Genomic DNA, 54,768 nt, shown 5'->3' on the forward strand with positions numbered 1-54,768 from the left:
GCGCTGCGCCGTGCGCTGAGCCGGCGCGCGCGGCCCGAGGGCGAGGAGCTCGCCACCGACGCGCTGCCGACCGCGCTCGCGCAGGCGCGGGCCGGGGTGCGCCGCCCGGACGCGTACCGTGCGCGCGTGTACACCCCCCGCCGCGCCAGCCGCGCTGGGAGCACCGACTACGTGTTCCTCGTCGACCGCTCGGCGTCCATGCAGGGCAGGATCGCTGCCGCGGCGTCCGACGCGATGATCGTGCTGCTCGAATCGCTCACCGCGGTGGAACGCGACATTGAGAGCGCCGAGCGCGCAGCCGGTGTCGCCCTCGACCTCGACGTGCGCACCGCGCTCATTGTGTTCGACGCCGAGGCCCACACCGTGAAGCCGCTCGCGCACGGCATGAGCGATGGCGTGCGGCGCGAGCTCGACGCGGCGATCCGGAGCCCGCAGGGCTCGACGAACGATGGTGCGGCGCTCGCTGCGGCCGCCGCGCTGCTCGGGGTCGGGGGCAACACCCCGCGCGACTCCGACGGGCTGGCGCGCACGCGGCTGGTGTTCCTCATCAGCGACGGCGGCTCGAACGACCCCATCGCCGCGGCCAGGGAGCTCCGCCGGCTGCAGCAGGCGGGGGTGCGGGTCGTCGGCTGCGGCATCGGCACGGACGATCTCCGCGGGCGCTTCGCGCCGGACGGACTGCGCGTCGATGATCCCGCGCAGCTTGCGGAGGCGCTGCACGGGATCATCGCGCAGGATCTCGCCCAGCACCGCGCACCCGCCGCGCGGTAGTAGCCTGGGGGCATGATGACGCAGCCGGGGCGTGACGAGCAGGTGCAGCTGGTGCGAGCCCTGTTCCCGCGGCTCGCCGCCGAGCTCGCCGGGGGCAACGATCCCACCGCGGAGTTCGACGCGTGGCTCGACCAGCAGGCGGGCACTGTGCTTGCGGGCGCCGCATTCGGCGCGGTCCGCAGCCCGGAGACCGCCGCGCGGTTCGATGACGCGTTCGTGCACGCCCGCGCCGCCGCGGCCCTCCTCGACGTTCCACTGCCAGAGCCCGAGGCGTTCGCTGCGGCAGGCTCGGATCTCGCGAGGTTCGGCGAGCTCCTGGAGGCCCGCGCCGAGCTCACGCCGGTGCCGGCCCCGTTCGGGCTCGGGATCGAGCGCTGGCGCGAGGCGTTCACGCGCGCGGGGCTCGCGCACCCCGAGGTGCTGAGCGGCGAGCACGGCGCGTCGCCGCTCGTGCTCGCGGCCGACGCCGAGCGCGGCTTCGCCGCCCTCGACCGGATCCCGGAGACGGCGGCGGCCCTGCCGGTGGTCGCGCAGCGCGGAAGCACGGTCGCGCAGCGCGGGAGCACCGTCGCGCAGCGTGGCAGCACCGCCGCCGCCCGGCCGGTCCGCTGGACCCTTCGCCTGGTGCCGAGCGACAGCGCCCCGAGCGTGCTCGGCCTGGGCTTCGCGCACGGGCCGCACGTCTCGCTGCCCGAGCTCCTGATGCTGCAGCTGATGCGCATTCTCGCGGGCGAGCCGCCGCTCGACACGGGGACGTTCACGTGGCTCGCCGGCCCCATCGCCGATGGTCGCCTTGCGGCGCGTCACGTGTACGACGCCGGCGAGCGCGTGATCCGGATCACCTGCAGGGAGACGGGCAACCAGGGGCCGCACCTCGGCTCGCGCACGCCGGTGATCTAGCCGCTCACTCCCAGACGCTCGTCGCGTCATCGCGGGTGGAGGGGAGCCGGGTCGCCTGCCCCCACTCGAGCACCTCGGCGGGAACGCGCAGCTCCTCGGGGTTCGCGCCACTCTTCTCGAGGATCTCCTGGATGGGCACGACGCCGCCTGCGCGGCGGAGGATGCGTGCGCGCACGTAGGCGCGGGCGTGCACGTCGGGCCGCCGCTCCGCGTCGGGGCGCACGAAGCGCTGCTCCATGTACACCGCCTGCTCGTCGAAGCCGAGGATCCGCGACTCGATCCAGAACCGCTGCCAGGGGTTCAGCGACTTCCGGTAGGAGATGGTCTGGCCGACCACGACGGGGTACCAGTCCTCGCGCTGGAAGAGCTCCCAGACGCCGTTGCGCTGCATCAGGTCGAAGCGCCCGACGTCCATGATGGAGAGGTACTTGCCGTTGTTCATGTGGCGCAGCAGGTCGAGGTCGGTCGGCCACACGCGGAAGCGGGAGCGGCTGACGTCGGTGAAGCCGAGCGCCGGGCCGCGCCGCCCGACGAACCACAGATGCCAGAGGGTGCGGAAGATCATGTGCATGGCGGCCAGCCTACGTCGCACGCGCCGCGCGGCGCAGAACTCTGACCGGAGGCGACAGCGAGAGCGGCCGGGCTGGCCGCGCCGGGCAACACCCTGCACGAAGCAGGGGAGTTGCGGGGTGTGCAGGTGTACACTGGTTCGGCGCAGTCGCGCGCCCGAACCTCACAGAACCCGGAGAACCTGCATGGCAACCTCGAACGACATCAAGAACGGCACCGTTATCAAGGAGAACGGTCAGCTCTGGAGCGTGGTCGAGTTCCAGCACGTCAAGCCGGGCAAGGGTGGCGCGTTCGTTCGCACGAAGCAGAAGAACGTCGTCTCGGGCAAGATCATCGACAAGACGTACAACGCCGGCGCGAAGATCGAGACCGCGAACGTGGACCGCCGCGACTTCCAGTACCTCTACCAGGATGGCGCTGACTTCGTGTTCATGGACCAGACCGACTACGACCAGCTGACCGTGTCGGCCGTGGTCGTCGGCGACGCGTCGAAGTACATGCTCGAGAGCCAGCAGGTGCAGATCGGCCTCCACGACGGCGAGCCGCTCTACCTCGAGATGCCCGCCTCCGTCGTGCTCGAGGTCACCTACACCGAGCCCGGCCTGCAGGGCGACCGCTCGACCGGTGGCACGAAGCCCGCGACCGTTGAGACCGGCGCCGAGATCCAGGTGCCCCTCTTCCTCGAGGCTGGCACCAAGATCAAGGTCGACACCCGCACGGGTGACTACCTCGGCCGCGTGAACGACTAACGTTGTCGGCACGGACGAAGGCGCGCAAGCGCGCGCTTGACATGCTGTACCAGGCCGATGTGCGCGGGGAGGAGATCCTCAGCATCGTGAACGCCGAGGCGAAGCGCGCGGCCGGGGAGCCCGACCGCGCGGCCTCGTGGCTGTACGCGCGCGAGATCGTCGACGGCGTGACGGATCACCGCGCGGAGATCGACGAGCTCATCATGAGCTACGCGCAGGGCTGGACCCTCGACCGGATGCCCAACGTCGACCGCGCGCTCCTGCGTCTCGCGGCGTGGGAGATCCTCTTCAACGACGAGGTGCCGACGCCCGTCGCGATCGACGAGGCGGTGGAGCTCGCGAAGGAGTACTCGACCGACGACTCCGGCCGCTTCGTGAACGGTGTGCTCGGGCGGATCGCCGACCACGCCCAGCAGTGACTCCGGTGCGGGTGCGCCTCAGCGCGCGCCCGCACCCCACCGCGGCTCGGATCCGCTATGATTGATCTCATCAGCTTTTCTTTAACTGCCGTCCTGTGAGGCGGAGAAGGGGGGCTCGACTATGGGTACGCGTGTTGTGCTGGAAAGCGCAGAAATCTCGCGGGCGCTGACTCGAATCTCGCACGAAATCATCGAGGCGAACAAGGGCGTTGCTGGCCTTGTTCTCGTGGGCATCCCCACGCGCGGCACCTTCCTCGCCGCGCGGATCGCCGACACGATCTCCCGGATCGAGGGTGAGCGCGTTCCCGTCGCCAGCCTCGACGTCACCATGTACCGTGACGATCTCGCGCAGAATCCGACGCGCACCCCGCACCCCACTGACATGCCGGTGACCGGCATCGACGGCTGCACGGTGGTGCTCGTCGACGACGTGCTCTACTCCGGCAGGACGGTGCGCGCGGCGCTCGACGCGCTGAACGACCACGGCCGCCCGAGGGCGGTGCGCCTCGCCGTGCTGATCGACCGCGGGCACCGCGAGCTGCCCATTCGCGCCGACTACATCGGGAAGAACCTCCCGAGCGCGAAGCACGAGCGCATCTCGGTCCGCCTCGCCGAGCACGATGGGGTCGACGAGGTCACGATCTCGTCCGACGATGCTGGCGCGGGCGACACGGTGACTGCCGAGGGCGCTCCTTCGGCTGGGGAGGCTCGCGCGTGAGGCACCTGCTCGACACGAAGACGCTCACCCGCGACGAGGCGATCCTGATCCTCGATACCGCGGAGGACATGGCCGCAACGCAGCAGCGCGAGGTGAAGAAGCTGCCGACGCTGCGCGGCAAGACCGTCGTCAACCTCTTCTTCGAGGACTCGACGCGCACGCGCATCTCCTTCGAGGCCGCCGCGAAGCGCCTCTCCGCCGACGTGATCAACTTCAGCGCGAAGGGCTCCTCGGTCTCGAAGGGCGAGTCGCTGAAGGACACCGCGCAGACGCTGCAGGCGATCGGCGCGGACGGCGTCGTGATCCGCCACCCTGCGTCCGGGGCGCCGTCGCGCCTCGCGTCGAGCGGCTGGATCGACGCCGGCGTGCTGAACGCCGGGGACGGCACGCACGAGCACCCAACGCAGGCGCTCCTCGACGCGTTCACGATGCGCCGCAGGCTGTTCGGCGACGCGAGCCGCGGCCGCGACCTCGACGGTGTCTCGGTCGTGATCGTCGGCGACATCGCGCACTCGCGCGTCGCCCGCTCGAACCTGTGGCTGCTGACCGTGCTCGGTGCGCGCGTCAGCTTCGTCGCTCCGGAGACGCTCCTGCCCTACGGCACGCGCAGCTGGCCGGTGACGGTGCACCACTCGCTCGACACCGCGCTGCGCGTGGAGCGGCCCGACGTCGTGATGCTGCTGCGCATCCAGATGGAGCGCATGCACGCGGCGTTCTTCCCGAACGAGCGCGAGTACGCGCGCTACTGGGGCCTCGACGACGCGCGGCTCGCCGCGCTCACCGAGCGCGCAATCGTGATGCACCCAGGGCCCATGAACCGCGGGCTTGAGATCTCGTCGCGCGCGGCCGACTCGCCCCGCTCCACCGTGCTCGAGCAGGTGGCCAACGGCGTCTCCGTGCGGATGGCCGCCCTGTATTTGTTGCTCTCCGGCGAGCGCGGCGCGCAGCACACCCCCGAACGCACCGAATCCCGTGGAGGAGAGACCGAATGACCACGAATCCCGGAATCCTGATCCGCGGCGCGCGCCTCGCGGCGAGCCTCTCCGAGCGCGGCGGCGCTGCGAGCACCGCTGAGCCGGTGGATCTGCGCATCGCCGACGGACGCATTGTCGAGCGCGGCGCGGATCTCGCACCGCGCGACGGCGAGCGCGTCATCGACGCGGCCGGCCTGATCGCGCTCACCGGCCTCGTTGACCTGCACACGCACCTGCGCGAGCCGGGCTTCGAGCAGTCCGAGACCGTGCTCACCGGCACGCGCGCGGCGGCCGCCGGCGGGTTCACGAGCGTCTTCGCGATGGCGAACACCATGCCCGTGCAGGACACCGCCGGCGTGGTCGAGCAGGTGCAGGCCCTCGGCGACGCCGCGGGCTACGCCACGGTGCGGCCCATCGGCGCGGTGACCGAGGATCTCGCCGGTGAGAAGCTCAGCGAGATCGGCGCGATGGCGCAGTCCCGCGCGCAGGTGCGCGTCTTCTCCGACGACGGCAAGTGCGTGCACGACCCGCTGCTCATGCGCCGCGCGCTCGAGTACGTGAAGACCTTCGGCGGTGTGATCGCGCAGCACGCGCAGGATCCGCGCCTCACCGAGGGCTCGCAGATGAACGAGGGCGCGCTCTCCAGCGAGCTGGGTCTGAAGGGCTGGCCCGCGGTCGCCGAGGAGTCGATCATCGCCCGCGACGTGCTGCTCGCCGAGCACACGGGTTCGCGCCTGCACATCTGCCACCTCTCAACGGCCGGCTCGGTCGAGGTGGTGCGCTGGGCGAAGGCGCGTGGCGTGCAGGTGACCGCGGAGGTCACGCCGCACCACCTGATCCTCACCGAGGAGCTGGTGCGCAGCTACGACGCGCGCTACAAGGTGAACCCGCCGCTCCGCCGTGCGGAGGACGTGCAGGCGCTGCGCCAGGCCGTCGCCGACGGCATTATCGACATCATCGCGACGGATCACGCCCCGCACCCCATCGAGGCGAAGGAGTGCGAGTGGGACGCCGCGGCGTTCGGGATGGTCGGCCTCGAGTCGGCGCTGCCGATCGCGCTCCTCACCCTGATCGGCGAGGGCCACATCAGCTGGGCGGAGCTCGAACAGCTGCTCTCGCAGCGCCCGGCGGCGATCGGCGGGCTGCTCGATCACCCGGCCACCCTCGACGCCGGCGAGGCCGCCGACCTCGTGCTCGTCGATCCGGCAGGCAGCAGCACGTTCGACATCGCGCGGCTGCAGGGCATGAGCGAGAACTCGCCCTACCTCGGGATGGAGCTCCCCGGCCGCATCGTGCACACGGTGCGCCGCGGCTACCTCACGGTTACGGACGGCGAGCTCGTCGATCCCGCGCGGGTGGCGAGCGCGGCGCAGGCCGCTGGCGCGGCTCAGGGCGGCAGCCTGGCCCAGAGTGGCAGCCTGGCCCAGGGCGGCGCGCGATGAGCCGCACCACCTTCATCATCCTGATGTCCTCGATCGCGGTGCTCGCGCTCGTCGGCATGTGGATCGCGTGGCGCGGCCGCGCGCGCCGTGACGCGGCGGCGACCGGCTCCGCGCAGGCGGCGCCGGCACTCACGGGGGAGCGGCTCGCCCACTTCCCGCGTGCGAGCTACGTCTCGACCACGCCGGCCGGCGCTCCGCTTGAGCGCGTCGCGATTCCCGGCCTCCGCTACAAGGGCTACGCCGACGTCTCGGTGCAGCGCGACGGCGTCACCATCGCGGTGACCGGCGAGGCCCCCGTCACCATCCCCGCCGCTCAGCTCATCGGCACGGCGGCGGCTGGCGGCCGCATCGGCAAGGCCGTCGAGCCGGGCGGACTCGCCCTGCTGCGGTGGGCGCTGCCCGCGCCAGGCGGGGAGGACCGCGAGCTCGAGTCGAGCTTCCGCCTCACCGACCCCGCCGAGCAGGCGCGCTTCGCCGAGGCCATCGCCGCCATCGCGGCGCACACACAGACCAACACCACTCACCCCACGATCCAGGAGGAAGCGTGACCACGAACACGACCGAAGTAACGGCGCCGCCGGCTGCCGTAGTGCCGAACGGCGCTGCGGTGCTCGTTCTCGAGGACGGCACCCGATACACCGGCCGCGCATACGGCGCAACGGGTCGCACCCTCGGCGAGGTCGTCTTCTCGACCGGCATGACGGGGTACCAGGAGACGCTGACCGATCCCTCGTACGCGGGGCAGATCGTGCTCATGACGGCGCCGCACATCGGCAACACCGGTGCGAACGACGACGACATGGAGTCGCGCAAGATCTGGGTCTCCGGCTTCGTGGTCCGCGATCCCGCACGCCGCGTGTCGAACTTCCGCGCGGAGCGCTCCCTCGATGAGGACCTCGCGAACGACGGCGTCGTTGGCATCTCGGGGATCGACACGCGCGCCGTGACGCGCCGCATCCGCTCGGTTGGCGCGATGCGCGCCGGCGTCTTCTCCGGCGCCGAGCTGGAGCTCTCCGACGATGCCCAGCTGGCGCTCGTGCGCGAGCAGGCGAGCATGGCCGGCAAGAACCTGTCGCAGGAGGTCACGACCCCCGAGCGCTACGACGTGCCTGCCGCCGACGGCGTGACGCGCGTCGGTTCGATCGCGGTGCTGGATCTCGGGATCAAGCGCGCCACCGTGCGCTACCTGTCCGAGCACGGCTTCGACGTGATCGTGCTGCCCGCCGGGACGAGCCTCGACGAGGTGCGCGCGCTCGCCCCCGACGCGCTCTTCTACTCGAACGGCCCGGGCGACCCGTCGGCGAGCACGGCGCAGGTTGAGCTCCTCCAGGCGCTCCTGCGCGACGGGATCCCGTACTTCGGCATCTGCTTCGGCAACCAGCTGCTCGGCCGCGCACTCGGCTTCGACACGTACAAGCTGCCGTTCGGGCACCGCGGCATCAACCAGCCCGTGCTCGACAAGCGCACCGGCCGCGTCGAGATCACCGCGCAAAACCACGGCTTCGCCGTCGACGCGCCGATCGAGGGCGAGATCGACTCGCCCGCCGGCTTCGGTCGCGTCCAGGTCAGCCACATCAGCCTGAACGACCAGGTCGTCGAGGGGCTCGAGTGCCTCGACATCCCCGCGTTCTCCGTGCAGTACCACCCTGAGGCGGCCGCTGGCCCGCACGACGCCTTCTACCTCTTCGACCGCTTCCGCGCTCTGGTCCAGGACCGCGCCGCAGCCGCCGACACGACCACCCAGGGAGCCTAACCGCCATGCCCAAGCGTTCAGACATCAACTCAGTTCTCGTCATCGGCTCCGGCCCGATCGTCATCGGTCAGGCCTGCGAGTTCGACTACTCGGGCACCCAGGCGTGCCGCGTGCTCCGCGAGGAGGGCGTGCGCGTCATCCTCGTGAACTCGAACCCCGCGACGATCATGACGGACCCCGACTTCGCCGACGCGACCTACGTCGAGCCGATCACCGCCGCGGTGATCGAGACGATCATCCAGAAGGAGAAGCCCGACGCGATCCTCCCAACGCTCGGCGGCCAGACCGCGCTCAACGCGGCCATGGAGCTGCACGAGCAGGGGATCCTCGAGAAGTACGGCGTCGAGCTGATCGGCGCGAAGGTCGAAGCGATCCAGAAGGGCGAGGATCGCCAGCTCTTCAAGGACATCGCGATCGCCGCGGGCGCCGGCGTCGCGAAGTCGTACGTCGCGCACACGCTCGATGAGGCGAAGGAGTACGCCAAGGATCTCGGCTACCCCCTCGTCGTCCGCCCCTCCTTCACCATGGGTGGCCTCGGCTCGGGCTTCGCGTACACCGAAGAGGAGCTCGTGCGCATCGTCACCGACGGCCTGCACTACAGCCCCACCACCGAGGTGCTCCTGGAGGAGTCGATCCTCGGCTGGAAGGAGTACGAGCTTGAGCTCATGCGCGACACCAAGGACAACGCGGTGGTCGTCTGCTCGATCGAGAACGTCGACGCGGTCGGCGTGCACACGGGCGATTCGATCACGGTCGCTCCCGCGCTGACCCTCACCGACCGCGAGTACCAGAACCTCCGCGACATCTCGATCGACATCATTCGCCGCGTCGGCGTCGATACGGGCGGCTGCAACATCCAGTTCGCGATCGACCCGACGGACGGCCGCGTCGTCGTCATCGAGATGAACCCGCGCGTCTCCCGCTCCTCCGCGCTCGCGTCGAAGGCCACCGGCTTCCCGATCGCGAAGATCGCCGCGAAGCTCGCGATCGGCTACACGCTCGACGAGATCCCGAACGACATCACGCAGAAGACCCCGGCCTCGTTCGAGCCGGCGATCGACTACATCGTCGTGAAGACCCCGCGCTTCGCGTTCGAGAAGTTCCCGGCAGCCGACGACACGCTCACCACCACCATGAAGTCGGTGGGCGAGGCGATGGCGATCGGCCGCAACTTCACGACCGCGCTGCAGAAGTCGCTGCGCTCGCTCGAGAAGCGCGGCACGTCGTTCCACTGGGGCGAGGAGACCCGCTCGGTCGCCGAGCTGCTCGAGACCATCGTGCGCCCCACCGATGGCCGCATCGTCGACGTGCAGCAGGCGCTCCGCCTCGGCGCGACGATCGAGCAGGTCTTCGCTGCAACAAAGATCGACCCGTGGTTCCTCGACCAGATCGTGCTCATCAACGAGGTCGCCGAGGGCGTCGCGCAGGCGCAGCAGCTCACGCTCGACGTGCTGCGCGAGGCGAAGGATCACGGCTTCTCGGACGCGCAGATCGCGGCGATCCGCGGGGTCTCCGAGTCGGAGATCCGCGGGCTGCGTCACGGGCTCGGCCTCCGCCCGGTGTTCAAGACCGTCGACACGTGCGCCGGCGAGTTCCCTGCGCTGACGCCGTACCACTACTCCTCGTACGACCTCGAGACCGAGGTCACCCCGTCGGATCGCAAGAAGGTCGTCATCCTCGGCTCGGGCCCGAACCGCATCGGCCAGGGCGTCGAGTTCGACTACTCGTGCGTGCACGCCTCCTTCGCGCTGTCGGAGGCCGGCTACGAGACGATCATGATCAACTGCAACCCGGAGACGGTGTCCACCGACTACGACACCTCGGATCGCCTCTACTTCGAGCCGCTCACGCTCGAGGACGTGCTCGAGGTCATCCATGCGGAGCAGGCGTCGGGCGAGCTGCTCGGCGTGGTCGTGCAGCTCGGCGGCCAGACCGCGCTCGGGCTCGCGCAGCCGCTGAAGGACGCCGGGATCCCGATCCTCGGCACCACCCCGGAGGCGATCGACCTCGCCGAGGAGCGCGGCGCGTTCGCCGGGATCCTGGAGCGCGCCGGCCTCGTCGCCCCGCGCAACGGCACCGCGATCGACGAGGAGGGCGCGATCCGGATCGCCGAGGAGATCGGCTACCCCGTGCTCGTTCGCCCCTCGTTCGTGCTCGGCGGCCGCGGCATGGAGATCGTGTACGACACCGAGGCGCTGCGCGGCTACTTCGGCCGCATCGAGGGCCACGCGCTCGTCGGCCCCGGCCACCCGCTGCTCGTCGACCGCTTCCTCGACGACGCGATCGAGATCGACGTCGACGCGCTCTACGACGGTGAGCAGCTCTACGTCGGCGGCGTGATGGAGCACATCGAGGAGGCCGGGGTGCACTCGGGCGACTCGAGCTGCACGCTGCCCCCCGTCACCCTCGGCCACGATCAGATCGCGCAGGTCCGCGAGGCGACGCTCGGGATCGCTGCCGGGCTCGGCGTGCGCGGCCTCCTGAACGTGCAGTTCGCGATCGGCCAGGGCGTGCTCTACGTCCTCGAGGCGAACCCGCGTGCGTCGCGCACCGTCCCGTTCGTGTCGAAGGCGCTCGGCATTCCGCTCGCGAAGGCGGCGTCCCGCGTCATGGCCGGCGAGTCGATCGCCGAGCTCATCGTCGCCGGCCTGCTGCCCGAGCGCGACGGCTCGCGCGCCCCCATCGACGCGCCGATCGCCGTCAAGGAGGCGGTGCTCCCGTTCAAGCGGTTCCGCACCCACGAGGGGCTCGTCGTCGACTCGCTGCTCGGACCCGAGATGCGCTCCACCGGTGAGGTCATGGGCATGGACCGCGACTTCCCGACCGCGTTCGCGAAGAGCCAGTCGGCCGCGGGCAGCGAGCTGCCCGTCGCAGGGACCGTGTTCCTCTCCGTCGCGGATCGCGACAAGCGCGCCGTCGTGCTGCCCGCGCTCCGCATGCAGGAGCTCGGCTACCGCATCCTCGCGACGCAGGGCACCAACGTGGTGCTCGCGCGCAACGGGATCACGTCCGAGGTGGTGCGCAAGCACTCGCTGCAGGCCGAAGGCGACACGATCGTTGACCTCATCAACCGCGGGGAGGTCGACATGATCGTCAACACCCCGTCCGGCAGCTCGGCGCGCGCCGACGGCTACGAGATCCGCGCGGCGGCCGTCGCGGCGGACAAGCCGATCTTCACCACGGTCTCCGAGCTCTCCGCTGCGGTCGGCGCGGTGTCGGCGCAGAAGCTCGGCTTTGACGTGAAGTCGCTGCAGGAGTACGAGGCTGATCGCGTGGCCGCACGCGCTGAGGAGGCAACCGCCCGATGAGCACCCAGACGTTCGGCACCCGGCTCGCGGGGGAGCTCGCCGCGAAGCGACACCTGTGCGTTGGTATCGATCCACACGCGCCGCTGCTCGCCGACTGGGGGCTCGCCGATGACGCGGCCGGGGCCGAACGGATGGGCCGCGAGGTGATCGCGGCTGCCGCCGGGGTCGCCGCGTGCGTGAAGCCGCAGATCGCGTTCTTCGAGCGCTTCGGCTCCGCTGGCTTCGTCGCGCTGGAGCGCGTGCTCGCCGATGCGCGCGCCGCCGGGGTGCTCGTGATCGCCGACGTGAAGCGCGGCGACATTGGCTCGAGCTTCGCCGCGTATGCGGACGCCTGGCTGCAGCCGGGCTCGCCGCTCGAGGCCGACGCGATGACCGTCGCCGCCTACCAGGGCTTCGGGAGCCTCGCTGGCGCGTTCCCGCACGTGCGCGAGCACGGCAAGGGGCTCTTCGTCCTCGCCGCCACCTCGAACCCGGAGGCGCGCGACGTGCAGCTCGCGCGCCGCGCCGACGGGCGCACGGTCGCCGCGGCGATGCTCGACGACGCGATCGCGATCGACGGCGTCGCCGACGATCACGTGAACTCGGTGGGCGTCGTGCTCGGCGCGACGCTCGACCTCGCCGAGTTCGGCATCGATGTGGCCGCGCCACCGGCGCGACCTGCACTTCCCGTCCTGGCGCCCGGCTTCGGGTTCCAAGGCGCCCGCGTCGAGGACGCGGGGAAGATCTTCGGCGGCCTGGGCTGGGCGCTGCTCGCGAGTGAGTCTCGCAGCGTGCTCGCCGGGGGCGCCGATGGGCTCGCGGCGCGCGTGCGCGCCCGGGCCGACGCCGTCGCGACCGCGCTGACGGTGTAACTGGCTGGGGGAACGAAGATGAGTGGAGAGAAGATGATCAACTCAACCGATCCCACCGCACGCTCCATGCCTGCGGTTGATCGCGTCGCAGCAAACCGGGCGGCGATCGCGGCGCGGCAGGCGCGCGCCGAGCTCAAGCGCCGCCTGCGGAGCGGGGAACTGTCCCCACTCCGCGTGCTCGAACAATCACGTGTTCCAGGGAGTCCAGCCGCGACGCTGCGCATCACGGACTTCCTGCTGTCGTTCCCCGCGATCGGCGTCGTGAAGGCGGAGCGCGTTCGGGAGCAGCTCGATATCTCCGAGCGGAAGCGCCTCGGCGGGCTCGGCGCGCTGCAGCGGGAGCGGCTCGAGCGCTTTGTCCGCGAGCGCACCGGTTCGGAAGCTTCCCCCGGGCGTCCGCCGCTCACCGTGCTCGCCGGGCCGACGGCGGTCGGCAAGGGCACCGTCGCCACGTACATTCGGGAGCACTTCCCTGAGGTGCGCCACTCGGTGTCCGCGACGACCCGCGCCCCGCGCCCCGGCGAGGTCGATGGCTCCCACTACATCTTCGTTGATGATGAGGGCTTCGACCGCATGCTGGCCGCGGATGAGCTGCTCGAGTGGGCGACGGTGCACAACACGCACCGCTACGGCACGCCGCGCGGCCCGGTGGACGAGGCGGCGGAACGCGGCGAGCTGATGCTGCTGGAGATCGATCTGCAGGGCGCGCGGCAGGTGCGCGCGAGCATGCCGGAGGCACGGCTCGTGTTCCTCGCCCCGCCCAGCTGGGATGAGCTCGTCCAGCGGCTCGTTGGACGCGGCACCGAGGACGAGGAGGAGCGCACGCGCCGACTCGAGACCGCGAAGACGGAGCTCGCCGCGGCCGACGAGTTCGACGAGATCATCGTGAACGATGAGGTGCCGCGTGCCGCCGCGCGACTCCTCGAGGTGATGCGCGGCGGCGAACGCGCGCACAATGTGACCGGCGCGTGATCATGCAGGTTGCGGATCTGAACCCAACGCAGTTTCTCGGGATCCCGCTCGCCCTGATCGGGGCGGCGTTCCTGGCGTTCGGCGCGCAGTACCAGTCGCGCGGCTTGAACAAGGTCGAGCACATCGTCGGGGAGAGCGCACGTGCTGGGCTCTCCTGGGGTCACATCCGCAACCTGCTCCGCCGGCCCTCCTGGGTGGTCGGCACGCTCCTCCTCGGCCTCGCCGTGGTGTTCCAGATCGGCTCGCTGTCGCTCTCGCCGCTCATCATCGTGCAGCCGATCGGCGTCGTCGGGCTCATCATCACCTCGATCCTGAACTCACGCGTCAGCGGCGTGCACCTCGGCAAGCGCGTCAGGGGATCACTGGCGCTCGCGGTGCTCGGGATCGTCGCGTTCGTTACGATCGCCGCGTTCACGGCGCGCGACCGCCCCGTCACCGACACCAAGCTGATTGTAATCCTCGTCACCTTCGCGGTGGTGCTCGTCATCTCGCTGCTGCTCTTCGCGGCGTTCCGCCACCAAGCGATCGCGCTGATCTACATCGTCGGCGCCGGGGTGCTCTACGGATTCGTCGCGACGTTCGCGAAGGCGGTCATCGGCCGCTTCCAGCAGGGCGAGTTCGAGTGGCTCACCTGGGCGTGCGTGGCCGCGCTCATCGTTGGCGCGCTGCTCGGTATGGTGTTCGTGCAGAACGCGTACTCCTCAGGCCCGCCAGACCTCGTGGTCGCCGGCCTCACCGTGATCGACCCGATCGTCGCGGTGCTGATCGGCATCGTCGTGCTGCAGGAGGCCGCTGGGGCGCCCGGCTGGGCGATCCTCGTCTACATCGCGTCCGGGATCGTCGCGGTCGCCGGGGTGCTCGGCCTCGCGCGCTTCCACCCGCAGGCGGGTGGCGATGGCCCGTCGAAGATGAGTGTGCCAGCGCCCCAGGCGTGAGATACTGGCCGCGGGGGCGGCAGGTCGCCGTGACCTCGGGAGGCCACGGAGGAGCACACATGAGCGAGCACCCGATCCGGATCGTGACCGGCGAACCACGTCGCGCCCCGTGGTGGACGCTCCTGCTCGTCGGACTGTTCGTCGTGCTCGCGGGCGTCGGTCTGCTCGTGTGGCCGTTCGTCGCGGCGAGCGGGATGCTCGCCGTCATCTTCGGGGTCGCGCTACTCGCGAACGGGCTCGCCATGCTGGTGCGCGCGGGGGCGAGCGCTGGCACCCGGGTGCTCGGCTCGGTGTTCGTGCTCGCCGGCATCCTCGCGATGGTGTTCTCAGCCGTCACCGGGAAGGCGCTCGTTGTCCTCGTCGGCTCCGCGCTCATCGTGGTCGGCGTCTCGTGGCTCATCCTCAGCCTGCGGGTCGCACGGGGCGGCTCCGGCTTCCTCCTGGTGCCCGGCATCCTCGCGATCCTCGGCGGCGTGTTCGCGCTGATCTGGCCGGCGACGGCGCTCAGCATCGTGGCGTTCCTCGCGGGCATCGCGATGGTGTTCTTCGGCCTCTCGCTCTGCTGGGGCGCGATGCGCCTGCGCGGCGCCCGGGTGGAGCAGACCACCATCATCGTGGAGTAGGGCGGACGGGGCTTGAACCCGTGACCGGCGGATTATGAGTCCGTCGTGGACGCCATACGCCCGCGTTGCAACCGCCGCGAGCCATTGCAGCGCTTGCCAATTGTGGCCATTCCCTGACTGGGGGTGAGCACCGATTCTCGCCAGGCACCGACCACCTGCCGACCGGCTCTCGGACAAGAAAAAGGGGCCGCCGCCCGACCAAGAACGGCGGCCCCTCTACCGGGAGAAATCATGGACAATCTCGACCCGGGCGTGGCCAGCGCTCTCAGTGTATATCTGAGGCCCGACAACGACCACGCCGGTTTTTCAGCAGCGAGCGGTGCAGGCGCCGCGCGGGCGAAGCAGGAGCGCGGCGGCTGTGCCGCCGCTGCCGCGAGCGTAGCGAGCGGGGACGCGTCAGCGGCTCTTGATAGTACTCTGAGTTACTGTTGGGGGCAGGCGCCGAAGGGTGAGAATGACGCTGATTCTCCTGACGGTGTTGGTGAGCGACGTGCGATTCGTTGGGGTGCGCGTGCCCTTCTTTGGCAGGCTTCGACCTTGCGCCCAGTTAGGCAGTGCGGTCGCGTTCTGAGGGATGATCCCGGCGCTCCGTCCACCGGGGCAGGGGTGAAGCGGCGCGACTTGGCGAAGGGCGCTGTAGCCGGCTACTCGGGTGTCACGCTCTGCGGCTCCGTATGGTCCTGCCCTCGATGCTCCGCGGTAATCGCCCAGCGCCGCGCGGAAGAGATCTCGCGCGCAGTAGCAACTTGTCATCGCCTCGGTGGCCGGGTTTACCTGATGACGACGACCGTTCGGCACACCCGGAAAGACTCGCTCAACGACCTCTTCAACGCGCTGCAGAAAGGCTGGCGCGCGGGGCTTGGCGGCGTCGCCTGGTCAGGCAGGAAGGAGCGGGTTCGTGCTCGGAAGGGTCGTGAGTGGGTGGAGCCTGCAATGCTCGGGGACGCTGAGCGATTCGGGGTCGCGGGACGAGTCAGAGCGACCGAGGCGACTGTCTCTCTCCCCGGCTCTGGAGGCCACGGCTGGCACGTTCATTTCCACGCGCTTCTCTTCGTCACAGGCAACCTCGGCAACGGCCTGCGTGAAGATCTCGACTCGTACCTGAACGGGCTCTTCCACACGAACTCAAACTGGGACCGCGGTGGCCTCGGGGAGCTTGCTTTCGGCGAGCAGGTCTTTGGGCGATATCGCAGGGCCGTCGAGAAGGCTGGATTCCGCGCCGATCCGGAGGGCTTCGACCTCCGGGAAGTGCATGACGGCGGGTCCGAGTTCGTTGGCTCTTACCTCTCGAAGGCGACTTACGATGTTGCCGCGAGGATCGGTTTCGAGGTCGCGAGCGGCGCGCACACGAAGGATGCTCGTACGGAGCGCAATGTCACTCCATTCGAGATCCTGGCTCGGTGCGCTGACGATCTGCAAGCACGGCGGTTCGGGATTCGCACACCTCGCCGTTGGGAAATCATCGACTTGGAAGACGGAACCCTGAGCCTCGTCGATCTCGATACCGGTTCGGTCGAGGCGATAACTTCGCCGGGCCTGTGGGCGCTCTGGCATGAATGGGAGCGCTCTTCGCGGGGGCGGCATCAGATCCACTGGTCACTGCGAGTAGTGGGCGACTCTGACCGTGCGGAGCTCTGGAACGCCGTGATCGCCGCACGTGGAGAGACCGAAGATGATGAAGCGGTGGCGCAGGTCGAGCTTCAAGGCGAACGGCTGGGCGAGATCCCGCGTGGTGCCTGGTACGGACGTCTCGTGTGGCGTCCGAGCTGGCTCGTGGGAGCGCTTGAAGCCGCCGAGAGCGGCGGCCAGGACACACTTCGGCGCTACCTCACTGAGCGGGGTGTTAGTTTCGAGCCGAGAGAAGGCGACACGTAGAACGCTGGTGACGCTTCGTCACTGAGGCCATCGTTGGAGTCCGGTTCCTCTGCCAAGTTCCAGCCATCGCCACAGGTACGCAGCTTCTTGCTCCTTGGTCGGTTCTTCGACATCGAAAATTGCTTTGCCCGATTCTGGATCGGTCCTTCCGCCCGTGATGTTCCACACGCGCACGATCACCGCGCCAACCAGCACGACGAGCGCTTTCCCTGTTTGTTCCTCAGGGTTGGCGATGCGCCACAAGCGTGTTGCTGCTTCGATGTGGGACTCGGGCTCATGCTCTCTCCACCCAATTCGACGCCCAGTGGGATCGCCCTTGGGGTCGTAGCCCGGATCCGAGAGGCGAACGATCCAAGCGTCCGGCACACCATCCTTAGCCAGGGGCCGTTGGCGTGCGCGCAAGAGCCTATCGACGTCCTCTTCTTTATAGATTTTCGCAGATCCGACAGTGGCCGCTACGCGGAGCACACCAGTTTTCCGCCAGCGGGTCACCATTTCGGGCGACACACCAAGCTCGGACATGACCTTCTCGCCCGTCCAGATCGTCATGAACCGACCATACCATCGGGTGCTTTTCCCGCATGGCAGTCGCGTGCGCCCCACTAGTCGCATCCACATAGCACCTGAGAGCCTTTGCCAGGCGTTCCCGTATGGCTTGACACGCTTGCTACAGGGCCGTAGTGTTGCCAGAAAGCCATTCGGGAATGCCCCCGAGTGGTTCACCTCGGGGTGACCCGCTTGTAAACAGATTCGACTCACGGAAGGTTGACGTAATGGAAATCAAAACGGTACGACACGGACGGAAGTTCATCGTTCAAGGCATGGATGCAACAGTCTCAAAGGCTATGTTCCGGCAGCTGCGGTACACCGCGATGGGTGCGCGTGATAATGCGACCGAAGGCGATGAGGACAACACTGAGCACACCGTGAAGACCCTCCGGGAAGGTCGGCTTCGTCTTCAGGTGAATGAAGGGGATGTGACGATCTCCCTCATTCCGAAGGGAAGCCGCACCCCGATCGCAGTTGAAACCATCGACTCCGCCGTTCTCATCGACTGGGCCGCATAGCTCTTCCGGTCATGGCGAAGACAAATCAGCAACGCCTGGCGCGCATGACCCAGAAGCGCGACGGCATCAAGTACACGGTTGCACTCGCGAAAGCTACTGAGGCTCTTGAACGAGCACGCGCCGAGGGGCTGAGGGGTTATGAGGTGGAAGTGCCCTCTGAACCCGAAGCTAACTAACTTCCGGGGGGGGGGGGGGGGGGGCCTGCTTGACCCAGGCCCACCCCCGGTCTTAAACCTTCCCCAAGAATCACCAACAGAAAGGCCAAGTCATGGCATCAAACAACTCGATTTCCCTTCGACCGGCCGCAGGCGGCATTGCGCTCGTCGGCGGAGGCAAACTGACCGAGGTCGCAGACTACAAGGACGGTCAGCGCGTCGGCGTGCAGACCCGAAACGGCGTTCCGCTTCGCCGCGCGGCAGGGGTAACCGCGCTCATGGACGGCGTGCCCCTCGATGGCTTTACCGTCACCACGACCGCTCAGCTCGATGAGATTCCCGACGGAAGTCTTCTCGCCGCATCCGGCGTGGTCGAGGTCAACATTCGCGGCGAAGCTAAGCCCGGATTCGGAGACGGCGGCCCACGTGCCTCACTCACCGGCTCCGTCTTCGTGGAGCAGATCGAAGCCGTCGGATCCATGGCCACACTGCTCGCGCAGGCCGCATCGCGCCGAGGCAAGAGCGACTGACAGAGACGAGAGAGGGCGGCTTGACCCCGCCCTCTCTCTACCCCTCCCCAAGAATCACCATAGAAAGGAGCAGTACCATCATGCTCGAACTTCTGCTCGCCGCGTACCTCGCGGGCCTGATCCCCGGCATCCCATCACCTATCGGCGTCGAACTGCCGTGGAGCCCCAACACCATCGCAGCTCAGGAGGAGGCCCAGCGGGAGGCTGACGTCAACGCCGATTACGTCCTGCAGCGGAACCTCTGTCGGTCCCGCGCGGAGGGACTCGCCATCGGCCTTTCCTCCGCTACTCACGGCGTCTTCAAACCGCTCCAGCAGGCAGGTATCTATGTCAACCCACCGAACCTCAACGGTGACGGTTGCCGGATCGCCTTGACGGATGAACCGCGCCTCTTCCCGGACGCTGACGGCGTCGAGAAGATCACTGGAGCTGGTCCGACCGCGTATTCGGTCGTCTGGGAGTACTGAAAATGAATCGTTCCTCAAAGGGTGCGGTCCCCGCAGTCCTCGGTCTCCTTCCCTGGATCCCTCTCTGCGGTCTGCTCCTCCTCGCGCCGATTCTGATGTTCTTCAACATCCCCGGATGGTCAGGCATCCTCACCTTCGTCAGTGTCTTCTGGCTCATCATCTGGGTCATTCGTTCCGCACCTCGCTGGGTGCGCATGATGAAGCTTGCCCTTGCTGGTACTCCCGCCGACATGCTGCCTGCCGCCGCGATCATGACCGAGGCATGGCCCGTACTTATCGACGTGTGCGGATGGGTCCCGAGGACAGCGCTCGGGCAGAAGCCACCCCTCGCTTTGAAGCTCTGGGGGCTCATCTCTGGCAACACTACCGACCTCGGACCGCGCATCTTGCGCATCGAGAATGCCCCGGCTGGGCCACTGGCGATTGTCGGACTTACTCCACGCATCACGGCAGAGCACATCGCCGCCCACTCTGAGCGGATCGCGGATATGTGGGGCGCTCAGTCCGTAGAGGTCACGCGAACCCGACCGAACGAGGTCTCGATTCTCGCTCGGATCCGCGACCCGCTGGAGGGGACGAACACAGGATTTATTGGTGCTCCTTCGGCTCCGCCTTCAGTAACGGCGGACGACTTCCTGCCGAGGAATGATGAAAACCAGGATCTCCGATGAAAGCCGGATTCGGGTACCTCGTGACTCAGATCAGTGCTCGGCGCGCGGAACAGATTTACGGGTGGATAGGAGAGGATGCGGCAGCCGCAAATCGTGAGTCTCACGCAACAGCGGAGGACGGCTCGGTCCACGTGCCGATTCGATTCGCGGGCGGAGACGCACGCATCTTCTTCGAAGACCGTCCCGCCGACAGTGGTTCCGTGATGGTGGAGCTTGACCTTCCTGGCCAGAAGCCGCTTCCGCTGTTTCCTTCTGAGGCCGCTGCGCTGGGTCAGGCACTGATCGACATAGCTGCGGATCTTGCCCAGCCGGGAGAAGGCGCAATCGAAATGGCGGACCTGCCTGAGGCGATCCGTGCCGCACAGCGTTTTGAAAGGTCTCGGGATGATTGAGTTCGGCGTCGATGAGAACGGATCGCGAGTCGCTTTCCATCCCGCGAAGCTCCACACCGTGCTTGCGGGCAGGACGCGCAGCGGTAAGAGCGTAACTGCCTATCGCATTCTCGCGGAGTGCGCTGAGGTACCGTGGGTTCGCCTTGTCGGCTGCGATCCAACCGGGATCTTGCTCGGACCGGCAGCCGCCGGGAAGCCCGATGACTTCGCGCTCGGCACCTCACCGCAAGCTCTTGAGCATGCGGTGGCGGTTCTGCGGAACATCGAGAGCCTGATGGATGAACGCATTGCGAAGCTGATGGAGCTGGGGATCGATCAGATTCCGGCTCACGTCTATACCGATCCCAGAGTTGGTGCTGTGGTCGTCGTTCTCGAGGAGTATGCGGGTCTGTTGGCGGCGGCGGATAAGAAGGCGGGTGAGGAAGTTCGTCGGATCGTCGGGCGTCTGCTGCGTGAGGGAAGCAAGGCCGCGGTGCACGTCATGACCATCTTGCAGCGCCCCGAGGCTGCGGTTCTGCACGACCGTGCTCAGTATGCGAGGGCTATCGTCATGGCGGTCGAAAATGCGGACAGCGTGAAGATGCTGCTCCCGATGGCCGCACCGGAGGAAGTTGAACGTCTCGTCGCTTCGAAGCCGGGCCGCGGTTACCTGATGGAGGCCGGGGAACCCCTGAAGTACTTCCGCGCTGATTACGTGACCTACGAGACGTATGCCGCAATCGTGCGTGAAGCATCCGCGCGCAAGCAACCCGTTTTCCCAAGGCAAGGGTCCGACTCGTCGGACCCGCGGCAGCCCACTGAGGAGGTGAGCAACTAATGGCAACAGCGACGAAGCGTCCGGTGCCCGCGCCGGTTTTGCTGAACGAGACCGAGGCCGCAAAGTATCTGACCGTCAGCGTCGGCTCTCTTCGGGCTTGGCGAGGTCAGGGCAGCGGCCCGCGATTCCTCAAGGTCGGCGTGCAGGTGCGATATCGCCCATCCGATCTGGACGACTACCTCGACGGTTCGGTAGTCGAACCCACTGAATGAACGAGTGGAGTGCCCCGCCCCTTGTGGCGGGGCGCTTCTGTTAGGAAGACATGATCGATAAGAGAGCGAACGGAACTTATCGGGTCCGCCTCTACTATCGCCGCCGCTATGTCGGCAGCAAAACGTTTACCCGCAGACGAGACGCGGAAGCTTGGGAGCGTGACTCAAAGGCCGCTCTCGCCGCTGGCCAATGGGTTGATCCGTCGACCAGCGAAGCGGTGACCGTTGCGGAATGGGCCGAACTTTGGCTCGCGACCCTCGAAGGCGGAAAGCCATCTTCTGTGGCTGATCGTCGCGCGAAGTTCAGGCTCTATGTCGAGCCAGCATTCGGACGCCGCCCAATCGGAATGTTGAAGCACTCCGAGGTTGCGGCTTGGGCCCGTGACATTGCGATCCGGTTGTCGCCTTCGACGGCTCGGCGTGCACTTGCCGTGCTCCGGCGCACTATCGAACTTGCGATCCGTGACGGCGCGGCGAACACGAACCCGACCCTGGGCGTTCGTCTTCCCGCGCAGCAGGCCGGTGAGCCTCGACCTCTTACGCACACGGAGGTTCTACGGCTCGCGGAGCAGATGCCGACGCGAAAGGACCGGCTGCTCGTGCTGGTCGCTTGCTACGGCGGTCCTCGGTGGGGCGAGCTGACGGCGCTTCGGGTCTCGGACCTCACTGCGACGGGTGCACTTCGGTTGGTGCGCGCGTGGTCCGAGACGGGCGGTGTGATGCATCTCGGCGATCTGAAAACGCACCAGGCACGGACGGTTCCGTTGCCCGCCTCCGTCGTCGCCGACCTACTAGACTGGGCAGCAGATCTACCGCGAGACGCTTTCCTCTTTCACGCTTCACAGCCGCACATTCCCCTGAGGAACAACAACTATCGGATCCGCGTTCTGAATCCCGCGCTCGAACGGGCCGGACTGAACGGGATCACCCCGCACAACTTCCGAGATACGTGTGCTTCCCTAGCGATCCAGGCTGGAGCCACGGTCCCCGCAGTTGCCGCGCTACTCGGTCACCGCGATCCCAGCGTCACTCTCAAGCACTACGCGAGCATGTTCCCAACCGACCTCGATGCCGTAGCGAACCGATTGGATAAGGCACTCACCGCCGCGCAGCATTACGAGGCGGAGGGAGCCGATTCGAGCTAGACCACCGACCACACACCGACCAAGCCGAAGCCGACGACGCAGGACGACGCCTCAGAATCGAAGCGGCACAAGGAGTAGGGCGGACGGGGCTTGAACCCGTGACCGGCGGATTATGAGTCCGATGCTCTAACCAACTGAGCTACCGCCCCGAACAACCCTCCCATCCTAGGGGATTCGGCCCGCCCGCCCGGAACTTGGGGTGAGTTTCGACCGGTATGCCGGGGGTGAAGCGGCCCAAACTCGAACAAAGTGAGAGTTTGGGGCGTGCGCGCCGGGGCTAGACTGGCGGCATGCAGCTCGGGACCGACACGCACAGCCACTTCACCGACGATCGAGGCATCACGCTCGCGAGTGTCGCCAACCTCCGCGACCTCGGGGGACTGCCAGCCGAAGGCGGCTCCGTCGCGCGCGGCCGCGTCTACCGCTCCGCCTCGCTCGCGGAGCTCTCACCCGCCGACGGGGCCGAGCTGGCCGCGCGCGGCGTCGCCCTCGCCGTCGACTTCCGCACCGCGGCGGAGACCACGGCAGCGCCAGACCAGCTGCCCGCCGAGATCGCGCCGCTCGCGCTCGATGTGCTCGCCGACAGCCCGAGCGCCGGCGCGGCGAACATCCCAGCGCTGCTCGCCGATCCCGCGCAGTTCCTCGCGCTCGTCTCCGGTGGCGGGATCGCCGAGGCGCTTCGCGACTCCTACCGGGAGATCGTGTCGCTGCCCTCAGCGCGCAGCGCCTACCGCGACTTCTTCGTGCGCCTCGGAGACCCGTCCGCACCCGGCGCCGTGCTGTTCCACTGCACGACCGGCAAGGACCGCACCGGCTGGGCCGCCGCCGCCCTGCTGTCGCTGCTCGGCACGCCGGACGACGTCATCCGCGCCGACTACCTCCGCACGAACACGGACCTCCTGCCCCGGCTCGCGCCGCTCTTCGACCGCGCCGAGCAGGCCGGGGTGGATCCCGAGCTGCTGCGGCCGCTGCTGGGCGTCCAGGAGGACTACCTCGACACCGCGTTCGCGCAGGTGAGCGCGGAGTATGGCGACATGGCCGGCTACTTCGAGAACGGCCTGCGGCTCAGCGCGGTCGAGCGCGAGGCCGTGCGCCAGCGCTTCCTCAGCGCGTAGCCGCTGCCGCCGGGGGCTGGCCGCCGCCCGGCCGGAGCGTCAGCTCGACCGGCGCGGACTCGGGATCGCCGAGGCTCGCACCGGGATCGTAGCCAGCGCCGATGAGCGATGCGGCGCGCTCGGTCTGTGCGGCGAAGTCGAGCATGTCCGTGCGGAGCCCGAGATCGCGGTCGACGTGCAGCGCCATCGAGTGCGCGGCGCTGCGCACATCGCGCTCCGCGATCGCGTCGAGCACGGCACCGTGGTCGAGGTGCATTGTGTCGAGCGTCGTGCCGAGGATCACTCGCCCCTCCGTTGCCGCGCGCTGCAGCAGCGACATCACGCCGAGGTAGAGATCGAGCAGGAGCTTGCTGCCGCTCGCCTCGACCACCAGCAGGTGAAAGGAGCCGGGGTTGGTGCTGTGGTCGCAGGAGTCCACTGCGGTGCCCGGGGGTGCCTCCTGTGCCCGCCGCACGGCCGCGCGGAGGCCGGCGAGCTGCGCTTCGGTGCGGTGCACCGCGGCGTGCTGCGCCGCCTCGATCTCGAGGGAGCGCCGATACACGAGCACCTCCTCGAGCGAGTGATCGGCGAGGAACTCCGTGAGGAGCGTGCTGACCGGGGTGCGCGCGCGCACGAAGGTGCCGACTCCCGGCACCGTCTCGAGCATGCCGAACGCCGCGAGGGAGCGCACCGCCTCGCGGACCGTGGACTTTCCGACGCCGATGAGCTCCATGAGCTCGGGCTCTTTCGGGATCAGGGTGCCGACGTCCCACTCGCTGCTCGAGATCTTCTCGCGCAAAAACTCGAGCGTGTCGCGCGCCTTCTGCGAACCTCGTGTCGTGGTAGCCATCGCAGCAACTCCTGTGGAGAACTTGAATACGTTGCTTCACTATAGCGAGCGGGGGGCGTGATCAGCTGGGCACGCGCCGCGAGTCAGCGACACGGCCGGCCATGATCCCGCACGAAACACCGAATTTCAGATCTGATCTGCCACATCCGATGTTATACATCAGATGTACAGGATCCCTGGTGGTACGGTGCAGAACATGACGGAAAACGCCCTGCCCTACGACGCCCTCCTCGTGTGTTCCTTCGGCGGTCCCAATGAGACCGACGACGTGATTCCCTTCCTCCGCAACGTCACACGCGGGAAGGGGATCCCCGAGGCGCGCCTGGCCGAGGTCGGCGAGCACTACCACCACTTCGGTGGCCGCAGCCCGATCAACGAGCAGAACCTCGAACTCGTCGCCGCGCTGCAGGCCGAGCTTGCGCGCCGCGGGATCCAGCTGCCCGTGGTGTGGGGCAACCGCAACTGGCACCCGTACACCGTCGACACACTGCGCGGTGCGCACGCCTTCGGCGCGCGCCGCGTGCTGACGCTCGTCACGAGCGCGTACGCCTCCTACTCGGGGAGCCGCCAGTACCGCGAGCACCTCGCCGCGGCATCGACCGAGCTCGGCGCTCAGGCACCCGAGATCGACATCCTCCGCCCGTTCTTCAACGACCCGGGCTTCGTGCGCGCGAACCTCGACGCGATCCGCGAGGCCGGGGCGACGCTGCCCGGCGGCATCGCCGGCGCGCACATCGTGTACGTCACCCACTCGATCCCCGACACCATGCAGGACGCCTCGGCCGTGACCGGCCCGGGGTACCGCGAGCAGCACGAGGACGTGCGCGCCGTGATCGACGCCGAACTCTCCGCAGCTGCGGGGGAGCCGGTGGCCTCCTCGCTCGCGTACTGCTCGCGGTCGGGGGACCCGCGCACCCCGTGGCTCGAGCCCGACGTCAACGATCACATCGAGGAGCTGGCGAAGGCCGGCGTCACGAAGATCGTGATCGCGCCCATCGGCTTCATCTCCGACCACATGGAGGTCGCGTTCGACCTCGACGTCGAGGCCCTCGAGACGGCGGCGGAGCACGGCATCGCCGCCGCACGCGCCGGCACGGTCAGCGTGCGTGAGCCGTTCATCCGCGGCCTCGTCGACATGATCCTGGAGCGCGCGGCACGCGAGCGCGGAGAGGACGTGCCGGCGCCCACCGCCGGCACGCTCGGCGCGTTCCCCGACGTCGCCCCGGCAGGCAGCTGCCGCATGCGGCACGGCGAGGTGACCGGCATCCCCGTGCTCGCCGGCGCGCACGACTAGTGAATTTTCCCGACACCCGACCCATCGAAGGAGCATCATGAGCAGCAGCACGCCCGTCGTTGACCACAGCGCGCAGGCCGAGCGCATCAACGCGGAGACCAACTACACGATGTACGCGGTGTTCCGCGAGACGCGGGTGCAGCAGGGCGTCGGCGTGAGCCCCGCCTGGCGCGGGATCGCCGCCGGGCTGATCGCCGAGCTCGACGCGATCGAGGGGCTCTCGACGCGCGGCTGGTACGACGTCGCCGGCTTCCGGGCCGACGCCGACCTGCTGATCTGGTGGCACGCACCAACGACCGCCGCGCTGCAGCGGGCGTACCGCACGGTGCTCGAGTGGACCGCCGGTCGCCTGGAGCCGGTGTGGTCGAACATCGGCGTGCACCGCGCGGCCGAGTTCAACCGCGGACACGTTCCCGCGTTCCTCGCGGGCGACGCGCCGGGCGACTTCGTGTGCGTCTACCCGTTCGTGCGAAGCAACGACTGGTACCTCCTGCCCGACGATGAGCGTCGTGAGATGCTCCGCGAGCACGGCGCCGCAGCGCGCGACTACGGCGACGTGCTCGCGAACACGGTGGCCTCGTTCGCGCTCGGCGACTACGAGTGGCTGCTCGCGTTCGAGTCGGGCGACCTGCTGCGCATCGTCGATCTCATGCGCGAGCTGCGCGCGACGGAGGCGCGCCGGCACGTCAAGGAGGAGATCCCGTTCTTCACGGGACCGCGCGTCGAGCCGCTCGAGTTCCTCGCACGCATCCTCGCGTAGCGCGGGCACTCAGGCCGTGGATTCACTGCCCGATCGGGCAGTTTGCGGACGGTAAGCCGAGCCTTTCCTTGCTTGCGCTTCGAAATAATCGGCGTACCGTTGGTGTTGTTGGACGTACATGACCACGGATTCACACGATCCTGGTTCATCCGAAACGAAGGGGATCACTTCATGGCAACGACTCAGATCACAGTTCCCGCAGCCCAGGGCGAGCTGCACCGTCCGAGCGGCGTCTCACAGTACCTCACGCCGGTCGTGCACGATCTCATCGCGCTGTCCGTCAACGGCAAGCAGGCGCACTGGCACGTGCGCGGCACCAACTTCATCGCGGTGCACGAGCTCCTCGACGAGGTCGTTGGCCGTGCACGCGATGCATACGACGAGGTCGCGGAGCGCATCGTCGCACTGGGCCTTCCCGTCGACGGCCGCATCGGCACCGTTGCGGCGCGCACGACCACGCCGGAGCTCGCGGATGGCTTCCGCCAGGCCGACGACGCGATCCGCGACATGGTCGCGCAGATCGACGCCACGCTCGTCACGGTATACGCCGCGGTCAAGGGGCTCGAGGAGATCGACCCGGTCAGCCAGGACATCGTGATCGCGATCGCGCAGCAGCTCGATAAGGATCGCTGGTTCCTCGCCTCGCACGTCGCGGCGTAGGCTCGCCAGCGGGCTGCACAGGCGAAGCGCACACCCGCTGCGCACGCCAGCCCGGAGCTCACGCAGAGAGGCCCCCTCCCGAACCGGGAGGGGGCCTCTCTGCGTGAGCGTGCGGGTTACGCGTCGTAGGAGCGGATCGCCACGACCGCGTTGTGACCGCCGAAGCCGAACGAGTTGGAGATCGCGAGCTGCGGGGTCGCCGCGAGCTCCTGCGGCGCACCGGACACCTGGAGCGGGATCTCGGGATCCTGCTCGCTCAGGTTGATCGTCGGGGGAGCCACCCGGTGCTTCACCGCGAGGATCGTGAACAGCGCCTCGAGCGCGCCGGTGCCGCCGAGGAGGTGACCGGTCGCCCCCTTCGTCGCGGAGACGGGGATCGAATCGATGCGATCGCCGAACACCTTGCGGAGCGCCGCGTACTCGGCGACGTCGCCCACCGGGGTGGAGGTGGCGTGCGCGTTGATGTGCGTCACCTCGTCCGGCGTTGCGCCGGCCTGCTCGAGCGCGAGCTCGACGGCCCGGCTCGCGCCGCGTCCCTCGGGGTCGTTCGCGGTGATGTGGTACGAGTCAGCGGTCACGCCGCCGCCCGCGATCTCCGCGTAGATCTTCGCGCCGCGCGCCAGCGCGTGCTCCTCGCTCTCGAGGACGAGCGCTGCGGCGCCCTCACCCATCACGAAGCCGTCGCGGTCGATGCTGTACGGGCGCGACGCGGTCTCGGGCGAATCGTTGCGCTTGGAGAGCGCCTGCATCGAGGAGAACGCGGCGAGCGTGATCGGGTGGATGGCCGACTCGGAGCCGCCGGCGATCACGACGTCGGCGTAGCCCGCCTGGATGTGCTCGTAGGCGGCGGCGATGGACTCGGTGCTCGACGCGCAGGCCGAGGCGACGGTGCGTGCGTATGCGCGCGCCTCGAAGTGCATCGAGACCGCGGCGGCCGGGGCGTTCGGCATGAGCATGGGGACCGTCAGCGGCATGACGCGGCGCGGCCCCTTCTCGCGGAGGGTGTCCCAGGCGTCGAGCAGCGACCACAGGCCGCCGATGCCGGTGGCCCAGTCGACGCCGAGGCGCTCGGAATCAAGTTCGGGGGAGCCGGCGTCGGCAAACGCCTCCATCGCCGCGATGAGGGCGAACTGGCTCGAGGGGTCGAGGCGCTTCGCGACGGGACGCGCGAGCACTTCCTCTGGGCGTACTTTCGCCTCGGCGGCGAACTGCACGGGAAGTTCGTACTGCGCCACCCAGTCGTGGGTAAGGGTCTTCGCGCCAGAGGCGCCGGCGATGAGTGCGTCCCAGCTCTCCGCGGCGGTTCCGCCGATCGGGGAGGTGGCGCCAATGCCGGTAACGACAATCTTCTTCGTCATGTGTTGCTGCTCCGGGTGAGGTGAATTCCTGGGCTGGGCGTGTGGGTCCGGGCGGGGAGACGGGCGGTGGCCCGTCTCCCGGCAACCGGGGGAGTCTTAGGCCTGAGCCTTGACGATGAAGTCGACAGCGTCGCCGACGGTCTTGAGGTTCTTGACTTCCTCGTCGGGGATCTTCACGTCGAACTTCTCCTCCGCGTTGACGACGATCGTCATCATGGAGATCGAGTCGATGTCGAGATCGTCGGTGAACGACTTGTCGAGTGCGACGACGTCGGCCGCGATCCCGGTCTCGTCGTTGATGAGCTCGGCAAGTCCGGCGAGGACCTCTTCGTTGCTGAATGCCATGGTGTTTCTCCTTAGATTGGTGCTGGCTGATGAAGTGTATCGAGGCGTGACCGGCGCGGACGGATGCCGCGCGCGAGAACGCCTACGGGAGTTCGACGACCTGCGCGCCGTAGACGAGGCCGGCACCGAAGCCGATCGTCAGGGCGAGGCCGCCGGACAGCTCTGGGTGCTCCTCGAGCAGCGCGTGCATCGCGAGCGGGATCGAGGCCGCTGAGGTGTTGCCCTGCATCTCGATGTCGCGTGCGACAACGACGCTCTCGGGCAGCTTCAGCTGCTTCGCGAACTCGTCGACGATGCGTGCGTTCGCCTGGTGCGGGATGAACGCGGCGAGGTCCTTCGCCTCGATGCCGGACTCCTCGAGGGTCTGGCGCGCCACCTTCGCCATCTCCCACACGGCCCACCGGAACACGGTCTGGCCGTCCTGGCGAAGCGTCGGCCAGGCCACCTCGGTGGGGTTGTTGCGGTACTCCTCGAACGTGGAGGTCATGCGGATCGTGTCCCACTTCTCGCCGTCAGAGCCCCACACGGTGGGTCCGATGGCGGCGTGGTCGCTCGCCCCCACCACGACGGCGCCGGCGCCGTCGGCGAGGAGGAACGAGATGCTGCGATCCGTCGGGTCGACGAGATCCGAGAGCTTCTCGGCGCCGATCACGAGCACGTTGGTGCAGACGCCGGAGCGCACGAGCGCGTCGGCCTGCGCCACACCGTAGACGTAGCCGGCGCACGCGGCCGAGATGTCGAACGCCGCAGCGGGCGTGAGGCCGAGGCGGTGCGCTGCGAGCGAGGCCATCGACGGGGTGACCGCAACGTTCGAGATCGTGGAGATGATCACGCCGTCGATCGCCGCGCGGTCAAGCCCGGAGCGCGTGATCGCTTCCTCGCCTGCGGCGACCGCGAGGTCAACCGCCGAGAGCTCGGCGCTCGCGCGGCGGCGCTGGATGATGCCGGTGCGCTGGCGAATCCACTCGTCGGAGGAGTCGATCGGGCCGACGAGGTCGTCGTTCGGCACGTCGAGGTCGCCGCGCGCGGCGCCGATGGAGAGGATCCGCGAGTGCGTCGGCCCGGTGGGCTGCACGAGAGGAGACATAGTGTGGCGTCCTTCGGTCAGGCGGCGTCGGCGATCATGGCGACCGCCGCGTCGAGGTCGGCAGGAGACTTGATGGCGACCGCTGGCACGCCCTTGAGTGCGCGCTTCGCGATGCCGGTGAGTGCTCCAGCTGGTGTGAGCTCGATGAGGCCGGTGATCCCGGCCTCCTGGAAGTCTGCCATGCACGCGTCCCAGCGCACCGGCTGCGCGATCTGCGAGACGAGCAGCTCGACGTAGCGCGTGCCGCTCGTGACGCGCGAGCCGTCGGCGTTCGTCCAGAGCGTGCGGCTCGGATCGTGCGCGGTGACGTTCGCCGCGGCGTCGCGCAGCGCGGGGATCGCGCTCGCCATGTACTCGGTGTGGAACGCACCGGCCACCTGAAGCGCGATCACGCGTGCGCCGCGCGGTGCATCCTCCGCGAGCGCCGCGAGCGCTGCGCGGGATCCGGCGGCGACGATCTGGCCGCCGCCGTTGCGGTTCGCCGGCGTGAGTCCGTGCTCGGCGATCTTCGCGAGCACGTCGTCCTCGACGCCCCCGACCACGGCGGCCATGCCGGTCTCCTCGCGGGCTGCCGCCTCGGCCATCGCGCGGCCGCGCACGCCGACGAGCTCGAGCGCGTCGGCGGCATCGAGCACGCCGGCGGCGGTTGCTGCAGCGAACTCGCCGACCGAGTGGCCGGCGACACCCACGCCGCTGAGGTCGGTGCGCGCCGTGAGTTCACGCCAGGCGAGGATGCTCGCCGCGACGATGAGCGGCTGCGCGATCGCAGTATCGCGAATCGTGTCGGCGTCGCTCTGCGTGCCGTGCTCGATGAGGGAGACACCGGCGCGCTCGGACGCTTCGGCGAGGAACTCGCTGGCGCCCGGCAGCTCGAGCCACTCGCTCAGGAAACCTGGGGTCTGGGAGCCCTGTCCAGGGCAGGCGATGACAATCACGTGTTCCAGTTTCTCAGATCAGGGGCGCGCAGCCTGCATATTCCCCACCATAAATCCAAAAGATCGTTGTATGGATCGCGTATTTTTGGCAGATTCCGGCGCGCCTGCGGGGGAGAAACGCCCGGTCGCTACTTCGTCGCGTTCGGCCTGCGGCCGTGCTGCGCGATCGATCCGGCGATCAGCGCGGACTGCAGAATCAGTGCCTCGCGCGCGCCGGTCGCGTTCCACCCGATCACGTCCGACACCTTCTTGAGCCGGTACCGCACCGTGTTCGGGTGCACGAAGAGCTCGCGCGCGGTCGCCTCGAGCGAGCGACCGTTGTCGAGGTAGCACCAGAGCGTCTCGAGGAGCTCGCCGGAGTGCGCAGCGAGCGGTTCGTAGATCTGCTCGATGAGTGTGCGCCGCGCGAGCCCATCGCCAGCGAGCGCCCGCTCCGGGAGGAGGTCGTCGGCGAGGACCGGGCGCGGCGCTTTCCGCCACGAGCGTGCGACGGCGACCCCGGCGAGGGCCGCCCGCGCGCTGCGCGAGGCGTCGACGAGGTTCGCGACGGTGGGGCCGAGCACGAGCGGGCCGTCCGAGAAGCCGTCGGCCAGGCGCGCGGCGATCTCGATGAAGGGGAGTGGATCGGCGCCCTGCGACGCCGACGAGGGGTCCGACTGTGCGGGATCCACGCGGCCGAGCACGAGCACGAGTCGCGTGCCCTGCAGGCCGATGAGCACGTCCGCGCCGGCGTGTCGCGCCGAGCGGCGCAGCTGGTCGACGTCCACGCTGCGTTCGGCTGAGCCAACGAGCACTGCGGCCTCGCCCTCACCGTGCCAGCCGAGTGCCGCGATCCGGCTCGGCAGCTCGTCGTCGCTCTCACCCGTGAGGATCGAGTCGACGACGAGGGCCTCCAGTCGCGCGTCCCACAGGCCGCGCGCCTCGGCGGCTCGCGCGTACACGTCGGCCGCCGCGAACGCGACGTCGCGCGAGTAGTGCATGATCGCCTCGCGGAGCGCCTCGCTCCGCGGGCCGACGCGCTCTTCGACAACGGTCACCACGACGCGGATGAGCTGCAGCGTTTCCTGCAGGCTGATCGAGCGCAGCAGTTCGCGCGGTGCCGCGCTGAACACGTCGGAGGCGATCCAGGGGGTCGAGCTCGGGTCCTCGTACCACTGAATGAACGAGGTGATGCCAGTCTGCGCGACGAGTCCCACCGCCGAGCGGCGGCTCGGCGGCATGCTGCCGTACCAGGGCAGCGTCTCGTCGAGGCGCGCCAGGGTCAGCGTGGACAGCTCACCGGTGATGGTGCGCAGCCACGCCAACTCCTGCTCTTTCGCGCGGTCCATCAGCGACCGACCCCCTGCGCCATCCGTCCTACGCGTCCCCGCCTGCGCCGCCGGTGGTGCCGGCGTTCACATCGTTCAGGCGGTACTGCTCGGCCGCGCGCGCGGGGATGGTCGCGTCGATCTTCCCCTGCGCAGCGAGGCGCTGCAGCACCTTGACGACGACCGACTCGCGGTCGATGCCGAAGTAGCGGCGGGCGGCCGCGCGGGTGTCCGAGAAGCCGAAGCCGTCGGCGCCGAGCACGGAGTAGTCGCCTGGCACGTACGGACGGATCTGCTCGGGCACCTGGGTGGCCCAGTCGCTGACCGCGACCACGGGACCCTCGGCGCCGGCGAGCCTCTCCGTGAGGTACGGCGTGCGCGGCGTCGCGGTGAGATCGCGCAGCGCGTCACGCTCCGCGGCTGCGCCGTCGCGCTGCAGCTCGTTCCAGCTGGTCACGCTCCACACGTCGGCCGCGACGTCCCAGTCCTTCGCGAGCAGCTCGGCCGCCTCGCGCGCCCACGGCACGGCAACGCCGGAGGCGAGGATCTGCGCGCGGTGCGTGCCCGCGGTCGCCGCCTGCACGCGGTGAATGCCGCGCACGATGCCGTCCACATCGACGTCCGCCGGCTCGGCCGGGTGGATCATCGGCTCGTTGTAGACCGTCAGGTAGTAGATCACATTGGGATCCGGGTGCGTGCCGCCGTACATGCGCTCGATGCCCGCGCGCATGATGTGGCCGATCTCGTAGCCGTATGCCGGGTCGTACGCCACGACGGCCGGGTTCGTCGACGCGAGCGCGAGCGAGTGCCCGTCAGCGTGCTGGAGCCCCTCGCCGGTCAGCGTGGTGCGACCGGCGGTCGCGCCGATCAGGAAGCCGCGCGCCATCTGGTCGCCGGCAGCCCACAGGGCGTCGCCCGTGCGCTGGAAGCCGAACATCGAGTAGAAGATGTAGACCGGGATGAGCGGCTCGCCGTGCGTCGAGTAGGAGGTGCCAACGGCGGTGAACGCCGCGGAGGCGCCAGCCTCGTTGATCCCGACGTGGATGAGCACGCCCTCGGGGCTCTCCTTGTATGCGAGCAGCAGATCGCGGTCGACCGAAACGTAGTTCTGACCGTGCGGGTTGTAGATCTTCTTCGTGGGGAAGAAGGAGTCCATGCCGAAGGTGCGAGCCTCGTCGGGGATGATCGGCACGATGCGCTTGCCGAACTCGCCGTCGCGCATGAGATCCTTCAGCAGGCGCACGAATACCATCGTGGTCGCGGCCTCCTGGGTGCCCGAACCCTTCGCGGCGATCGCGTACGACTTGTCTGCGGGAACCGCGAGGTCGACGTGGGTCGAACGGCGCTCGGGCAGGTAGCCGCCGAGCGAGCGCCGGCGCTCGTGGATGTACTCGATCGCCTCGTCCTGCGCGCCCGGGTGGTAGTACGGCGGGCGGTACGGATCCGCCTCGAGCTGCGCGTCGGTGATCGGGATGTGCATGGTGTCGCGGAACATCTTCAGATCTTCCAGCGTCATCTTCTTCATCTGGTGGGTCGCGTTGCGGCCCTCGAAGTGCGGGCCGAGACCGTAGCCCTTGATCGTCTTCGCGATGATGACGGTCGGGCGTCCCTTGTGCTCCATCGCGGCCTGGTAGGCGGCGTACACCTTCCGGTAGTCGTGGCCGCCGCGGCGGAGGCCCCAGACCTGCTCGTCGGAGTAGTTCTCGACGAGGCGCAGCGTGCGCTCATCGCGGCCGAAGAAATGATCGCGCACGAACGCGCCGTTCTCCGCCTTGTACGTCTGGAAGTCGCCGTCGGGCGTCGTGTTCATGAGGTTGAGCAGCGCGCCATCGGCGTCGCGGTTCAGCAGGTCGTCCCACTCGCGGCCCCAGATGACCTTGATGACGTTCCAGCCGGCGCCGCGGAAGTAGCTCTCGAGCTCCTGGATGATCTTGCCGTTGCCGCGAACGGGGCCGTCGAGCCGCTGCAGGTTCGCGTTGATCACGAAGGTGAGGTTGTCGAGCCCCTCGTTGGCCGCGACCTGCAGCTGTCCACGGCTCTCGACCTCGTCCATCTCGCCGTCGCCGAGGAAGGCCCAGACGTGCTGATCCGACGCGTCCTTGATGCCGCGGTTCGTGAGGTACTTGTTGAGCTGCGCCTGGTAGATCGCGTTGATCGGGCCGAGGCCCATCGACACGGTGGGGAACTGCCAGAAGTCGGGGGCGAGGCGCGGGTGCGGGTACGACGGGAGCCCGCCACCGGCGTGCGACTTCTCCTGGCGGAAGCCGTCGAGCTGGTCGGCGGAGAGCCGGCCCTCGAGGAAGGCGCGCGCGTACATGCCGGGGGAGGCGTGCCCCTGCACGAAGATCTGGTCGCCGCCGCCCGGGTGATCCTGGCCGCGGAAGAAGTGGTTGAAGCCCACCTCGTAGAGCGAAGCCGCCGAGGCGTACGTCGAGATGTGGCCGCCGACTCCGATGCCGGGGGCCTGCGCGCGGTGCACCGTCATCGCGGCGTTCCACCGGATCCAGGAGCGGTAGCGGCGCTCCAGCTCCTCGTTGCCGGGGAAGTCGGGCTCGTCCTCAGACGCGATCGTGTTGACGTAGTCCGTCGTCGGCACCTGCGGCACGTTCAAGTGGAGCTGACGCGAGCGATCCAGCAGGCTCGTCATGATCTCGCGGCCGCGGCCGGCGCCGCGCTCTTCCACCACCGCGTCGAGAGAGTCGCGCCACTCGGCGGTCTCCTGGGGATCCAGGTCGTCGCTGTCGGGTGCGTACGGATCCTGCGTGTTCACAGCCAAGATTGTGCTCCATTCACCAGAGGCGTGCTGCGCGGTCGATGCGGCTTGGTGCGTCGGAACGCAGCACGAGAGGCGCCCGCGTGGTTCGCGGGTGTGCTCCCCACACTATCGAATATCCACGATGTGGAATGGTATGAGCGCCAGATCCGTGCACGCAACGGCCAAAAAATGGGCAAGTGTCGGGCGTTTCGCCCGCACGCCGCGCCCGGAAGTGCGGGGATTCGCAGGAAGTGCGGTGGGACACGCTGTTCACGCCGGGGTGCGCGTCGCTAGTGTTGGAGACCACGGACTGTTCAGCACGGTGCTTCGCGCCGAGAAAGGAGCACACTATGGTGCTCGAGGTCGGCGCGCAGGCGCCAGATTTCACCCTGTCGGATCAGCACGGCGAGGAGCTCACCCTCTCCGAGCTGGTGACCGAGGGCCCCGTCGCGCTCGTGTTCTTCCCGCTCGCGTTCTCCGGCATTTGCACGGGCGAGCTGTGCGAGCTGCGCGACAACCTCGCGATCTTCGCGGACAGCAAGGTGCGCCTGCTCGGGATCTCGGTGGACTCGGTGTGGGCGCTCAAGGCGTGGGCCGAGCAGGAGGGCTACGAGTTCTCCATCCTCTCCGACTTCTGGCCGCACGGTCAGGTCGCGAAGGAGTACGGCGTGTTCGTCGAGGAGGCGGGCATCGCCACGCGCGCGACCCTCGTGATCGGCGAGGACCGCCGCGTGCTCGCGTCCTTCGAGACCGCGCCGGGCGAGGCCCGCGATTTCGGCTCCTACCGGGAGGCGCTCGCGGCGATCGCCTAATTCGCGTTCGCGGATCGGTTTCCCATACACTTGGGAAGTCCGATTCGCTCGGGCCTGTAGCTCAGCTGGTAGAGCGCCACGTTTACACCGTGGATGTCGTCGGTTCGATCCCGGCCGGGCCCACCGTTTTTCTCACAGTTCGTTGGTGTGCGCCTCGCCGAGTCGCGTTCCGCCGCGCGGCGGCCGCACCGGGCGAAAGACGCAGGGTGAGCCAGAGCGTCGTCATCAGGAGCAGTTAGCCCACGTTCAGCGACTGCACGCCCGATTGGAGGGTGCGGCCAGGATTAGCCCACTCAAGAGTGTGAGGAGCGTCGCGAGCAGCGGTGTTCTAGGGGCACTTGAGAGCGTGCGAGCGGGAGTTCGACGATGCCCTCGGTGTAGCCTGGGCCCCGCCACCGCAGCATGATCCAGCGCTGCGCACAGTGCCATGTGGCGACGAGTCACACCTGCGGCGTGGGTCGCAGCGCTGCGGCCTGATCAAGGAGTGACGGCGCGCGGCGGCGTGGTGTCCGACCCAGATGGAGAGGCGCGAACGCTGCCGTGGTGGGGCGGGCGAGTGCGGGGTCTGAATGAGCCGGTCTGCCTGTATGGGCTCCAGTAGTCGCACGGCGCGCGCTGGATGCGCCAGGGGAGGGGGTCGACCGGCGCGAGTGCGATATCACTCGCGTGCGTGCCTAGCAGCGGAGGTGCTGTGCGCACGGGCCACGCGAGGATGAGCCTCGCCCAGCGCTGGAGCTCGGCAGTGAGCGCACCGAACACCCTGCCTCGACTCAGGACGTTGAGGTGCATCCCTCCAACCACGGTTCCGAAAATGAGCAGATGGCACCAGCAAAGCGGCCGTCCCGGTGCAGCGTCGATCCGTTACGGCCACGACCCCGTGCCGCGCGATCCCGAACACAAGTGCTGAGAGGCAGGTTCCCGCGGCGTGCTCCGCGTGTGGAGCAGTGTGGGTTTTAAGCGTGGTCAGCCCCGGCGCAACGCCAGTATTACCCCTGTCGCCGCCGCGCCCCACCGAAGTAGGCGGGCAGCTCGACGTTCTGTAACGCGGTGAGTGACGGGACGAGGTGCAGCTCCTGAAAGATGAGCGCGATGCGGGCCTATCGTAGCGCGGTGAGTGTGCGCTCGGTCGCGCGCAGCACGCCGATGCAGTTGAGCGCGATACGGCCCGATTGCGTGCGGAGCCGTCCGGCCGCGCGGAGCAACGCGGTCGGCATCCCTGAGCCTGGCGGCCCCGTCACCGCAATCCACTCGCCCTGATCGACGGAGAGCGACACGTCGTGCAGCACCGGGGTTGTCCCGCCCGAGGACGGGTACGCGAAGGAGACCTCGGTGAGCGCGAGGGTCGACTGCGGTCACGGCCGGGTGTCCGGACCTCTGACTGGCGCGTCGGCAGGACCATGGGCCGGATCTCCGCACTGGCCCGGCCTCGCGTCGTGTCTCAAGCGGTGCACCGACACCAGAATGATCGGGCCGCCCGCCCAGTACGCCGCGACGACGGCGAGCCCGAGGAAGTCGAGGAAGAAGCTCAGCATCGTGACCACGATGCCCACCCTGGTGAAGAGCCACCACCACGCCCAGGCGATGCGCACCCGCGACGAGGGTGAGTGTCTCGAAACTCGCGTCCTGACCGGCCTCAACGCGCTGGACCGTGCGCACCCCGATCCCGGCCTCCGCGGCCAGTCGTTCCTACGTCCATCCGCTGGCCTGTCGGTAGCGCGCCACCGGCTTTCTCGTCACGTCGTCGTCTTCCCGCATATCGAGCATCGTTTCGACGGCGCGGGCGAATCGCCACGCCAGCAGCACGCCAGCGACGCGCCGGTTGCCGCCATCCTCCCGCTATCTGCCCGCCCGGCGGAGCCGATCGCGGGGAATCGGGGCCTCGCGCGAGCAGGATGAGTGCGGCGGCGCGTGCCCCGGTGGTTGGTAGTGGGGTGGTCGCTAGGCTCCCGCAAGCACCTCCGCCGCCTCCGCGAGCGCCTCGGCCTGCGCGACGATCTCGGCGCGACGGTCCGCAGCGCTCGCGGCCGGGCTGATCATCTCCGCGACGCGCCCGAACACCCACCACCCGGCGCATAGCGTGACGATGCTGAGGAGGAGGCCGGGCGCGGCGGCTCGCGTGATCGCAGGGGAGGCGGCGGCGAGCGCGCCGGCCTGCGCCGCGCAGCGCGCCGCTCGCGCGTCCGCGTCGGCGGTGTCGTCGAGTTCGAGGTTCTCCCACGCGAGCAGCCGGGCGAGCTCGGGGTGCGCGGCGAATCGGTCGAAGAGAGCCCCAGCATAGGCACCGATTCCCGCGGACCCGGAGCCGGGCTCGGGCGAGCCTGCCGCGCCGAGGAGGTCGCCCAGGCGGTCGGCGAGCACCGCGTCGAAGAGCCCGCGCTTGTTGCCGAAGTACTGGTAGACGCGCTCCTTGTTGACGCCGGCATCGGCGCCGATCCCGTCCATGCGCGCGCCGGAGAAGCCGTGCCGCGCGAACTGCCGCGCGCCCGCGTCGAGGAGTGCCTGCCGAGTCGCCGCTGTGTCCCACGCCATGCCGATAGCCTACCTCATCTCCAAATGAACGTTTGCAAAACCATCCACGCCGACATACACTCATTTCCAAACAATCGTTTGGAGAATGATGTCTCAGCTTCCTGCCTCCCTCCGGGTCCTGGCCACCTGGGCGGCGATCCTGCCCCTCGCGCTCGGGGTTCGCGCGCTCATCGGCCCGCTCGTCGCCGACTGGCCGGAGCCGCTCGCGCTCGCGGTCACCATCAGCATCGTCGTGCCCATCGCCGTGCTCTGGGCCGTGCCGTTCCTCATGCGCGGGATCGCCGCGCTCCGCGCCCGCCGGCTCGCGGGCCGTACCGCGCACCGCGGCGCGCCAGGGGGCGGCGCGTGAGGGCCCTCGTCCTCGGCGGCACGGGCGCCGTCGGCCGCGTGATCGTGGACGAGCTTACGCGCGCAGGCCACAGGGCGACCGCCGCGGGACGCCGCAGCAGCAGCGCGCGCATCGACCTGTCCGCGCCCGCCGGGCTGTCGCAGCTCACGGCGGCCGCCGCGGGGTACGACGTCGTGATCAACGCGTCCGGCGTTGAGCTGCCAGAGCTGGCCGCCGCGTGCGCGCCCGCCGCCTTCGTCGACATCTCCGCGACCGGCCGCTACCTGGAGGCGCTCACGGCGGCCGTCCCTGCCGGCCAGTCGGTGCTCGTCGGTGCCGGCCTCGCCCCGGGGCTCACCACGCTCCTCGTGCACGCGCTCGCGACGCGGCCGGGCGACGAGGTCGACCTCGGCATCGCGCTCGGCACCGGCGAAGCGCACGGGCCCGCGGCGGTCGCCTGGACCGCAGGCCTCGCGGGGTCGGCCGTGCACCGCGCTCCCGAGCCGGGCGTCGTGCCGAATCTGCGTGGCGCGCGGCGGCTGCCGTCGCCCACTGGCGAGCGGAGCTACCTCCGAGCGGATTTCCCCGACCACGTCCTGCCCGGCGTTCCCACCGGCATCACGGTGCGAAGTTACCTCGCGACCGGCGGCCGGGCCACCACCCGCGCGCTCGGCCTCGTTGGCCGGTTTCCGCGCCTCGCCCCGCTGCTCGCGCGCGTGCCGCATTGGGGGAGCGCCGAGTGGTCCCTGGTCGCGGTGAATCGGCGCACCGGCACGGCGCTCAGCGTGCGCGGCACCGGGCAGTCGCGGGCGACGGGAGTGCTCACGGCACTCGGCGCAGCGGCGCTCGTCGCGAACGCGCCGGGGCGGGCGGTGAGCACGGCGGAGCTGATCCAGATGTCAGCGGTGCCCGATCTCCGCGATCAGCCGCGGCGCGGCGCAGCCAGCCAGCCCGCGCCCTAGGCCGCGTGGCGGTCGCGGGCACGCACGCGCAGCCCGGACCCGATGAGCCGACGCACGAGCTCGTTCCCGCTGACGGTGACCGCACCGGCAATCACCAGCTGGGCATGCAACTCCTCGGGCACGTCGTAGTGATCGTGATCGAAGCCGCGCGCTGGGATCCCGTTGGCCGCCGCGAACGCGTGCAGCTCGGTGAGCGAGGAGTCGCTCACGAGGTGCGACCAGAGCCGGTCGTGCGCCGGCCAGGCGGGCGGATCGATGAGAACGGTCATCCGAAGAGGATACGCCCTCCGGGTGCGAACTCGGTTATGCGGATGGCAACGCCGCCTCGATCGCCGCGACGATCGCGGGGTCGTCCGGTTCCGTCTTCGGGCGGAACCTGGAGATCTGCCCTGACGGTGCGACCAGGAACTTCTCGAAGTTCCACTGCACGCGTCCCCGTCGCCCTGCGGCGTCGGGGACTGCGCGGAGCTCGCGGTAGAGCGCGTGCGAACGACGCCCGTTGACGAGCGTCTTCTCGAGCATCGGGAACGTGACCCCGTAGCTCGCGGCGCAGAACGTGGCGATCTCCTCTGCGGTGCCCGGCTCCTGCCCGAGGAACTGGTTGCACGGCACCCCGAGCACGGTGAAGCCCCGCGGCCCGTACGTGCGCTGCAGCTCCTCGAGTTTCGCGTACTGGGGCGTGAGCCCGCACTTCGACGCGACGTTCACGATCAGCACCGCCTGGTCGCCGAACTCGGCGAGCGAGGTGGTGGTGCCGTCGAGCTTGGTGAGTGGAATCTCTCTCAGCTGCATGCCCCCAAGCGTACGCGCATCGAGCTCCGGTCGCCCTGCGCATATGCTGAGCGGGGTAGCCGAGCGCGCTCGCATCGCGGGATCGCATCGCTGCGCGGGATCACGCCGCGGCAGCGCGGCGCGGGAATGCCGAGCCCGCGCCCCGCGTTGCACCGGGCAGACCGCACGGCGCAGCGTTCGCACGTGCCCGACAGGAGACCTCAGTGACCGAGCACCACGCCACCCCACCGCGCTACGACGCCGACCTCACGCCCGGGATCGACGCGCTGAAACTCGCGTTCCGGCACCACCCGATGGGGGTCGCGGTCATCACCGCGCAGACCCCGGACGGGCCGGTGGGCCTCACCGCATCGAGCGTGTCGTCGGTGGGCATCGACCCGCCGACGCTCTCGTTCTCCGTGACGCGGGCGACGGGCAGCGCGGGCGGCGTGCTCTCGGCCGACAGTATCCTCGTGCACCTGCTCGACGGACGCCACGCAGACATCGCGCGCTCCTTCGCGGTGTCTGGTGCGGATCGCTTCACCGCTGAGCAAGGGTGGGCCGAGCTCGAGACCGGTGAGCCGTACCTGCCCGGCACGCGTGTGGCGCTCCGGTGCCGCGCGCTGCACTCGCTCGGGGTGGGGTCGTCGGTGATCGTGGTCGCCGAGGTCATCGGCGCGGTGTTCGGCGAGGTCGGGCCCGCGATGAGCTATCTGGACCGGGAGTTCTACGAGCTGGGCGAGCGGATCGACTGACCCGCTCCGGCTCACCGACTCACCAATTCACCGACTCGTCAGCGGCTCAGCGGATCAGGCAGCCGTCACGCCTCGCCCACTACACGGATGCCGACCGTGTCGAGGCCGCGGCGCTTGTCACGCCGCTCGACCGCGAAGCTCACCCCGGCGAGCGCGAGCCCGATCGTCGCGAGTGTCGCGCCCACCCACCCGGGGGCGAGATACCCGAAACCCGCCGCGATCACGAGCCCGCCGAGCCACGCGCCCAGGCTGTTGCCGATGTTGAACGCTGCGTGGTTGACCGCGGCGCCGAGCAGCTCGGCCTCGTGCGCGATCCGGATCAGCCGCGCCTGGATCGAGGGCACCAGCACGGACGACGCGAAGCCGACGAGGAAGGCCAGCACGATCAGCGAGGCCGGGGTCTGCGCGAACGCCGCGTAGGCGATAAGCGCGGCGATCAGCCCGCAGAACCCCCACACGATCGTGCGGCTCAGGTGGCGGTCGCTCGCCCAGCCCCCGAGCAGGTTGCCGAGCGTCATGCCGATGCCAACGCAGGCGAGCACCCACGGCACCGCGCCAGCCGGCAGCCCGGCGACGCGCGTGGTCACCTCGGCGATGTATGAGTACATCGCGAAGAAACCGCCGAAGCCGATGGCGCCGACGCCGACCATGAGCCAGATTCGGGGGTTCGTGAAGGCGACGAGTTCCCGCGCTGGCGTGCGCGTGGGGTTGCCGGGCACGCGCGGCAGGAACGCGAGCGTGAGCAGCAGCGTCACCGCGAAGATCCCTGCGACGAACACGTACGCCGCCCGCCACCCGGCGAGTTGCCCGAGCCAGGTGGCAAGCGGCACCCCGACGACGTTCGCGATCGTGAGGCCGGAGAGCGCGAGCGCGATGCCCTGCCCCTGCTTTCCCGGCCCCATGAGTCGCGCGGCGAGGAGCGACGCGACGCCGAAGTAGGCGCCGTGCGGGAGGGCCGCGACGAATCTGGCGATCGCGAGCGAGCCGAACGCCGGCATGAGCGCGGACGCGAGGGAGCCGAGCACGAACACACCGAGCAGCCAGAAGGTGAGGGTGGACTGCGACATCCGCGACGCCGCGATCGCAACCGTCGGGGCGCCGACCACGACGCCGAGCGCGTAGCTCGTGATCAGGATTCCCGCGCGGGCGATCTCGACCTCGGGGGCTGACGCGAATCCGGGGAGCAGATCCTCCGCGATCGTCGGCAGCAGCCCCATCGTCGCGAACTCGGTCACCCCGATCCCGAACCCGCCGAGGGCGAGCGCGAAGAGCGCGATGGCGCGACGGTGTGGCGCGAGAACGGGTCGTGTTGGCTGGGAGGGGGAACGCACCCGGGAATCCTACCCGGCGCGCGTGTCCCGCGTGTTACGAGCGCTGCGCGAGCCAGGCCTCGAGGGCTGGCTGCTCGAGACCGATGCTGGTGTGCTCGCCGTGCCCCGGCTGCACAGTGAGGTCGGCCGGGAGCGTGAAGAGCTGGCTGCGGATCGACTCGACGAGCTGCGGGAAGCTGGAGTAGTCCCAGCGTGTCGCCCCGGGGCCGCCCTGGAAGAGCGTATCGCCGGAGAAGACGGTGTCGAGCGCTGGCGCGACGAAGCACACCGAGCCGGGCGTGTGGCCCGGCGTGTGCCTGGTAATGAGCTCGACGTCGCCGACCTGGAATGTTGCGCCCTCCGCGAGTTCGAAGTCGGGAAGCGCGTCCCCATGCGTCTCTCGCCAGAGGAACAGGTCGTCGGGGTGCAGGTAGACGTGCGTGTCGAGCGACTGCGCGACCTCGACCGCGGCGTTCACGTGGTCCTCGTGCCCGTGCGTGAGCAGCAAGCCGAGCACCTCGCGCTCACCGACCGCGGCGACGATGGCCGCCGCCTCGTGCGCGGCGTCGATGATGAGCACCCGCTCGTCGTCTCCCACGAGCCACACATTATTCTCGAGCGCGATGCCCGCCTCGGGGTAGCCCGGTCGCCCAGCCCCGATGAACCGGCTCGTACGAATGCGTTCAATTGACACGACGGTCATGCCCTTGCCTTCTCTCTTCTCGTGATGCGATGATTCCGGGCGGTCATGGTGGTCCGTTCTGCATCGGCGCCCGGGGCCGAGCCAGGAAATAGGAGGAGGGGCGCCCCCGAGCGGATGTCATCCGATCGAGAGCGCCCCTCCCCGGCACACGCAGTGCCGCGGCGCTCAGATTAGTCCGCGCGAGTAACGATCACGGGGCACGGGAGCGCCTGGAGCACACCGTGGCTCACCGAACCGAGCAGCAGCCGGGAGATCCCCCCGCGGCCGCGGCTGCCGACGACGAGCAGTTCGGCGCCCTGCGCCACCTGCACGAGCGCGGCGACCGGCGGCGACTGCACGATCTCGCGCCGCACCTCGAGGTCGGGGTAGCGCTCCGCGAGCCCGGCAACGCCGATCGCGATCGCCTCCTCCGCTGCGCTGCGCTGCGAGTCGACGAGCTCCTCGCTCCACAGGTACTCAAGACCCGGGGTGAGCGGGGGCATCCACGCGTACACGGCGATGAGCGGCACCCCGCGGAACGAGGCCTCCTCGGCGGCATACGCGATCGCGCGCTGCGACGCCTCCGAGCCGTCAATACCGACGACGACCCCGGCGTTCGGCTGCACGTTCGTCGCGGGGATCACCGCGACGGGGCAGTGCGCCGTCGCGGCAACCTTCACGGCGCGCGTGCCGAAGAACGAGCCAGAGAAGCGGCTCCCGCCGTGCTCACCAAGGATCAGGAGATCCGCCTGCTTCGAGGCTTCCTCGACCTCCGCGATCGGGTGGCCGACCACGGCGGACCCGTCGATCTCGCCGACATAACCGAGGCTGCGCGCGTGGGCGATCTCGGCCTGCAGCATCTGCTCGGACGCCTTCTGCGCCTCGGACAGGAACGCGACGCTCTCCGACAGGAACGAGTCGTCTGCGACGTGGAGCAGGCGGACACTCGCCCCACGCTCGGTTGCGCGGGCGAGTCCCCACGCGAGCGCAACGCGGCTCTGCTCCGATCCGTCGACTCCGATGAGGTACTTCTCCGACATGTGCGGTCCTTTCTCTCGGGGTGTTTCGTAAGCGCTGCCGCGCGGCGCGGCGACGCGGTTAGGCCGTCAGCGCCGGCAGGTGGGCTGGGTGGCTGCCAGCGAGCTGCTCCATGACGCGGACCACCTGGCAGCTGTAGCCATACTCGTTGTCGTACCACACGTAGAGCACCGCGGTGTCCCCGGTGACGATCGTGGCGAGGCCGTCGACGATGCCGGCGCGGTTCGCGCCAACGAAGTCGGTGGACACGATCTCGGGCGACTCGACGTAGTCGATCTGCGTGCGCAGCGCGCCCGTCAGCGAGACCTGCTCGAGGAACGCGTTGATCTCCTCCGCGGTGGTCTCGCGCTCAAGCTGGAGGTTGAGCACCGCCATCGACACGTCGGGGGTGGGAACGCGGATCGCGTTGCCGGTGAGCTTGCCCTCGAACTCGGGCAGCGCCTTCGACACGGCCTTCGCAGCGCCCGTCTCGGTGAGCACCATGTTGAGCGCCGCCGAGCGTCCGCGGCGATCGCCCTTGTGGAAGTTGTCGATGAGGTTCTGATCGTTGGTGTACGCGTGCACCGTCTCGACGTGGCCGCGCTTCACCCCGAACTCGTCGTTGATGACCTTGAGCACCGGCGTGATCGCGTTCGTCGTGCAGGACGCCGCCGACACGATCGTGTCCGCGTCGGTGATCTTGTCGTTGTTGACGCCGTAGACGACGTTCAGCATGTCGCCCTTGCCGGGAGCCGTGAGCAGCACGCGGGCGATGCCCTGGTTCTGCAGGTGCTGGCCGAGGCCCTCGGCGTCGCGCCAGCGTCCCGTGTTGTCCACGAGGATCGCGTCCTCGATGCCGTACTGCGTGTAGTCGACGCTCGCCGGGTCGTTCGAGTAGATGACCTGGATGCGCACGCCGTTCGCGAGGATCGCGTCCTCGTCCTCGAGCACGGTGATCGTGCCGTTGAACGGGCCGTGCACCGAGTCGCGGCGCAGCAGGTTCGCGCGCTTCTGCAGGTCGTTCTCCGAGCCCTTGCGCACCACGATCGCGCGCAGGTTCAGCCCGTTGCCCGAGCCCGAGTGGTCGATGATGATGCGCGCGAGGAGGCGGCCGATCCGGCCGAAGCCGTAGAGCACCACGTCGGTGCCGGTACCCGGCGTCGCCTCGAAGGCCGGCGCGAGCACCTCGCGCAGGTACGCGGCGAGATCCGAGCTGCCCGAGGTGCGGAAGCCGTTGGCGAGCAGCGCGAGATCGACGGAAACGGGGCCGGGCTGCAGCTCGGCCAGCGTCTCAACGATCGCCGACGTCTCAGCGAGGGGAAGTTCGACGTCGTCGATCTTTCGCGCCGAGCGGTGCGCGCGGATGATGTCGACGGAGGAACGGCCGATGAGGCTGCGGCCGTGCACCGACATCACCACATCGTGGTCTCGGTACAGCTGACCGATCAGCGGAATCATCCGCTCTGCGAGTTCCTGCTTCGCCTTCCAAGCTTCGAGGTGAGCATCAGCACGCTGATTCATGTGAATGGAGGATTCCTTCCAAACGGTGTGAAGAGGGATCGGCCTGCCCGCCGGTACGCTGTCGCGCCACCTCCAGTATCCCACGCGCATGACGCTGTGTGACACCACGATTACCGCGTGGCCGAAGAGATGACAGAGGCTTGAGGTGTTCGGCTGGAGCACTGCCTCGCAGCCACCACTGATTCGATCGCACCGAGCCAAGGAAACCCCCATGACGTTCATCAAGCGCCGCGCATTCGCCGCCTCGCTCACCGCACTCGCACTCGCCTCAACCGCCGCGCTCGCCGGCTGCGCTCCCGCTGCGGACAGCGCAGCGGACGAGACCGTCAAGATCGGCGTCGTGCCGGGCGGACAGCCTTACTGGGACACGTTCGTCGACGCGGCAGCCGAGGAAGGCATCACCGTCGAGATCGTCGACTTCGACGAGTACCCGCAGCCGAACCCCCTGCTCAGCCAGGGCGAGCTCGACCTCAACCAGTTCCAGCACCTGCCGTACCTCGCGAGCTACAACGTCGACTCCGACGACACGCTCGTGCCGATCGGCTCGACCGTCATCTACCCGCTGAACCTGTTCTCGGACAAGTACACCTCGGCGGAGGACATCCCCGAGGGCGCGACCATCGCGGTGCCGAACGACGAGTCGAACCGTGCGCGCGCACTCCTCGTGCTGCAGAAGCTCGGCCTGCTCGAGCTCAAGGACGGCGGCAACTCCGGCTCCACCGTCGAGGACATCATCGCGGAGAAGTCCAAGGTGAAGGTGACGGAGCTCGACGCCGCAGCGATCCCCGGGGCCCTCCCGGACGTCGACGCCGGGGTCGTGAACAACGACTTCGTCGAGCCGGCCGGTCTGAAGTTCGAGGACTCGCTCGGCGCCGACAGCGCTGAGGACGAGGCGGCCGCGCCGTACACGAACATCTTCGTGGCCCGCGCCGAGGACAAGGACAACGAGACGTACCTGAAGCTCGTCGAGATCTACCAGAACAACGCCGACGTGCAGGCGGCGCTGAAGGACTACGTCGGCGAGGGTGCCGTGCCGGTGAAGACCCCGGTCGCTGAGCTCGAGAAGCTGCTCACCGAGGCCGAGGACGCGTACCGCGCGGCAGCCGAGTAGGGCACGACGCACGGACTCACCACCGCATCAGGATCGGGGCGCGCGAGGGAACTCGGCGCCCCGATTCGTGCGTCACCCGCAGTTCCGGGGAGAATGGGTGACGGCGTGGCGGTGCTACGCGCGGCGCGGGCCGGCCACAAACGAGAGGAACGCACGTGACACGTGTGCAGTTGAGCGGGGTGGGGAAGCGCTACCCCGGCCGCGGAAAGGGCGCCGCCGACATCGTCGCGGTCGACGACGTCTCGATCGACGTCGCCTCGGGTGAGATCCACGCGATCATCGGCTACTCGGGCGCGGGCAAGAGCACGCTGCTGCGGCTCATCAACGGCCTCGAGCGGGCGACGAGCGGCTCGATCCGGATCGGGGATGCCGAGATCACCGCGCTGTCCGAGCGTGAGCTGCGGCCCGTTCGCCAGCGCATCGGCATGATCTTCCAGCAGTTCAACCTGTTCCACTCGAAGAACGTCGCGAAGAACGTCGAGTATCCGCTCATCGTCGCTGGCGTGCCGGCCGCCGAGCGCGCGGCCAGGGTGGCCGAACTGCTCGCGTTCGTCGGCCTGCAGGATCGCGCGACCGCATACGTCGATCAGCTGTCCGGCGGCCAGAAGCAGCGAGTTGGCATCGCGCGCGCCCTGGCGACCAACCCCGGGGTGCTGCTCGCCGACGAGGCGACGAGCGCGCTCGATCCGGAGACCTCGCGTGACGTGCTCGCACTGCTGCAGCGCGTGAACCGGGAGCTCGGGATCACGGTGATCCTGATCACGCACGAGATGGAGGTGGTGCGCGAGATTGCGCACCGCGTCACGGTGATGGAGCTCGGAACCGCGGTCGAGCAGGGCGACGTGTACGAGGTGTTCTCCGCGCCCCGCACCGATACGACGCGGAAGTTCGTCGCGTCCGCGCTGCCGAGCGAGCCGGCCGCCGAGCACCTGCAGCTGCTCCGCGAACGGCATCGCGGCAGGCTCGTGAGCCTCACGTTCCGCGACGGCGACGTGGATCAGCCCGTCGTGTTCGGCGTGCTCGCGGAGCGCGGGGTCGGCGTCAGTATCGTGCACGGCGGCATCACCGACGTCGGCGGCCGCAGCTTCGGCAAGCTGACCCTTGAGCTGATCGGCGATGATCTGCGCGTCGAGCACGCGATCGCGGCGCTCGCGCAGCAGACCGAACTGGAGGTGCTCGCCTGATGGATCGACTGATTGAGCTGCTCGCGAGCGGCAAGTTCCTCGAGGCGACGCTGCAGACACTGCTGTACGTGTCCGTCGCGATGGGGGTCGGAGGCCTGCTCGGACTGCTGGTCGGCGTCGCCCTCACCGTGACCAGGCAGGGCGGCCTGCTGCAGAACCGGCCCGTGTTCATCACGCTGAACTTCCTGGTGAACTTCTTCCGGCCCATCCCGTTCGTGATCCTCATCGCGGTGCTCGCGCCGCTCTCGCGCGTGGTCGTCGGCACGGCCATCGGCGACGCCGGGATGATGTTCGTCCTCGTGTTCGCCGCGATGTTCGGGATCGCGCGGCTCGTGGAGCAGAACCTGCTCACCGTGCCGCCCGGCGTGATCGAGGCCGCACGCGCGATGGGGGCCGGGCCGCTGCGGACCATCGTGACCGTGCTCATCCCCGAGGGGCTCGGCCCGCTCGTGCTCGGCTACACCTTCGCGTTCATCGCCGTCGTCGACATGACCGCGATGGCGGGTGTGGTCGGCGGCGGCGGGCTCGGCAACCTCGCGTTGAAGTACGGGTACCGCCAGCTCAACCCCTGGGTGACGTGGGCCGCGGTGCTCATCATCATCCTGATCGTGCAGCTCGTGCAGTTGCTCGGCAACGTCATCGCCCGCAAGCTCCTCAGGAGGTAAGTGTGTCCGATCGCCCCGAAGCCACCAGCCTGGCCGACTTCCTCGCCCTCGCCGACGAGCTCTGGCCGCTCGCGACGGCCGAGAGCTGGGATCGGGTTGGGCTCACCTCCGGCGACCCGCGTGCGCCGCTCACGAGCGCGCTGCTCGCCGTCGACGTGACCGAGGACACGGTGGCCGAGGCGCTCGACACCGGCGCCGATCTGCTCTTCACGCATCACCCGCTGCTTCTGCGCGGCGTGCACACGCTCGCCGAGGACACGGCGAAGGGCGCGCTGATCGCGCGCCTCATTCGCGGCGGCTGCGCGCTCTACTCGGCGCACACGAACGCCGACGCGCCGGACGGCGGCGTCTCGGATGTCTTCGCGCGCCGACTCGGGCTCGTGCACGCGCAGCCGCTCGTCCCGAGCCAGCACCCCGCCGCCGCGCAGGGGTCCGGCATCGGCCGTGTCGGGACGCTGCCGCAGCCCGAGTCGCTCCGCGCGTTCGCCGAGCGACTCGCCGCGATCCTCCCGCAGACGGTGAGCGGGGTCCGGGTCGGCGGCGATCCCGATCGGGTGGTGTCGCGCGTCGCGCTGCTCGGCGGCGCGGGGGACAGCCTGCTCGACCACCCGCTTGTGCGCGCGGCCGACGTGTACGTGACCTCTGATCTGCGTCATCACCCGGCGCAGGAGTCGCTCGAACTCGCAGCGGCTGCTGGCGGGCCGGCCCTCGTCGACGTCGCGCACTGGGCGAGCGAGTCGCTGTGGCTGGACGGCGCGGCCGAGCTGCTCGGCGAGCGCCTCCCCGGCGTCACCTTCCGGGTGAGCGCGCGCCGCACCGATCCGTGGGTGTTTTCGGTCGGCGCATCCGCCTGAGGCACCGGTAGGCTGGGGGCATGAAGGCTAGCCCGCGCCAGCAGCGACTGCTGCTCGACCTCCACGACCTCGATACGACGATCGCGCGGCTGCGCCGCAAGCGGGCGACGCTCCCGGAACGCGCCGAGCTCGACGGCCTGGCCGGTGAGATCGCGAGCTCACGCGAGCAGTTCATGGCCGCGCAACGTGAGCTCGACACGCTGACCGCGGAGATTGAGCGGATCGAAGCCGACGTTGCGATGGTGCGCCAGCGTCGCACGCGCGACGAGGAGCTCATGGCGGTCAGCACCTCATCGAAGGAGGCGCAGGCGCTGCAGAGCGAGCTCGACACGCTGGCCCGCCGTATGGGCGAGCTCGAGGAGCGCGAGCTTGAGCTCATGGAGCAGCAGGAGAGTGCGCAGGCGGCGTTCACCGAGGCCGAAACCGTGCTCAGCGGGGTTGACGGGCGGCGCGCGTCCATTCAGGCCGCCATCGACGCCGCCGAGGCGCAGATCGACCGCGACCACGCCGCGAACACCGAGGAGCGCGGCGGACTCGCGGCCGAGATCCAGCGCGACCTCCTCGGCGTCTACGAGGAGCTGCGCGGCAGGATCGGGATCGGGGCGGCCCGCCTGCGCGGCGCGGTGTCCGAGGCCAGCAACATGGCGCTCACGCCGGCGGAACTCAGCGACTTCAACGCCGCGGCGCCCGACGAGCTGCTGTTCTGCCCGGGCACCGGCGCGATCCTCGTGCGCGTCGATGAGGACGCGACGCCCGAGGTGTAGAATCGACGGTGGAATGGGCTGGTGAGACGGTCGCGTCGCGGCACGAGAGTGCACGCGCCGAGGAACGTCCGGGCTCCGCAGGGGAGAACGGTGGGTAACGCCCACCCGGGGCAACCCGCGAGAAAGTGCAACAGAGAGTAGACCGCCGCGTCGGGTTCGCCCGGCGCGGTGAGGCTGAAAGGGTGGTGTAAGAGACCACCGGCGCCCGTGGCGACACGGGCGGCCAGGTAAACCTCGTTCGGAGCAAGGCCAGACAGAGGATGATGACGCGCCCCGCCGAGTCCTCGGGTAGGCCGCTAGAGGGTACTGGCAACAGTGCCCCGAGAGAGATGACCGTCACCCCGGCGTTCGCCGGTGGGACAGAACCCGGCGTATGATCCGGCCCATTCCCCACACATCGCAGATGTTCCCTATGCTGAACCTATGAGCACCGCGCTGGAAGCCGCACGGCCGGATCGGTACCCGCCATGGGGGATCCGCACGCCCGCGAGGCCCATGGACTTCACCGGAGCCGAGTTCTTTCGCGGCAACGTGGCGGCGCTCGTCGCGTTCAACGTGCTCTTCGTGTTGGGCGGGGTGGGATTGCCTGCCGTCGTCGACTCGTCCGCGGGACGGTTTCAGCTCGAGCACCTCGGGGGGATCTTCTTCGTGCTGATGATCTCCCTCCCGGTCTCGGGCTTCGCGTGCCTCACGTACGGCGCGCTCAGCGCATGGCTGCTGGGGAAGCTCCTCCGCGGCCAGCGACGCAGGTGGGTGCACCGCATCGCCTTCACCGCACTGGGGGCGGCGGTCGGCTACGTCTCGATGATCGGCTTCTCCAGCGAACTGGGGCGATCACCCGAAAAGGTCCAGGCGCTCGATCCCTCGCTGCTCGCGTTCGTGATCCCTGCGGCGCTCGCCGTGCTGATCGGCTGGGAGTACACGAGCCGGCGGGCGCTCCGCGCGGACGCGGTGGCTCCCCAGCCAGACGCCCCGCCGCACGCCTCCCAGACCCACGAGCCAGCCGCCCCGCCGCACCCTCAGTGATTCGGCGAACCCAAGCGCGGATCGGCGATCGGGGCTTGGGTACGCCGAATCGCTTGGTCTAGCCGGCGCGGCCCCTACTCCGACACCGTGAGCAGCTCGAAGCCGTCCTCCCGGATCACCACCGTGTGCTCGAACTGCGCGGTGACGCTCTTGTCGCGCGTCGTGACCGTCCAGCCGTCCTCCCACTGATCCCACTCGTGCCCGCCCAGCGTGAGCATGGGCTCGACGGTGAACACCATGCCGGGGACGATGATGTCCCCGTAGCTCGGCGCCGAGTCGTAGTGCGGAATGATGAGGCCTGAGTGGAAGGACGAGCCGACGCCGTGCCCGGTGAAGTCGCGCACGACCCCGTAGCCGAAGCGCTTCGCATAGGTCTCGATCACGCGGCCGATCACGTTCACCGCGCGTCCCGGCTTCGCGGCCCGGATCCCGCGCATCATCGCCTCGTGCGTGCGCTCGACGAGCAGATCGACCTCGGGCGCGACCTCGCCCACCCGATACGTGCGGTTCGTGTCGCCGTGGAAGCCGTCGAGGTATGCCGTGACGTCCACGTTCACGATGTCACCCTCGCGCAGCACGGTGTCGTCGGGGATGCCGTGGCAGATCACCTCGTTGACGGAGGTGCACGAGGAAGCTGGATAGCCGCGGTAGCCGAGCGTCGACGGGTACGCGCCAGCGGCGACCACCACCTCGTGCGCGACGCGATCCAACTCGGCGGTGGTGACCCCTGGGCGCACGGCCTCGCCGACCGCGTCGAGTGCGCGCGAGGCGATCCGGCCGGCCGCCCGGATCTTGGCAACCTCCTCGGCCGTGTACGTGTTGTCGCCCTCGTACGGGGGCGGCGTGACGAGGCCAACGTACGGGGGTCGCGCGATGCTCGCGGGAACCTGGCGCTGCGCCGGGCGAATACCGGGAATCAAATGTCCGTGTGCGTCGAAGGGCATGGCTCTAGTCTATGAAGTGCGCGCAGTGCTCGCTGCGGGCACCGCACAGCGGAAGGACTCGGATCATGAGCAAGCGGGACTGGGGGATCGAAGATCCCGAGGAGACGTACTGGTTCAATACGCGCACCGGCGAGGTGGAGGAGGGGCCGCAGTCGCTGTCGGTGGACCGCGTCGGGCCGTTCGCCACGCGCGAGGAGGCCGCGCACGCGAACCAGATTCTCGAGCGACGCGCGCGGGCGTGGCGCGAGGAGGACGAGGCGAACGAGGAGCTGTAGCGCGCCGAGCAAACTCTGCGGCTGCCGTAACACGTTCGACACGCGTGGGAGGTAGTCTGATCCCGAGCGCGCGCCGCGGCGATCGCGGCGCGTGAGACACCCACGCGCGGCGCCAGGCGCTGCGCGGCAACGAACGGAGCCGGTGTGAGCAAGCAGCGCGATTTCGTCCTTCGCACAATCGAGGAGCGGGGCGTCAAGTTCGTACGCCTCTGGTTCAGTGATGTGTCGGGGACACTGAAATCGGTCGCGCTCGCACCCGCGGAGGTCGAAGGCGCGTTCAGCGAGGGCATCGGCTTCGACGGCTCGGCGATCGAGGGCCTCACGCGCGCGTACGAGTCGGACCTGCTCGCGATCCCGGATCCCGCGACGTTCCAGCTGCTGCCGTGGCGCAGCCAGGACGCGCCGACCGCGCGCATGTTCTGCGACATCCGCACCCCGAACGGGGAGCCGGCGGTCGCCGACCCGCGCAACGTGCTGAAGCGCACGCTCGCGCACGCGGCGGATCAGGGCTTCACGTTCTACACGCACCCCGAGATCGAGTTCTACCTGCTGAAGTCGAAGGAGTTCGGGGCCGAAGGCCCCGTCCCCGTCGACCGCGCCGGCTACTTCGACAACGTGCCGGGTGGCACCGCGCACGACTTCCGGCGCGAGAGCGTCGCGATGCTCGAGGACCTCGGGATCTCCGTCGAGTTCAGCCACCACGAGGCCGGGCCAGGCCAGAACGAGATCGACCTGCGCTACGCCGACGCGCTCACCACCGCGGACAACCTCATGACGTTCCGCACGGTCGTGAAGGAGGTGGCGATCACGCAGGGCGTGCACGCGACCTTCATGCCGAAGCCGCTCGCCGGGCAGCCGGGATCCGGCATGCACACGCACCTCTCGCTCTTCGAGGGCGACACGAACGCGTTCTACGATCCGGGCGCGAAGTACCAGCTCTCGCAGACCGGCCGCCGCTTCGTCGCCGGCCTCCTGCGCCACGCGCCGGAGATCACCGCGGTCACGAACCAGTACATCAACTCGTACAAGCGACTGTGGGGCGGCGACGAGGCCCCGTCGTTCGTGAGCTGGGGCCACAACAACCGTTCGGCGCTCGTGCGGGTTCCGATGTACAAGCCGGGCAAGGGCGGCGCGGCGCGCGTCGAGTACCGCGCGCTCGACAGCGCGGTCAACCCGTACCTCGGCTTCTCGGTGCTGCTCGCCGCAGGCCTGAAGGGCATCGAGGAGGAGTACGAGCTGCCGCCCGAGGCGGAGAACAATGTGTGGGCGCTGTCCGACGGCGAACGCCGGGCGATGGGCTTCGACGCGCTGCCGACCAGCCTCGACCACGCGCTCGCCGTGATGGAGCGCTCCGAGCTCGTCGCCGAGACGCTGGGGGAGCAGGTGTTCGCCTACTTCCTCCGCGACAAGCGGCGCGAGGTGGCGGCCTACCGCAGCCAGGTGACGCCGTACGAGCTGTCGTCGATGCTCGACACGATCTAGGCCGGGAACGAAGCCGCAATGGCGGATCCGCTCCCCGAACTGAAGCTCGCCGAGCTCGCGCGCGCCGGGTTCCAGGCGCTCACCGAGTCCCGCGCCGCGCTCCACGAGCTGGCGCCGCACCTGCGCGTCGCGCAGGGCGAGGTGCTCGACGCGTTCGCCGCTGCGGGCGACCCGGACGCCGCGCTCGGACGCATCCGCGAGCTCGCGGAACGCGCGCCCGAGCTCCTCACGGCCCTCGACGCGGAGGAGCTCACCCGGCTCTGCCGCCTCGTCGGCGCCTCACCGGCGCTCGGCGACTTCTTCGTGCGACACCCTGGCGGCTTGCCGGAGCTGCTCGCCCGCGGGGGCGCGCTCGTGCCCGCTGAGCAGGCGCTCGCCGTGCTGCTCAGTGCGGTGCACGAGACCGCGACGGGGGCGCCGCTCGCCGGGCCAGCCGGGTGGGAGGCCCTGCGCATCGCCTACCGGGGCCTCCTCGCGAGCGTCATGCTGTTCGACCTCGAGCGCACTGCGGAGGGGCTCGCGCTCGAGTCCTTCGAGCACGTCGCGTCGAGCCTGTCCTCGCTCGCGGGCGCGGCGGTCGAGGCGTCGCTCGCGGTCGCTCGCGCGAGCGTCGCGGGCGGCCTGAACGGCCCGGCCGTGCGCGCGGAGCGGATCGCCGCGACGGAGCTCGCCGTCGTCGCGATGGGGAAGTGCGGCGCCGAGGAGCTCAACGTGGTGTCCGACGTCGACGTCGTGTTCATCGCACGGAGCGCGTCGGACGGGGAAAGCGGCGGCGACGTCCTCGACACGGACACGCTGATCCGGATCGCCACGCGCCTCGCCAGTGAAACGATGCGGGGGATCCACGACCCGTGCGTGGAACCCCCGCTCTGGGAGCTCGACGCGAATCTGCGCCCCGAGGGCAGGCACGGCGCGCTCGTGCGCACCCTCGGCTCGATGCTCAGCTACTACGATCGGTGGGCGAAGGGGTGGGAATTCCAGGCGCTCCTCAAGGCCCGCCCGCTCGCCGGGGATC

60 protein-coding genes, 2 tRNA genes and 1 other RNA gene (1 of these 63 only partly in view) are annotated in these 54,768 nt (G+C 69.2%); 43 read left to right on the top strand and 20 right to left on the bottom strand.

Features of this window, described 5'->3' with window-relative positions; translation table 11 throughout:
* Together EGM46_RS08215 and EGM46_RS08220 are read left to right on the top strand one after the other, a co-directional pair.
* Positions 1-771, top strand: a 771-nt coding sequence (locus tag EGM46_RS08215) for a vWA domain-containing protein (protein ID WP_164512842.1), incomplete at its 5' end; no start/stop codon positions are given.
* 12 nt (positions 772-783) lie between these two features.
* The gene (locus tag EGM46_RS08220; protein ID WP_241156249.1) at positions 784-1,671 is read left to right on the top strand and encodes a hypothetical protein; all 888 of its coding nucleotides are present in this window, start codon (positions 784-786) and stop codon (positions 1,669-1,671) included.
* A 4-nt stretch (positions 1,672-1,675) separates the two neighbouring features.
* On the opposite strand, the gene EGM46_RS08225 is transcribed toward EGM46_RS08220, so the two are convergent.
* Positions 1,676-2,242: a thioesterase family protein gene (locus tag EGM46_RS08225; protein ID WP_206427538.1), complete on the bottom strand. Its 567-nt coding sequence runs from the start codon at positions 2,240-2,242 to the stop codon at positions 1,676-1,678.
* 184 nt (positions 2,243-2,426) lie between these two features.
* On the opposite strand from EGM46_RS08225, the gene efp reads away from it, so the two are divergent.
* The 13 genes from efp to EGM46_RS08295 all read left to right on the top strand — a co-directional run bounded on the left by efp (position 2,427) and on the right by EGM46_RS08295 (position 16,860).
* On the top strand, positions 2,427-2,990 hold the full coding sequence (gene efp, locus EGM46_RS08230; RefSeq protein WP_125099680.1) for an elongation factor P: 564 nt from the start codon (positions 2,427-2,429) through the stop codon (positions 2,988-2,990).
* 2 nt (positions 2,991-2,992) lie between these two features.
* On the top strand, positions 2,993-3,409 hold the full coding sequence (nusB, locus tag EGM46_RS08235; RefSeq protein ID WP_125099681.1) for a transcription antitermination factor NusB: 417 nt from the start codon (positions 2,993-2,995) through the stop codon (positions 3,407-3,409).
* Positions 3,410-3,530: 121 nt separating this feature from the next.
* A complete protein-coding gene (pyrR, locus tag EGM46_RS08240) occupies positions 3,531-4,127 on the top strand; it encodes a bifunctional pyr operon transcriptional regulator/uracil phosphoribosyltransferase PyrR (RefSeq protein WP_125099682.1) in 597 nt (198 codons plus the stop codon).
* Positions 4,124-5,119 (top strand): aspartate carbamoyltransferase catalytic subunit, encoded by a 996-nt coding sequence (locus EGM46_RS08245; RefSeq protein ID WP_125099683.1) that lies wholly within the window; start codon positions 4,124-4,126, stop codon positions 5,117-5,119. The genes pyrR and EGM46_RS08245 overlap by 4 nt, the downstream gene beginning before the upstream one ends.
* Complete coding sequence (locus tag EGM46_RS08250; protein ID WP_125099684.1) at positions 5,116-6,543, top strand: dihydroorotase; 1,428 nt, start codon at positions 5,116-5,118, stop codon at positions 6,541-6,543. Before EGM46_RS08245 ends, EGM46_RS08250 begins: the two co-directional genes overlap by 4 nt.
* Positions 6,540-7,091, top strand: coding sequence for a hypothetical protein (locus EGM46_RS08255; RefSeq protein ID WP_125099685.1), 552 nt, complete (start codon positions 6,540-6,542; stop codon positions 7,089-7,091). The genes EGM46_RS08250 and EGM46_RS08255 overlap by 4 nt, the downstream gene beginning before the upstream one ends.
* Positions 7,088-8,296 carry a glutamine-hydrolyzing carbamoyl-phosphate synthase small subunit gene (gene carA / locus EGM46_RS08260; protein WP_206427539.1) on the top strand — a complete coding sequence of 403 codons (1,209 nt, stop codon included), beginning with the start codon at positions 7,088-7,090 and terminating at the stop codon, positions 8,294-8,296. The genes EGM46_RS08255 and carA overlap by 4 nt, the downstream gene beginning before the upstream one ends.
* A 5-nt stretch (positions 8,297-8,301) precedes the next feature.
* On the top strand, positions 8,302-11,604 hold the full coding sequence (gene carB / locus EGM46_RS08265) for a carbamoyl-phosphate synthase large subunit (RefSeq protein WP_125099686.1): 3,303 nt from the start codon (positions 8,302-8,304) through the stop codon (positions 11,602-11,604).
* On the top strand, positions 11,601-12,455 hold the full coding sequence (gene pyrF / locus EGM46_RS08270) for an orotidine-5'-phosphate decarboxylase (RefSeq protein WP_125099687.1): 855 nt from the start codon (positions 11,601-11,603) through the stop codon (positions 12,453-12,455). Before carB ends, pyrF begins: the two co-directional genes overlap by 4 nt.
* A gap of 33 nt (positions 12,456-12,488) precedes the next feature.
* Positions 12,489-13,427, top strand: a complete 939-nt coding sequence (gene gmk / locus EGM46_RS08275) for a guanylate kinase (RefSeq protein WP_125099688.1) — start codon at positions 12,489-12,491, stop codon at positions 13,425-13,427.
* Positions 13,428-13,429: 2 nt separating this feature from the next.
* Positions 13,430-14,362: a DMT family transporter gene (locus EGM46_RS08280; protein WP_125099752.1), complete on the top strand. Its 933-nt coding sequence runs from the start codon at positions 13,430-13,432 to the stop codon at positions 14,360-14,362.
* Between the two features lie 59 nt (positions 14,363-14,421).
* A complete protein-coding gene (locus EGM46_RS08285; RefSeq protein WP_125099689.1) occupies positions 14,422-14,985 on the top strand; it encodes an HdeD family acid-resistance protein in 564 nt (187 codons plus the stop codon).
* Between the two features lie 777 nt (positions 14,986-15,762).
* Positions 15,763-16,860, top strand: a complete 1,098-nt coding sequence (locus EGM46_RS08295) for a hypothetical protein (protein ID WP_125099690.1) — start codon at positions 15,763-15,765, stop codon at positions 16,858-16,860.
* 18 nt (positions 16,861-16,878) lie between these two features.
* Here EGM46_RS08295 and EGM46_RS08300 read toward each other — a convergent pair whose 3' ends face one another.
* Positions 16,879-17,409 carry a hypothetical protein gene (locus EGM46_RS08300; RefSeq protein WP_125099691.1) on the bottom strand — a complete coding sequence of 177 codons (531 nt, stop codon included), beginning with the start codon at positions 17,407-17,409 and terminating at the stop codon, positions 16,879-16,881.
* Positions 17,410-17,633: 224 nt separating this feature from the next.
* Here EGM46_RS08300 and EGM46_RS08305 point away from each other — a divergent pair, with 224 nt between their 5' ends.
* The 8 genes from EGM46_RS08305 (at position 17,634) to EGM46_RS08340 (ending at position 22,316) form a co-directional block, all read left to right on the top strand.
* Positions 17,634-17,927, top strand: coding sequence for a hypothetical protein (locus tag EGM46_RS08305; RefSeq protein WP_125099692.1), 294 nt, complete (start codon positions 17,634-17,636; stop codon positions 17,925-17,927).
* A 268-nt stretch (positions 17,928-18,195) separates the two neighbouring features.
* A complete protein-coding gene (locus EGM46_RS08310; protein WP_125099693.1) occupies positions 18,196-18,612 on the top strand; it encodes a hypothetical protein in 417 nt (138 codons plus the stop codon).
* A gap of 80 nt (positions 18,613-18,692) precedes the next feature.
* On the top strand, positions 18,693-19,079 hold the full coding sequence (locus tag EGM46_RS08315) for a hypothetical protein (RefSeq protein ID WP_125099694.1): 387 nt from the start codon (positions 18,693-18,695) through the stop codon (positions 19,077-19,079).
* Positions 19,080-19,174: 95 nt separating this feature from the next.
* Positions 19,175-19,750, top strand: coding sequence for a hypothetical protein (locus EGM46_RS08320; protein ID WP_125099695.1), 576 nt, complete (start codon positions 19,175-19,177; stop codon positions 19,748-19,750).
* Positions 19,747-20,142, top strand: a complete 396-nt coding sequence (locus EGM46_RS08325; RefSeq protein WP_125099696.1) for a hypothetical protein — start codon at positions 19,747-19,749, stop codon at positions 20,140-20,142. Before EGM46_RS08320 ends, EGM46_RS08325 begins: the two co-directional genes overlap by 4 nt.
* Positions 20,135-20,959: an FtsK/SpoIIIE domain-containing protein gene (locus EGM46_RS08330; protein ID WP_125099697.1), complete on the top strand. Its 825-nt coding sequence runs from the start codon at positions 20,135-20,137 to the stop codon at positions 20,957-20,959. The genes EGM46_RS08325 and EGM46_RS08330 overlap by 8 nt, the downstream gene beginning before the upstream one ends.
* On the top strand, positions 20,959-21,171 hold the full coding sequence (locus EGM46_RS08335) for a helix-turn-helix domain-containing protein (protein ID WP_125099698.1): 213 nt from the start codon (positions 20,959-20,961) through the stop codon (positions 21,169-21,171). Before EGM46_RS08330 ends, EGM46_RS08335 begins: the two co-directional genes overlap by 1 nt.
* A gap of 50 nt (positions 21,172-21,221) precedes the next feature.
* The gene (locus EGM46_RS08340; RefSeq protein WP_125099699.1) at positions 21,222-22,316 is read left to right on the top strand and encodes a tyrosine-type recombinase/integrase; all 1,095 of its coding nucleotides are present in this window, start codon (positions 21,222-21,224) and stop codon (positions 22,314-22,316) included.
* Positions 22,317-22,391: 75 nt separating this feature from the next.
* On the opposite strand, the gene EGM46_RS08345 is transcribed toward EGM46_RS08340, so the two are convergent.
* A tRNA-Ile gene (locus tag EGM46_RS08345) sits at positions 22,392-22,465 on the bottom strand.
* 141 nt (positions 22,466-22,606) lie between these two features.
* Between EGM46_RS08345 and EGM46_RS08350 the strand changes: the two genes are divergently transcribed.
* Positions 22,607-23,431 (top strand): tyrosine-protein phosphatase, encoded by an 825-nt coding sequence (locus tag EGM46_RS08350; protein WP_125099700.1) that lies wholly within the window; start codon positions 22,607-22,609, stop codon positions 23,429-23,431.
* Here EGM46_RS08350 and EGM46_RS08355 read toward each other — a convergent pair.
* Positions 23,421-24,260, bottom strand: a complete 840-nt coding sequence (locus tag EGM46_RS08355; protein ID WP_125099701.1) for a FadR/GntR family transcriptional regulator — start codon at positions 24,258-24,260, stop codon at positions 23,421-23,423. The two genes, EGM46_RS08350 and EGM46_RS08355, sit on opposite strands and share 11 nt — an antisense overlap.
* A gap of 196 nt (positions 24,261-24,456) precedes the next feature.
* Between EGM46_RS08355 and EGM46_RS08360 the strand changes: the two genes are divergently transcribed.
* From EGM46_RS08360 to EGM46_RS08370, 3 genes are all read left to right on the top strand, one after another.
* Complete coding sequence (locus EGM46_RS08360) at positions 24,457-25,554, top strand: ferrochelatase (protein WP_125099702.1); 1,098 nt, start codon at positions 24,457-24,459, stop codon at positions 25,552-25,554.
* Between the two features lie 37 nt (positions 25,555-25,591).
* Positions 25,592-26,314: a hydrogen peroxide-dependent heme synthase gene (gene hemQ, locus EGM46_RS08365; RefSeq protein WP_125099703.1), complete on the top strand. Its 723-nt coding sequence runs from the start codon at positions 25,592-25,594 to the stop codon at positions 26,312-26,314.
* A gap of 171 nt (positions 26,315-26,485) precedes the next feature.
* Complete coding sequence (locus EGM46_RS08370; RefSeq protein ID WP_125099704.1) at positions 26,486-26,974, top strand: Dps family protein; 489 nt, start codon at positions 26,486-26,488, stop codon at positions 26,972-26,974.
* A 116-nt stretch (positions 26,975-27,090) separates the two neighbouring features.
* On the opposite strand, the gene EGM46_RS08375 is transcribed toward EGM46_RS08370, so the two are convergent.
* The 6 genes from EGM46_RS08375 to aceE form a co-directional block, all read right to left on the bottom strand.
* Positions 27,091-28,332, bottom strand: a complete 1,242-nt coding sequence (locus EGM46_RS08375) for a beta-ketoacyl-[acyl-carrier-protein] synthase family protein (RefSeq protein ID WP_125099705.1) — start codon at positions 28,330-28,332, stop codon at positions 27,091-27,093.
* 96 nt (positions 28,333-28,428) lie between these two features.
* Positions 28,429-28,677: an acyl carrier protein gene (locus EGM46_RS08380; RefSeq protein WP_017794148.1), complete on the bottom strand. Its 249-nt coding sequence runs from the start codon at positions 28,675-28,677 to the stop codon at positions 28,429-28,431.
* 82 nt (positions 28,678-28,759) lie between these two features.
* The gene (locus tag EGM46_RS08385; protein WP_125099706.1) at positions 28,760-29,764 is read right to left on the bottom strand and encodes a beta-ketoacyl-ACP synthase III; all 1,005 of its coding nucleotides are present in this window, start codon (positions 29,762-29,764) and stop codon (positions 28,760-28,762) included.
* Positions 29,765-29,781: 17 nt separating this feature from the next.
* On the bottom strand, positions 29,782-30,699 hold the full coding sequence (locus EGM46_RS08390; RefSeq protein WP_125099707.1) for an ACP S-malonyltransferase: 918 nt from the start codon (positions 30,697-30,699) through the stop codon (positions 29,782-29,784).
* A 128-nt stretch (positions 30,700-30,827) separates the two neighbouring features.
* A complete protein-coding gene (locus tag EGM46_RS08395) occupies positions 30,828-32,027 on the bottom strand; it encodes a PucR family transcriptional regulator (protein WP_125099708.1) in 1,200 nt (399 codons plus the stop codon).
* 28 nt (positions 32,028-32,055) lie between these two features.
* Entirely contained in the window at positions 32,056-34,782 is a 2,727-nt protein-coding gene (aceE, locus tag EGM46_RS08400; protein ID WP_125099709.1) for a pyruvate dehydrogenase (acetyl-transferring), homodimeric type, read from the bottom strand.
* Between the two features lie 329 nt (positions 34,783-35,111).
* On the opposite strand from aceE, the gene EGM46_RS08405 reads away from it, so the two are divergent.
* Entirely contained in the window at positions 35,112-35,573 is a 462-nt protein-coding gene (locus tag EGM46_RS08405; RefSeq protein ID WP_125099710.1) for a peroxiredoxin, read from the top strand.
* Between the two features lie 50 nt (positions 35,574-35,623).
* A tRNA-Val gene (locus EGM46_RS08410) sits at positions 35,624-35,696 on the top strand.
* A 974-nt stretch (positions 35,697-36,670) separates the two neighbouring features.
* Here the strand turns inward: EGM46_RS08410 and EGM46_RS08415 are convergent.
* Both EGM46_RS08415 and EGM46_RS14700 read right to left on the bottom strand, forming a co-directional pair.
* The gene (locus EGM46_RS08415; RefSeq protein ID WP_125099711.1) at positions 36,671-36,859 is read right to left on the bottom strand and encodes an ATP-binding cassette domain-containing protein; all 189 of its coding nucleotides are present in this window, start codon (positions 36,857-36,859) and stop codon (positions 36,671-36,673) included.
* Between the two features lie 66 nt (positions 36,860-36,925).
* Positions 36,926-37,114, bottom strand: a complete 189-nt coding sequence (locus EGM46_RS14700; RefSeq protein ID WP_164512844.1) for a hypothetical protein — start codon at positions 37,112-37,114, stop codon at positions 36,926-36,928.
* Here EGM46_RS14700 and EGM46_RS14705 point away from each other — a divergent pair.
* Positions 37,107-37,469, top strand: coding sequence for a hypothetical protein (locus tag EGM46_RS14705; RefSeq protein WP_164512845.1), 363 nt, complete (start codon positions 37,107-37,109; stop codon positions 37,467-37,469). The genes EGM46_RS14700 and EGM46_RS14705 overlap by 8 nt on opposite strands.
* Before the next feature lie 42 nt (positions 37,470-37,511).
* Here the strand turns inward: EGM46_RS14705 and EGM46_RS08425 are convergent, their stop codons facing one another.
* On the bottom strand, positions 37,512-38,102 hold the full coding sequence (locus EGM46_RS08425) for a TetR/AcrR family transcriptional regulator (RefSeq protein ID WP_125099712.1): 591 nt from the start codon (positions 38,100-38,102) through the stop codon (positions 37,512-37,514).
* An 88-nt stretch (positions 38,103-38,190) separates the two neighbouring features.
* Here EGM46_RS08425 and EGM46_RS14855 point away from each other — a divergent pair, with 88 nt between their 5' ends.
* Together EGM46_RS14855 and EGM46_RS08430 are read left to right on the top strand one after the other, a co-directional pair.
* Positions 38,191-38,451, top strand: coding sequence for a hypothetical protein (locus tag EGM46_RS14855; protein WP_206427540.1), 261 nt, complete (start codon positions 38,191-38,193; stop codon positions 38,449-38,451).
* The gene (locus EGM46_RS08430) at positions 38,448-39,392 is read left to right on the top strand and encodes an NAD-dependent epimerase/dehydratase family protein (protein WP_206427541.1); all 945 of its coding nucleotides are present in this window, start codon (positions 38,448-38,450) and stop codon (positions 39,390-39,392) included. Before EGM46_RS14855 ends, EGM46_RS08430 begins: the two co-directional genes overlap by 4 nt.
* Here EGM46_RS08430 and EGM46_RS08435 read toward each other — a convergent pair.
* Complete coding sequence (locus EGM46_RS08435) at positions 39,389-39,661, bottom strand: DUF4031 domain-containing protein (RefSeq protein ID WP_125099714.1); 273 nt, start codon at positions 39,659-39,661, stop codon at positions 39,389-39,391. The genes EGM46_RS08430 and EGM46_RS08435 overlap by 4 nt on opposite strands.
* A 34-nt stretch (positions 39,662-39,695) precedes the next feature.
* Positions 39,696-40,184 carry a glutathione peroxidase gene (locus tag EGM46_RS08440; protein ID WP_125099715.1) on the bottom strand — a complete coding sequence of 163 codons (489 nt, stop codon included), beginning with the start codon at positions 40,182-40,184 and terminating at the stop codon, positions 39,696-39,698.
* 203 nt (positions 40,185-40,387) lie between these two features.
* Here EGM46_RS08440 and EGM46_RS08445 point away from each other — a divergent pair, with 203 nt between their 5' ends.
* Entirely contained in the window at positions 40,388-40,918 is a 531-nt protein-coding gene (locus EGM46_RS08445; RefSeq protein WP_346773388.1) for a flavin reductase family protein, read from the top strand.
* A gap of 65 nt (positions 40,919-40,983) precedes the next feature.
* Here EGM46_RS08445 and EGM46_RS08450 read toward each other — a convergent pair whose 3' ends face one another.
* The 4 genes from EGM46_RS08450 to EGM46_RS08465 all read right to left on the bottom strand — a co-directional run bounded on the left by EGM46_RS08450 (position 40,984) and on the right by EGM46_RS08465 (position 45,448).
* Positions 40,984-42,249 (bottom strand): MFS transporter, encoded by a 1,266-nt coding sequence (locus EGM46_RS08450; RefSeq protein ID WP_125099716.1) that lies wholly within the window; start codon positions 42,247-42,249, stop codon positions 40,984-40,986.
* A gap of 34 nt (positions 42,250-42,283) precedes the next feature.
* Entirely contained in the window at positions 42,284-42,931 is a 648-nt protein-coding gene (locus EGM46_RS08455) for an MBL fold metallo-hydrolase (protein ID WP_125099717.1), read from the bottom strand.
* A 170-nt stretch (positions 42,932-43,101) separates the two neighbouring features.
* Complete coding sequence (locus tag EGM46_RS08460) at positions 43,102-43,950, bottom strand: universal stress protein (protein ID WP_125099718.1); 849 nt, start codon at positions 43,948-43,950, stop codon at positions 43,102-43,104.
* Between the two features lie 58 nt (positions 43,951-44,008).
* Positions 44,009-45,448, bottom strand: coding sequence for a glyceraldehyde-3-phosphate dehydrogenase (locus tag EGM46_RS08465; RefSeq protein ID WP_125099719.1), 1,440 nt, complete (start codon positions 45,446-45,448; stop codon positions 44,009-44,011).
* A 211-nt stretch (positions 45,449-45,659) separates the two neighbouring features.
* Between EGM46_RS08465 and EGM46_RS08470 the strand changes: the two genes are divergently transcribed.
* From EGM46_RS08470 to EGM46_RS08500, 7 genes are all read left to right on the top strand, one after another.
* Positions 45,660-46,559 (top strand): MetQ/NlpA family ABC transporter substrate-binding protein, encoded by a 900-nt coding sequence (locus EGM46_RS08470; protein WP_125099720.1) that lies wholly within the window; start codon positions 45,660-45,662, stop codon positions 46,557-46,559.
* 155 nt (positions 46,560-46,714) lie between these two features.
* Positions 46,715-47,743 (top strand): methionine ABC transporter ATP-binding protein, encoded by a 1,029-nt coding sequence (locus tag EGM46_RS08475; RefSeq protein ID WP_125099721.1) that lies wholly within the window; start codon positions 46,715-46,717, stop codon positions 47,741-47,743.
* On the top strand, positions 47,743-48,408 hold the full coding sequence (locus tag EGM46_RS08480; protein ID WP_125099722.1) for a methionine ABC transporter permease: 666 nt from the start codon (positions 47,743-47,745) through the stop codon (positions 48,406-48,408). Before EGM46_RS08475 ends, EGM46_RS08480 begins: the two co-directional genes overlap by 1 nt.
* A gap of 2 nt (positions 48,409-48,410) precedes the next feature.
* The gene (locus tag EGM46_RS08485) at positions 48,411-49,262 is read left to right on the top strand and encodes a Nif3-like dinuclear metal center hexameric protein (protein ID WP_125099723.1); all 852 of its coding nucleotides are present in this window, start codon (positions 48,411-48,413) and stop codon (positions 49,260-49,262) included.
* Positions 49,263-49,282: 20 nt separating this feature from the next.
* Positions 49,283-50,026: a zinc ribbon domain-containing protein gene (locus EGM46_RS08490; protein ID WP_125099724.1), complete on the top strand. Its 744-nt coding sequence runs from the start codon at positions 49,283-49,285 to the stop codon at positions 50,024-50,026.
* Between the two features lie 14 nt (positions 50,027-50,040).
* Positions 50,041-50,416, top strand: an RNA gene (rnpB, locus tag EGM46_RS08495) — RNase P RNA component class A.
* A gap of 33 nt (positions 50,417-50,449) precedes the next feature.
* Positions 50,450-51,052, top strand: a complete 603-nt coding sequence (locus EGM46_RS08500; protein WP_125099725.1) for a hypothetical protein — start codon at positions 50,450-50,452, stop codon at positions 51,050-51,052.
* A gap of 74 nt (positions 51,053-51,126) precedes the next feature.
* Here the strand turns inward: EGM46_RS08500 and map are convergent, their stop codons facing one another.
* Positions 51,127-51,996 carry a type I methionyl aminopeptidase gene (map, locus tag EGM46_RS08505; RefSeq protein WP_125099726.1) on the bottom strand — a complete coding sequence of 290 codons (870 nt, stop codon included), beginning with the start codon at positions 51,994-51,996 and terminating at the stop codon, positions 51,127-51,129.
* A 65-nt stretch (positions 51,997-52,061) separates the two neighbouring features.
* Here map and EGM46_RS08510 point away from each other — a divergent pair, with 65 nt between their 5' ends.
* The 3 genes from EGM46_RS08510 to EGM46_RS08520 all read left to right on the top strand — a co-directional run.
* On the top strand, positions 52,062-52,271 hold the full coding sequence (locus tag EGM46_RS08510) for a methionine aminopeptidase (RefSeq protein WP_125099727.1): 210 nt from the start codon (positions 52,062-52,064) through the stop codon (positions 52,269-52,271).
* Positions 52,272-52,415: 144 nt separating this feature from the next.
* Positions 52,416-53,753 carry a type I glutamate--ammonia ligase gene (gene glnA / locus EGM46_RS08515; RefSeq protein WP_125099728.1) on the top strand — a complete coding sequence of 446 codons (1,338 nt, stop codon included), beginning with the start codon at positions 52,416-52,418 and terminating at the stop codon, positions 53,751-53,753.
* 18 nt (positions 53,754-53,771) lie between these two features.
* Positions 53,772-54,768: the start of a bifunctional [glutamine synthetase] adenylyltransferase/[glutamine synthetase]-adenylyl-L-tyrosine phosphorylase gene (locus EGM46_RS08520; protein ID WP_125099729.1), read on the top strand. It continues 2,051 nt past the right edge of the window; 997 of the gene's 3,048 nt are visible here — the first part of the coding sequence; it begins with the start codon at positions 53,772-53,774; its stop codon lies off the right edge, out of view.

The organism is Leucobacter chromiireducens, from assembly GCF_003917135.1.
GTDB classification, from domain to species: domain Bacteria; phylum Actinomycetota; class Actinomycetes; order Actinomycetales; family Microbacteriaceae; genus Leucobacter; species Leucobacter chromiireducens_A.

Excerpts from the sequence above, each read along its gene's own strand:
- EGM46_RS08220 (WP_241156249.1), top strand. The coding sequence starts at position 784 with ATGATGACGCAGCCGGGGCGTGACGAGCAGGTGCAGCTGGTGCGAGCC.
- EGM46_RS08225 (WP_206427538.1), bottom strand. The coding sequence starts at position 2,242 with ATGCACATGATCTTCCGCACCCTCTGGCATCTGTGGTTCGTCGGGCGG.
- efp (WP_125099680.1), top strand. The coding sequence starts at position 2,427 with ATGGCAACCTCGAACGACATCAAGAACGGCACCGTTATCAAGGAGAAC.
- pyrR (WP_125099682.1), top strand. The coding sequence starts at position 3,531 with ATGGGTACGCGTGTTGTGCTGGAAAGCGCAGAAATCTCGCGGGCGCTG.
- EGM46_RS08250 (WP_125099684.1), top strand. The coding sequence starts at position 5,116 with ATGACCACGAATCCCGGAATCCTGATCCGCGGCGCGCGCCTCGCGGCG.
- EGM46_RS08255 (WP_125099685.1), top strand. The coding sequence starts at position 6,540 with ATGAGCCGCACCACCTTCATCATCCTGATGTCCTCGATCGCGGTGCTC.
- carB (WP_125099686.1), top strand. The coding sequence starts at position 8,302 with ATGCCCAAGCGTTCAGACATCAACTCAGTTCTCGTCATCGGCTCCGGC.
- pyrF (WP_125099687.1), top strand. The coding sequence starts at position 11,601 with ATGAGCACCCAGACGTTCGGCACCCGGCTCGCGGGGGAGCTCGCCGCG.
- gmk (WP_125099688.1), top strand. The coding sequence starts at position 12,489 with ATGATCAACTCAACCGATCCCACCGCACGCTCCATGCCTGCGGTTGAT.
- EGM46_RS08280 (WP_125099752.1), top strand. The coding sequence starts at position 13,430 with ATGCAGGTTGCGGATCTGAACCCAACGCAGTTTCTCGGGATCCCGCTC.
- EGM46_RS08285 (WP_125099689.1), top strand. The coding sequence starts at position 14,422 with ATGAGCGAGCACCCGATCCGGATCGTGACCGGCGAACCACGTCGCGCC.
- EGM46_RS08295 (WP_125099690.1), top strand. The coding sequence starts at position 15,763 with ATGACGACGACCGTTCGGCACACCCGGAAAGACTCGCTCAACGACCTC.
- EGM46_RS08300 (WP_125099691.1), bottom strand. The coding sequence starts at position 17,409 with ATGACGATCTGGACGGGCGAGAAGGTCATGTCCGAGCTTGGTGTGTCG.
- EGM46_RS08305 (WP_125099692.1), top strand. The coding sequence starts at position 17,634 with ATGGAAATCAAAACGGTACGACACGGACGGAAGTTCATCGTTCAAGGC.
- EGM46_RS08310 (WP_125099693.1), top strand. The coding sequence starts at position 18,196 with ATGGCATCAAACAACTCGATTTCCCTTCGACCGGCCGCAGGCGGCATT.
- EGM46_RS08315 (WP_125099694.1), top strand. The coding sequence starts at position 18,693 with ATGCTCGAACTTCTGCTCGCCGCGTACCTCGCGGGCCTGATCCCCGGC.
- EGM46_RS08320 (WP_125099695.1), top strand. The coding sequence starts at position 19,175 with ATGTTCTTCAACATCCCCGGATGGTCAGGCATCCTCACCTTCGTCAGT.
- EGM46_RS08325 (WP_125099696.1), top strand. The coding sequence starts at position 19,747 with ATGAAAGCCGGATTCGGGTACCTCGTGACTCAGATCAGTGCTCGGCGC.
- EGM46_RS08330 (WP_125099697.1), top strand. The coding sequence starts at position 20,135 with ATGATTGAGTTCGGCGTCGATGAGAACGGATCGCGAGTCGCTTTCCAT.
- EGM46_RS08335 (WP_125099698.1), top strand. The coding sequence starts at position 20,959 with ATGGCAACAGCGACGAAGCGTCCGGTGCCCGCGCCGGTTTTGCTGAAC.
- EGM46_RS08340 (WP_125099699.1), top strand. The coding sequence starts at position 21,222 with ATGATCGATAAGAGAGCGAACGGAACTTATCGGGTCCGCCTCTACTAT.
- EGM46_RS08350 (WP_125099700.1), top strand. The coding sequence starts at position 22,607 with ATGCAGCTCGGGACCGACACGCACAGCCACTTCACCGACGATCGAGGC.
- EGM46_RS08355 (WP_125099701.1), bottom strand. The coding sequence starts at position 24,260 with ATGGCTACCACGACACGAGGTTCGCAGAAGGCGCGCGACACGCTCGAG.
- EGM46_RS08360 (WP_125099702.1), top strand. The coding sequence starts at position 24,457 with ATGACGGAAAACGCCCTGCCCTACGACGCCCTCCTCGTGTGTTCCTTC.
- hemQ (WP_125099703.1), top strand. The coding sequence starts at position 25,592 with ATGAGCAGCAGCACGCCCGTCGTTGACCACAGCGCGCAGGCCGAGCGC.
- EGM46_RS08370 (WP_125099704.1), top strand. The coding sequence starts at position 26,486 with ATGGCAACGACTCAGATCACAGTTCCCGCAGCCCAGGGCGAGCTGCAC.
- EGM46_RS08375 (WP_125099705.1), bottom strand. The coding sequence starts at position 28,332 with ATGACGAAGAAGATTGTCGTTACCGGCATTGGCGCCACCTCCCCGATC.
- EGM46_RS08380 (WP_017794148.1), bottom strand. The coding sequence starts at position 28,677 with ATGGCATTCAGCAACGAAGAGGTCCTCGCCGGACTTGCCGAGCTCATC.
- EGM46_RS08385 (WP_125099706.1), bottom strand. The coding sequence starts at position 29,764 with ATGTCTCCTCTCGTGCAGCCCACCGGGCCGACGCACTCGCGGATCCTC.
- EGM46_RS08395 (WP_125099708.1), bottom strand. The coding sequence starts at position 32,027 with ATGGACCGCGCGAAAGAGCAGGAGTTGGCGTGGCTGCGCACCATCACC.
- EGM46_RS08405 (WP_125099710.1), top strand. The coding sequence starts at position 35,112 with ATGGTGCTCGAGGTCGGCGCGCAGGCGCCAGATTTCACCCTGTCGGAT.
- EGM46_RS08425 (WP_125099712.1), bottom strand. The coding sequence starts at position 38,102 with ATGGCGTGGGACACAGCGGCGACTCGGCAGGCACTCCTCGACGCGGGC.
- EGM46_RS14855 (WP_206427540.1), top strand. The coding sequence starts at position 38,191 with ATGTCTCAGCTTCCTGCCTCCCTCCGGGTCCTGGCCACCTGGGCGGCG.
- EGM46_RS08435 (WP_125099714.1), bottom strand. The coding sequence starts at position 39,661 with ATGACCGTTCTCATCGATCCGCCCGCCTGGCCGGCGCACGACCGGCTC.
- EGM46_RS08440 (WP_125099715.1), bottom strand. The coding sequence starts at position 40,184 with ATGCAGCTGAGAGAGATTCCACTCACCAAGCTCGACGGCACCACCACC.
- EGM46_RS08455 (WP_125099717.1), bottom strand. The coding sequence starts at position 42,931 with ATGACCGTCGTGTCAATTGAACGCATTCGTACGAGCCGGTTCATCGGG.
- EGM46_RS08460 (WP_125099718.1), bottom strand. The coding sequence starts at position 43,950 with ATGTCGGAGAAGTACCTCATCGGAGTCGACGGATCGGAGCAGAGCCGC.
- EGM46_RS08465 (WP_125099719.1), bottom strand. The coding sequence starts at position 45,448 with ATGAATCAGCGTGCTGATGCTCACCTCGAAGCTTGGAAGGCGAAGCAG.
- EGM46_RS08470 (WP_125099720.1), top strand. The coding sequence starts at position 45,660 with ATGACGTTCATCAAGCGCCGCGCATTCGCCGCCTCGCTCACCGCACTC.
- EGM46_RS08480 (WP_125099722.1), top strand. The coding sequence starts at position 47,743 with ATGGATCGACTGATTGAGCTGCTCGCGAGCGGCAAGTTCCTCGAGGCG.
- EGM46_RS08490 (WP_125099724.1), top strand. The coding sequence starts at position 49,283 with ATGAAGGCTAGCCCGCGCCAGCAGCGACTGCTGCTCGACCTCCACGAC.
- EGM46_RS08500 (WP_125099725.1), top strand. The coding sequence starts at position 50,450 with ATGAGCACCGCGCTGGAAGCCGCACGGCCGGATCGGTACCCGCCATGG.
- map (WP_125099726.1), bottom strand. The coding sequence starts at position 51,996 with ATGCCCTTCGACGCACACGGACATTTGATTCCCGGTATTCGCCCGGCG.
- EGM46_RS08510 (WP_125099727.1), top strand. The coding sequence starts at position 52,062 with ATGAGCAAGCGGGACTGGGGGATCGAAGATCCCGAGGAGACGTACTGG.